51 protein-coding genes (2 of these 51 cut by a window edge) are annotated in these 57470 nt (G+C 59.1%); 23 read left to right on the forward strand and 28 right to left on the reverse strand.

Translation table 11 applies throughout. From position 1 onward, the window contains the following. From Q0601_RS09095 to Q0601_RS09125, 7 genes are all read right to left on the reverse strand, one after another. On the reverse strand, window positions 1-624 hold the 5' portion of the coding sequence (locus tag Q0601_RS09095; RefSeq protein WP_305289340.1) for a hypothetical protein. The gene continues 126 nt to the left of window position 1, outside the view; only the first 624 of its 750 coding nucleotides appear in the window; its start codon is at window positions 622-624; its stop codon lies beyond the left edge, outside the window. Next, window positions 621-2273, reverse strand: coding sequence for a hypothetical protein (locus tag Q0601_RS09100; protein ID WP_305289342.1), 1653 nt, complete (start codon window positions 2271-2273; stop codon window positions 621-623). The genes Q0601_RS09095 and Q0601_RS09100 overlap by 4 nt, the downstream gene beginning before the upstream one ends. After that, window positions 2270-3382 (reverse strand): DUF4123 domain-containing protein, encoded by a 1113-nt coding sequence (locus Q0601_RS09105; RefSeq protein ID WP_305289344.1) that lies wholly within the window; start codon window positions 3380-3382, stop codon window positions 2270-2272. The genes Q0601_RS09100 and Q0601_RS09105 overlap by 4 nt, the downstream gene beginning before the upstream one ends. Before the next feature lie 296 nt (window positions 3383-3678). After that, complete coding sequence (gene dacB, locus Q0601_RS09110) at window positions 3679-5118, reverse strand: D-alanyl-D-alanine carboxypeptidase/D-alanyl-D-alanine endopeptidase (protein ID WP_305289346.1); 1440 nt, start codon at window positions 5116-5118, stop codon at window positions 3679-3681. After that, the gene (locus tag Q0601_RS09115; RefSeq protein WP_305289348.1) at window positions 5115-5729 is read right to left on the reverse strand and encodes a nicotinate-nucleotide adenylyltransferase; all 615 of its coding nucleotides are present in this window, start codon (window positions 5727-5729) and stop codon (window positions 5115-5117) included. Before Q0601_RS09115 ends, dacB begins: the two co-directional genes overlap by 4 nt. A gap of 57 nt (window positions 5730-5786) precedes the next feature. Beyond that, window positions 5787-7394: a diguanylate cyclase domain-containing protein gene (locus Q0601_RS09120; protein ID WP_305289350.1), complete on the reverse strand. Its 1608-nt coding sequence runs from the start codon at window positions 7392-7394 to the stop codon at window positions 5787-5789. Window positions 7395-7462: 68 nt separating this feature from the next. Then, window positions 7463-7753 (reverse strand): DUF3572 domain-containing protein, encoded by a 291-nt coding sequence (locus tag Q0601_RS09125; protein ID WP_305289352.1) that lies wholly within the window; start codon window positions 7751-7753, stop codon window positions 7463-7465. A 130-nt stretch (window positions 7754-7883) separates the two neighbouring features. Here Q0601_RS09125 and Q0601_RS09130 point away from each other — a divergent pair, with 130 nt between their 5' ends. Then, window positions 7884-8309 carry a DUF983 domain-containing protein gene (locus tag Q0601_RS09130; RefSeq protein ID WP_305289356.1) on the forward strand — a complete coding sequence of 142 codons (426 nt, stop codon included), beginning with the start codon at window positions 7884-7886 and terminating at the stop codon, window positions 8307-8309. Next, window positions 8306-9001, forward strand: a complete 696-nt coding sequence (locus tag Q0601_RS09135) for an NUDIX hydrolase (RefSeq protein ID WP_305289357.1) — start codon at window positions 8306-8308, stop codon at window positions 8999-9001. Before Q0601_RS09130 ends, Q0601_RS09135 begins: the two co-directional genes overlap by 4 nt. 100 nt (window positions 9002-9101) lie before the next feature. Here the strand turns inward: Q0601_RS09135 and Q0601_RS09140 are convergent, their stop codons facing one another. Genes Q0601_RS09140 through Q0601_RS09155 form a run of 4 tightly spaced genes read right to left on the reverse strand, consistent with a single transcriptional unit; the run spans window position 9102 to window position 14681 of the window. Continuing rightward, a complete protein-coding gene (locus Q0601_RS09140) occupies window positions 9102-10187 on the reverse strand; it encodes an acyl-CoA dehydrogenase family protein (protein ID WP_305289358.1) in 1086 nt (361 codons plus the stop codon). Between the two features lie 5 nt (window positions 10188-10192). Beyond that, on the reverse strand, window positions 10193-11377 hold the full coding sequence (locus tag Q0601_RS09145) for an acyl-CoA dehydrogenase family protein (protein ID WP_305289359.1): 1185 nt from the start codon (window positions 11375-11377) through the stop codon (window positions 10193-10195). Between the two features lie 4 nt (window positions 11378-11381). After that, window positions 11382-13469 carry a 3-hydroxyacyl-CoA dehydrogenase NAD-binding domain-containing protein gene (locus Q0601_RS09150; protein ID WP_305289361.1) on the reverse strand — a complete coding sequence of 696 codons (2088 nt, stop codon included), beginning with the start codon at window positions 13467-13469 and terminating at the stop codon, window positions 11382-11384. A 21-nt stretch (window positions 13470-13490) separates the two neighbouring features. After that, window positions 13491-14681, reverse strand: a complete 1191-nt coding sequence (locus Q0601_RS09155; RefSeq protein ID WP_305289363.1) for an acetyl-CoA C-acyltransferase — start codon at window positions 14679-14681, stop codon at window positions 13491-13493. Between the two features lie 526 nt (window positions 14682-15207). Here Q0601_RS09155 and Q0601_RS09160 point away from each other — a divergent pair. Then, complete coding sequence (locus tag Q0601_RS09160; protein ID WP_305289365.1) at window positions 15208-16020, forward strand: IclR family transcriptional regulator; 813 nt, start codon at window positions 15208-15210, stop codon at window positions 16018-16020. 75 nt (window positions 16021-16095) lie between these two features. Here Q0601_RS09160 and Q0601_RS09165 read toward each other — a convergent pair whose 3' ends face one another. Next, complete coding sequence (locus Q0601_RS09165) at window positions 16096-17016, reverse strand: LysR family transcriptional regulator (RefSeq protein ID WP_305289367.1); 921 nt, start codon at window positions 17014-17016, stop codon at window positions 16096-16098. 177 nt (window positions 17017-17193) lie between these two features. Between Q0601_RS09165 and Q0601_RS09170 the strand changes: the two genes are divergently transcribed. From Q0601_RS09170 to Q0601_RS09185, 4 genes are all read left to right on the forward strand, one after another. Further along, window positions 17194-18318, forward strand: a complete 1125-nt coding sequence (locus tag Q0601_RS09170) for a TAXI family TRAP transporter solute-binding subunit (RefSeq protein ID WP_305289369.1) — start codon at window positions 17194-17196, stop codon at window positions 18316-18318. Window positions 18319-18394: 76 nt separating this feature from the next. Continuing rightward, window positions 18395-20338 (forward strand): TRAP transporter permease, encoded by a 1944-nt coding sequence (locus Q0601_RS09175; RefSeq protein ID WP_305289371.1) that lies wholly within the window; start codon window positions 18395-18397, stop codon window positions 20336-20338. Continuing rightward, window positions 20335-21003 carry a 3-oxoacid CoA-transferase subunit A gene (locus Q0601_RS09180; protein ID WP_370656110.1) on the forward strand — a complete coding sequence of 223 codons (669 nt, stop codon included), beginning with the start codon at window positions 20335-20337 and terminating at the stop codon, window positions 21001-21003. The genes Q0601_RS09175 and Q0601_RS09180 overlap by 4 nt, the downstream gene beginning before the upstream one ends. Beyond that, window positions 21000-21635: a 3-oxoacid CoA-transferase subunit B gene (locus Q0601_RS09185; RefSeq protein ID WP_305289372.1), complete on the forward strand. Its 636-nt coding sequence runs from the start codon at window positions 21000-21002 to the stop codon at window positions 21633-21635. Before Q0601_RS09180 ends, Q0601_RS09185 begins: the two co-directional genes overlap by 4 nt. A 66-nt stretch (window positions 21636-21701) precedes the next feature. Here the strand turns inward: Q0601_RS09185 and Q0601_RS09190 are convergent, their stop codons facing one another. Next, on the reverse strand, window positions 21702-22412 hold the full coding sequence (locus tag Q0601_RS09190; protein ID WP_305289374.1) for a GntR family transcriptional regulator: 711 nt from the start codon (window positions 22410-22412) through the stop codon (window positions 21702-21704). Between the two features lie 81 nt (window positions 22413-22493). Between Q0601_RS09190 and uxaC the strand changes: the two genes are divergently transcribed. The 9 genes from uxaC to Q0601_RS09235 are packed head-to-tail and all read left to right on the forward strand — an operon-like array spanning window position 22494 to window position 31533. Continuing rightward, entirely contained in the window at window positions 22494-23900 is a 1407-nt protein-coding gene (gene uxaC, locus Q0601_RS09195; RefSeq protein WP_305289376.1) for a glucuronate isomerase, read from the forward strand. 24 nt (window positions 23901-23924) lie between these two features. Continuing rightward, window positions 23925-24908: a TRAP transporter substrate-binding protein gene (locus tag Q0601_RS09200; RefSeq protein WP_305289378.1), complete on the forward strand. Its 984-nt coding sequence runs from the start codon at window positions 23925-23927 to the stop codon at window positions 24906-24908. A gap of 54 nt (window positions 24909-24962) precedes the next feature. Continuing rightward, window positions 24963-25508 (forward strand): TRAP transporter small permease, encoded by a 546-nt coding sequence (locus Q0601_RS09205; RefSeq protein ID WP_305289380.1) that lies wholly within the window; start codon window positions 24963-24965, stop codon window positions 25506-25508. Between the two features lie 4 nt (window positions 25509-25512). After that, window positions 25513-26793 carry a TRAP transporter large permease gene (locus tag Q0601_RS09210; protein WP_305289382.1) on the forward strand — a complete coding sequence of 427 codons (1281 nt, stop codon included), beginning with the start codon at window positions 25513-25515 and terminating at the stop codon, window positions 26791-26793. Then, the gene (locus Q0601_RS09215) at window positions 26790-27071 is read left to right on the forward strand and encodes a cupin domain-containing protein (protein WP_305289383.1); all 282 of its coding nucleotides are present in this window, start codon (window positions 26790-26792) and stop codon (window positions 27069-27071) included. Before Q0601_RS09210 ends, Q0601_RS09215 begins: the two co-directional genes overlap by 4 nt. Before the next feature lie 33 nt (window positions 27072-27104). Continuing rightward, window positions 27105-27929, forward strand: coding sequence for a 5-dehydro-4-deoxy-D-glucuronate isomerase (kduI, locus tag Q0601_RS09220; protein ID WP_305289385.1), 825 nt, complete (start codon window positions 27105-27107; stop codon window positions 27927-27929). Then, complete coding sequence (gene kduD / locus Q0601_RS09225) at window positions 27926-28651, forward strand: 2-dehydro-3-deoxy-D-gluconate 5-dehydrogenase KduD (protein ID WP_305289387.1); 726 nt, start codon at window positions 27926-27928, stop codon at window positions 28649-28651. Before kduI ends, kduD begins: the two co-directional genes overlap by 4 nt. Next, the gene (locus tag Q0601_RS09230; protein WP_305289500.1) at window positions 28629-30062 is read left to right on the forward strand and encodes a mannitol dehydrogenase family protein; all 1434 of its coding nucleotides are present in this window, start codon (window positions 28629-28631) and stop codon (window positions 30060-30062) included. Before kduD ends, Q0601_RS09230 begins: the two co-directional genes overlap by 23 nt. Then, the gene (locus Q0601_RS09235; protein ID WP_305289389.1) at window positions 30055-31533 is read left to right on the forward strand and encodes a UxaA family hydrolase; all 1479 of its coding nucleotides are present in this window, start codon (window positions 30055-30057) and stop codon (window positions 31531-31533) included. Before Q0601_RS09230 ends, Q0601_RS09235 begins: the two co-directional genes overlap by 8 nt. 3 nt (window positions 31534-31536) lie before the next feature. Here Q0601_RS09235 and Q0601_RS09240 read toward each other — a convergent pair whose 3' ends face one another. Continuing rightward, window positions 31537-32130 (reverse strand): LysE/ArgO family amino acid transporter, encoded by a 594-nt coding sequence (locus tag Q0601_RS09240; RefSeq protein WP_305289391.1) that lies wholly within the window; start codon window positions 32128-32130, stop codon window positions 31537-31539. An 83-nt stretch (window positions 32131-32213) separates the two neighbouring features. Between Q0601_RS09240 and Q0601_RS09245 the strand changes: the two genes are divergently transcribed. Beyond that, window positions 32214-33077 carry a LysR family transcriptional regulator ArgP gene (locus Q0601_RS09245; RefSeq protein ID WP_305289393.1) on the forward strand — a complete coding sequence of 288 codons (864 nt, stop codon included), beginning with the start codon at window positions 32214-32216 and terminating at the stop codon, window positions 33075-33077. 34 nt (window positions 33078-33111) lie between these two features. On the opposite strand, the gene Q0601_RS09250 is transcribed toward Q0601_RS09245, so the two are convergent. The 5 genes from Q0601_RS09250 to Q0601_RS09270 form a co-directional block, all read right to left on the reverse strand. Next, window positions 33112-33855 (reverse strand): YebC/PmpR family DNA-binding transcriptional regulator, encoded by a 744-nt coding sequence (locus Q0601_RS09250; RefSeq protein WP_305289395.1) that lies wholly within the window; start codon window positions 33853-33855, stop codon window positions 33112-33114. A gap of 174 nt (window positions 33856-34029) precedes the next feature. Then, window positions 34030-34263 carry a hypothetical protein gene (locus tag Q0601_RS09255; RefSeq protein WP_305289397.1) on the reverse strand — a complete coding sequence of 78 codons (234 nt, stop codon included), beginning with the start codon at window positions 34261-34263 and terminating at the stop codon, window positions 34030-34032. A 112-nt stretch (window positions 34264-34375) separates the two neighbouring features. Continuing rightward, window positions 34376-36154 (reverse strand): SLC13 family permease, encoded by a 1779-nt coding sequence (locus Q0601_RS09260; protein ID WP_305289398.1) that lies wholly within the window; start codon window positions 36152-36154, stop codon window positions 34376-34378. A 130-nt stretch (window positions 36155-36284) separates the two neighbouring features. Further along, window positions 36285-37109 carry a TIGR00282 family metallophosphoesterase gene (locus tag Q0601_RS09265; RefSeq protein ID WP_305289399.1) on the reverse strand — a complete coding sequence of 275 codons (825 nt, stop codon included), beginning with the start codon at window positions 37107-37109 and terminating at the stop codon, window positions 36285-36287. Between the two features lie 57 nt (window positions 37110-37166). Next, window positions 37167-37793 (reverse strand): transglycosylase SLT domain-containing protein, encoded by a 627-nt coding sequence (locus tag Q0601_RS09270; protein ID WP_305289401.1) that lies wholly within the window; start codon window positions 37791-37793, stop codon window positions 37167-37169. Between the two features lie 286 nt (window positions 37794-38079). Here Q0601_RS09270 and gatB point away from each other — a divergent pair, with 286 nt between their 5' ends. The 4 genes from gatB (at window position 38080) to Q0601_RS09290 (ending at window position 42656) form a co-directional block, all read left to right on the forward strand. Beyond that, the gene (gene gatB, locus Q0601_RS09275; protein WP_305289403.1) at window positions 38080-39594 is read left to right on the forward strand and encodes an Asp-tRNA(Asn)/Glu-tRNA(Gln) amidotransferase subunit GatB; all 1515 of its coding nucleotides are present in this window, start codon (window positions 38080-38082) and stop codon (window positions 39592-39594) included. After that, window positions 39563-40060: a DUF4177 domain-containing protein gene (locus Q0601_RS09280; RefSeq protein WP_305289405.1), complete on the forward strand. Its 498-nt coding sequence runs from the start codon at window positions 39563-39565 to the stop codon at window positions 40058-40060. Before gatB ends, Q0601_RS09280 begins: the two co-directional genes overlap by 32 nt. 104 nt (window positions 40061-40164) lie before the next feature. Then, on the forward strand, window positions 40165-40857 hold the full coding sequence (locus Q0601_RS09285) for a metal-dependent hydrolase (protein WP_305289407.1): 693 nt from the start codon (window positions 40165-40167) through the stop codon (window positions 40855-40857). Continuing rightward, entirely contained in the window at window positions 40854-42656 is a 1803-nt protein-coding gene (locus tag Q0601_RS09290; RefSeq protein WP_305289409.1) for an aminopeptidase P family protein, read from the forward strand. The genes Q0601_RS09285 and Q0601_RS09290 overlap by 4 nt, the downstream gene beginning before the upstream one ends. Before the next feature lie 111 nt (window positions 42657-42767). Here the strand turns inward: Q0601_RS09290 and Q0601_RS09295 are convergent, their stop codons facing one another. The 3 genes from Q0601_RS09295 to gltX form a co-directional block, all read right to left on the reverse strand. Continuing rightward, entirely contained in the window at window positions 42768-43439 is a 672-nt protein-coding gene (locus Q0601_RS09295; protein WP_305289411.1) for an SDR family NAD(P)-dependent oxidoreductase, read from the reverse strand. A gap of 95 nt (window positions 43440-43534) precedes the next feature. Beyond that, window positions 43535-44827: a citrate synthase gene (locus tag Q0601_RS09300; RefSeq protein ID WP_305289413.1), complete on the reverse strand. Its 1293-nt coding sequence runs from the start codon at window positions 44825-44827 to the stop codon at window positions 43535-43537. A 72-nt stretch (window positions 44828-44899) separates the two neighbouring features. Further along, window positions 44900-46297, reverse strand: coding sequence for a glutamate--tRNA ligase (gltX, locus tag Q0601_RS09305; RefSeq protein WP_305289415.1), 1398 nt, complete (start codon window positions 46295-46297; stop codon window positions 44900-44902). Window positions 46298-46411: 114 nt separating this feature from the next. Here gltX and Q0601_RS09310 point away from each other — a divergent pair, with 114 nt between their 5' ends. Further along, window positions 46412-48619, forward strand: coding sequence for a ComEC/Rec2 family competence protein (locus tag Q0601_RS09310; protein WP_305289417.1), 2208 nt, complete (start codon window positions 46412-46414; stop codon window positions 48617-48619). Between the two features lie 9 nt (window positions 48620-48628). Here Q0601_RS09310 and Q0601_RS09315 read toward each other — a convergent pair whose 3' ends face one another. The 4 genes from Q0601_RS09315 to Q0601_RS09330 all read right to left on the reverse strand — a co-directional run bounded on the left by Q0601_RS09315 (window position 48629) and on the right by Q0601_RS09330 (window position 54896). Beyond that, window positions 48629-49993 (reverse strand): aminotransferase, encoded by a 1365-nt coding sequence (locus Q0601_RS09315; protein ID WP_305289419.1) that lies wholly within the window; start codon window positions 49991-49993, stop codon window positions 48629-48631. Between the two features lie 82 nt (window positions 49994-50075). Beyond that, window positions 50076-51014, reverse strand: a complete 939-nt coding sequence (locus Q0601_RS09320) for an arsenic resistance protein (protein ID WP_305289421.1) — start codon at window positions 51012-51014, stop codon at window positions 50076-50078. A gap of 224 nt (window positions 51015-51238) precedes the next feature. After that, window positions 51239-51982, reverse strand: coding sequence for a cytochrome c biogenesis CcdA family protein (locus Q0601_RS09325; RefSeq protein WP_305289423.1), 744 nt, complete (start codon window positions 51980-51982; stop codon window positions 51239-51241). A 253-nt stretch (window positions 51983-52235) separates the two neighbouring features. Continuing rightward, window positions 52236-54896, reverse strand: a complete 2661-nt coding sequence (locus tag Q0601_RS09330; protein WP_305289424.1) for a ribonuclease E/G — start codon at window positions 54894-54896, stop codon at window positions 52236-52238. A gap of 541 nt (window positions 54897-55437) precedes the next feature. Here Q0601_RS09330 and Q0601_RS09335 point away from each other — a divergent pair. After that, window positions 55438-56334: a DUF726 domain-containing protein gene (locus Q0601_RS09335; protein WP_305289426.1), complete on the forward strand. Its 897-nt coding sequence runs from the start codon at window positions 55438-55440 to the stop codon at window positions 56332-56334. 24 nt (window positions 56335-56358) lie between these two features. Here the strand turns inward: Q0601_RS09335 and Q0601_RS09340 are convergent, their stop codons facing one another. Continuing rightward, window positions 56359-56961: an inner membrane-spanning protein YciB gene (locus tag Q0601_RS09340; RefSeq protein WP_305289428.1), complete on the reverse strand. Its 603-nt coding sequence runs from the start codon at window positions 56959-56961 to the stop codon at window positions 56359-56361. Window positions 56962-56984: 23 nt separating this feature from the next. Continuing rightward, on the reverse strand, window positions 56985-57470 hold the 3' portion of the coding sequence (locus Q0601_RS09345) for an EamA family transporter (protein WP_305289430.1). Its footprint extends 414 nt past the window's final position; 486 of the gene's 900 nt are visible here — the last part of the coding sequence; its start codon lies off the right edge, out of view; the stop codon is at window positions 56985-56987.

Below are 57470 nucleotides of genomic sequence, written 5' to 3' on the forward strand. Positions count from 1 at the left end.
GAGCGTACCCGTAATATTCAATAATCGCTCGGTGGCATTGACACTGGAATAAACACCGGTTCCGTATATAATCACTCCAAGTATGCAGGCACTAATCCAAAAAACTCTTCCAACTCGAACCAAATTATAAAGCCAACCTGGTAAACCCGCATCGGCCCCCAATTTATCAGGCATTAAAAAATAAATCGTTTCTTTCGATACAGTTATTAATCCCCTATCTATCATTGATCTAACTATTTCGTCAGTTTTCATATGGCGAAGAATTAGAAAATTTATAATCACAACGTATGCTATCGCCAAGAATAGTATTGCCAACGAGGCGCCGTGCAATCTCTGCCCGTACACAAATATCAAAACCACGTCAATTAACCATATTGATCCAACTAGCAAGATTGGCAGCTGCACAATAAAATGCAGCCAATTGTTAGGGAACTGCCGCTCAATAACCTTTGCCACACTGAATAATATTGTAAAGATTGCGGGTAATAACAGCCACTGAAAGCCGATAATGCTTGCTGTGAAGAAGTTGCCTAAAATAAAAACCACTCCCAGAGTTACCACAAATGCGAATAATCCCTGATTTTTATCAGCCCTAACCGATCGAGGCACGTCAACAGCATTCATGGCACGATCTCTGTAGTTTGACCTGCGGTAGCTGATACCCAAGCTGAGCGTACCCAGCCCCAGACTGCCTCCAGCGCCGAAATTAAAAGTCTGCCAGAAAACCGTAACAAGCCGGCCAAGCCTTGCCTGATACGAAAAAATTCAAATACGAATGCGATTACCACCCCAACAAGAATTGAAACACCCGCTATCGTCAACGCGAGTGTAAGTCCCGTCATAACGATTGGAGCGCTCGCAACAATTAGCACAGAAACGATTGCAGTTATTACAGAGGTCACAATGACCATTCCTAATCGCGCGATGAGATCCACCCAATCTTCCGTTTCGGATTCCAACCATGTCTTGATTTCGATGATGCCTCCGACCGCGATAAACGCCCGATTTACTCCCCCTCGCAACGCAGCGGCACCTGCTCCGCGCCACGATGGCGCGCTACCCTGTGCAGCGTAATCTATAACCCTCATCTGTTCGCCGGTATATCTTGCGCGGGTCAAGTGGGCACGCAGTGATGCTTTGCCGCTGAAGATAATGGTCTTCGTTCCGTTTGGGGATGTTCTTATCTCAAAATTATTATTGACGATTTCACGCCAAAAGCCGCGCAGCATAGCAGCCCATTCGCGGAACGTAGGTTGGGTGGCCAGCAAATGCTGCGCTGTTCGGCGGGATCTTGTTTGTAGGAAACTTTTATTCAGATCCGCCAGAAACTGTGCGCTTAGGGCTGACGTTGAAACAGCAGCCGCTGTCAGGCCCTGAAGCGCCGTTTGTTGCGCGGCGTTGCGAGAAGCTTCGACGTTTTTTGGGGCTCGCACTTGCTCCAGATAGTCTCCCCAGGCAACTTCGAATGCCATGCTGATACATGCTGCCAATGACACTTCTTGATCAGCGGTGACTTGGGTTAGCGAATAACTCCCATCAGGCATTCCGGACGCAGGGCAGTTTTCCGCCAAAGCGACGGCGAAAACTCCTTCTCCTCTCCCCTGTTCCCTGCGGCTGATTTCGTCTTGTACAATAGCGCGATAACGTTCTGTTCGCTCGGTCAAGATGCCTGCCGCGCGGGGACTGAGTTGACTTCGGCTCAGCACATTATTCAGGCGACGATCAAGATCTCCGCTATACCGTATCAGATCTGATGTATGGAAAAGCGGGTTTTCATCAAAATGCGATTGAAAACCCATGTCGCCATGAGCTTGATACATAGCCATCCAATCATCAGGACTTGTTTCTCTGAGCGCGCCGACTTCACCTTCACTCATGAATCTCCACTTGGCGTACTGAGCCGCGGCAAGTGCGCCACGCGGATAAAACTGAGCTGGCGGAAGGGATTCGATTTCGTCAGTCTCAATTGCCAGACCTGCCTTAAGCTGTTCGGGAGCACTCACTTGATATTCCGCAAGATCTCGTATTACGGTGTGGGACTGCCCTTGAATCGAGAAGCGAAGCTCATTTGTAGTGCCTTCAGCCGTGTTCTGACGGCGATATTCCTCCATCACGGGCAGAACCGGCGTTTGCTTGCCGTTCACGCTGGCGGAAAATTGAAGCCGGTTCTGGACCTCCGGCGTCATGTCCGCAAAGAACAAATTCCCCTGCTGGCAAGGTAAGCAAGGATCATCAATCGCTTGCGTATCTGAAAATTCGCTCTCTTCAATCATGATCTCAGACGCCTTTTTTCTTGATCAACCAACAGGATAATCTCTTTGACCTTGTCAATCTCGTGTTTAGTGGAGCGTAATGCCTGCTCCATTCTTGGATTATCTCCTAGCGGCTTTCTGTGCAGGAGAGAAGCGAAGGCGAAACCCGCAACGCCACGTTCAGAGCGGATGCTGTATTGGCTTGCCTGAGTGATCAGCACTTTCACAAGCTCTTTCTGGCGCTCTTCGTTCAATCCGGCATAAGCTGCGTTTTGCCTGATAAGGTAACTGCGCAGGCGACGCTCATACTGATCTGTTTTACCTTGGCGATGCGCTGCACGTTCATATTCTTCGTAGACGAATGGTGCATTAGGTCGCTTATCGGTGCCGGGAAGCACCGGTGTAAATATATTCAACACCTTCATTTCAGCATCTGGGATGAGAACCGATAAAGGTCGTCTCTCTGCGTAAAACCAGCGCAGGACTCGGTCTTGATCATTTCGGATATATCGGAAATAGCTGTTGGCCGGCTGGCTTTCCCAGAATCTGAAATAGAACCACTTCCCGTTTTCATCCTGCACGCGGGTAAATTTGCGGAAGTGCTTTCGAATGTCATCTAATCCGGCGCGTGAGCGAATGTAGATCCCCAGCTCTTGATCCCACAGCCCGTTGATTCCTTCTGGTCCGGTGAACAGGCGGCGGGTGAAATCATTCCCTTCCTCCAGCCTCACAATCCATGGCGCAACATTCTTCAACTTGTCGTAGGATTTGCCCTTGAACAGGCAGCGATGCTCCAGCCCGCTCGCCCCTAGCAGTTCCGGCAGGTTCACGATTTTGGCCGCATCGAGAATGGCGTAAGTCTGCATCGGCGGAACGGCAGCAGGATCGCCACCCGCTGCCTCAATCTCGGCGCCCGTTGGGTTGGGCTGATCGAACAGCGTCCCGTGCAAACTATCGGGGACGGTTTTCTTCGGCTGCACACCGAATTGCCGGTCCATTGGTTCGACATTTCCGATACGCGCGATCTGCAAAGGCGAGTGCCTCACATCCTTGGCTTTCCGTTCGGAGACAAATCCGTCTTCCAGCACCTGCCAGGGATCGAACTCATTACTGCTATCGGTCTCAATCATGCTGGAAATCTACAGCTTCACGTATCGAAGTCGAGTCCCCCTATTTCTATTATGAACGTGCAGGACTATTGGGCCGAACACACGCAGCATCTCAGGTTCCCGGGCATGTGAAGCTGATCGTGTTGCTGCGGCAGCGCACTTCTTCCAAGGTATTTACAACCTTGTCTATGAGGGCCAAGCATCTCAACACGCGTAATCAACGTTGCCGCTACTTCTTACAGAAGGGCTATAGCATAAACGTAGTGATCATCACCATCGGTCGTGGCCCGCCACTTCCAACTGAAAACGCGACACATTCAAGCGAAGCGCATAATCCAATTCTCGATCAGATCATACTGAACCCGCTTGGCTTTCCGGGTCCAGCCGATTACGCCGGAGGGAAGGTCCTGCCCTTGTGTTGCTGCGTGCCGGTCCGGGTCAGAACAGAGAATCGCGAAAGCCAGCCTGCGACCGGAAGGCGTCGTCGCAAATCCCGCCAGATTCGAGACGAAATTGAGCGTCCCGGTCTTGGCGAATACCTCTGCCTTAGGCTTCGTATCCGTCTTCACGGATTCGGCCAACGGATCATGTTTGAGAAAATCCTGAAGTTTCGCGTCCAGTCCCGGGCCAGCCATGAGCCTTGTCATGGCTGCCGCGGTGACCCTGCTATCCGCGGACAGGCCGGAATGATCCGCCAGCGTCATGTCCGCGGGCTGGATCCGGGTTTCCACCCATTGCCGCATCAACTTCGCCGAGCTTTTCAGATCGGGTGCGGAACTGGCATGAAGGCCGATCACCTCGGCGGTCAGGTTGGTCGAATAATACAGCATATCCCTGACGATTTCGCCGAGTGGCGGGCTTTCATGGCTGGCGATCTCTTCACCTGCCGGAATATCCTGGATCACTTCGGGGGAAGGCAGAACCAAGCCACTGGCGCGGCACAAGGTTTGGAACACATCGCCGGCATATAGTTCGGGCCGGCGCACAGGCAGCCAGCGACTCCCCGCCTGCCCCATGGCCGAACGGTCAACGGTCCAAATTTCATGGTCTCCGTCAAAGCGATAGCTGAACAGATCCGATTGTGCGGCAGCTTGGGCGGTAACGGTATAGGCACGTGGCGAGTTTCTGGCGGCGCGCGCCTCCAGAGACATCTGATAATCGCCATTCGCCCGGCGCCAGCCAAGATGCACGCGGTTGAAATTCAGGATCATCCCCGAGAGCGCCGGATTATAGGCGAGATGATCTTCTTGTGGCGGCGCGATCTCTTCGATCCGCGGCAAGGCGCCTCCCCAGACCGCAAATCGCTGGGGCGATGTAACCCCGGCCTTAGTCAGGTCACCCGCAAGACCGGCCAGATCGTCACTGGAAAGAACCGGATCTCCGCCTCCGGCCAGTATCAGCATACCGTCCGAGCGCAGTACGCGAGTGCGAAACCGATGCGATGCACCCAGACGGTCAAGCGCATAAAGCGCGGTTATGGTCTTGAGCGTACTGGCAGGAGGAACGGGTACCGCGCCCTCGTATTCCTCAAGCATCTGTCCGGCAGCCGGATCAAAAAGCGCATAACGGACCCGCCCCGGCAGGTCTGCGGCTGCGATAACTGCCCGGCTATCCGGCAGCGGCTTGACGGGTGGCCTTGCGGCAAGCCCCTGCCTCGGGATCGCTTTGACCTCAACGTCCTGCGCAAAGGCGCCTTGCGCCGTCAGTCCAAGAGCGACGGCACTCTGAAGCAACTCGCGTCGTGAATACCGTCTCATCCTGTTTCCTCAGTTTGCGGGCTGCGCCCCAGCCGGATAAGTGTCGACGACAAATGCGACATCGGCAAATTCGCCAGAACCCAGGCAGGTGTATTCATGACCGGCAACAGGCGGGCATTCGTCTCGGGCAGCCGCCACCGGCGTAATATCCGCGCAGTCCGGGATCTTCGTGCGGCCAGACGCGATCCCGGCCGCGCCAGCACTCCCAGCGGGACACGCTGCGCGATTTCGTTCCAGCGATCCCAGCGATCGAATTGCACCAGATTGTCCGAACCCATCAGCCAGACGAAATGCACGCCCGGACATTGCCGTTGCAGCGCCGCGATCGTGTCCACGGTCAGCCGGGTTCCCAGCTGGGCCTCGATATCGGTTATATCCACCTTCGGATGACGCATGAGTTGCCGAGCCATGTCGATCCGCGCATCGATCGGTGCAGGGCCTTGCGTCTTGAGCGGATTTCCGGGGCTGACCAGCCACCATACCCGATCAAGCCCAAACCGGCACAGGGCGTTTTCGGTGATATGGACATGTCCATCATGGGCCGGATCGAAAGATCCGCCCAACAGGCCGATACGCATTCCCGGCAAGACAAGGGGCGTTTTTGCGATCATCCGCTCGATTTATCCAATCGGACGGGTAATGCCAACGCAGGATCTTGTCGGCGGCCACTATTGCCAGATCGTTCCGCCATGCGGTCGAAGGTAAGGATTTTCGGATAGGTTCAGTACCGTGACCTGCCCGCCGCCACTTCGCTTTGAACCGTCAAGCGCCGCCTCGGCATCCGACAGCATTGCTTCGAGATTTCGACCAGGGTTGACACTCGACATGACAATACCCCAATTGGCGGCGACGTGACAGTAAGACTCCCCGCAAGGAACAGGCTTTGCAATGGCCGAGGCAATACGCTCGCATAGTGCCCGTGCCTGCATTCCGTCGTGAATATTGGGCAGGATCAATGCGATCCGGTTCCATTCCAGCCTTGCCGCGATATCGCCCTTGGCCATCGCATCGCCGATGATCCGCCCAACCCGCGCAATGATCCGATGACCTGCCGCGTGGCCATAAAATTCTACCATTTCATCAAGATATTCCAGTTCCAGCAGCGCCAGCGCAAAACCGTATTCCCTTTTCAGGTCGCTGCCCGGCATGCCGGGAAATGCTTTTTCGAAGCCTTGAAAGTTCAGCAATCCGGTCAATGGATCCATCATTGCGCGGTTATCTGCGTTCTGTTGCGCCCGGTGACAATCCTGTTCCAGTCGCCGCAAATTCCGCATGACTGCAAGATTGGCGTCATGTAAAAAAACCAGCTCTGATGCGAGGCTGGAGGCCGGAAAATCGGAAATGTCCAGTTGCAGCTTCTTTATCGCATCGGGCAGCCCCGCCCCAAAGCTTAAATCCAGAAGAAACCGATCCGCCCCGATCCGGACCGGGTGAGCATATAATGTGATCTGCGCAGATCCGTTCAGGCGAAGTTCCAATCGAAGATCACGCCGAGCGGCATCATCCAGAACCCCCACCGCCAAGCCGGCGCAAACCGGATGGATGACCGTAAAGACCTCGTCCAGGTTGCTGGCATGGGCGGGCAGGAACTTCCGTGAAGTCGGCCCCGCGCCCAACAGGTTTCCCTGCCCGTCCACGATAAGATGCATTGGCAGCAATATCGAGATAGCGTCGTCGCTTATGGTGAACGAAGCTGTTTTCAATTCGTCCTTCATGGCGTTTGCACCTTCATAATTGCCGTCATTGCAACCCATGGCCGAAATTGCGGGCCGCGCATCGCCCAACCGGATTTCCACGTGGTTTTCACCTGCAACGATCCCGGCATCTGCGCCGTAATCCTTTGCCATCACGCGCAGTATTCCGGCCAGAAGATCGCTCCATCCACCCCGGCCCGGCGGAAGTTCCACGGATACCGCCTTGCCCCCAGCACCGTGGACCCGCAGTTGGGGAACGGCGGCTTCGTTCAATACCAGACTCACGCGATCCGGAAGCATGCCAAGATTGGCCAGAAACTCGCTGAAATCGCGCCCCATGACGCGCAGCGCGTTCCGAACCGGTTCTATACGCGCGATCCATTCGCCAAAATCGCCGAATATTTCGGTCTCCGGCTTCCCCAGCAGATGTGCGACCTTGGAAATCAATGCGATACCGTCACGGGCCGAGAAGGATGAGAAATGACAGTCGGCTTCCATGGCTGAATAGGCAGAATCCAAAAACTGCCGACCGTGATTTTGTCGCATATAGGATTCGATAGAGTGTCGGACCAGCCAGTTCATGAATATCTCCGCTGGAACGATCAATAATCCCTATCTGTAAAGGAAGTACGAAAGGCGACGCCTAAAACTCAGTCCGGCTCCCAACCGAAAGTGCCCGGCCCGCCAATCACCGTACGAGCAGCCAGAACTTCCTCGGGGCGGATGCCGATCGCCTGGGAAAAATCCAGTACCCGGCGATCATCTTCCAGCAGGAAATCAAGCAAATGTGCATGAAAATCCGGGCTTTCGGCCGCCTTGCGCAATGTTTCGGGATCAAGGCCGCTGCTGGTGAATAATGCAGATACCAGTTCGGGGCGGGCGGCGATATGGGACAGGGCCTGCAACGCAAGCTGTTCTGCCGCTTGGATGCTATAGCTCATTTCTCCTCCGAAAGGTTGAGACTCTGCGGCATATCTGCACAGGTTTACTGCTAACTATGGCGGTGCCAGCGTCAAGACGTTATGTTGAGCTCAGGCTCCGACGGCCGTGCGAGCGAAGGAATATGTTGCGATGACCAAAACCGATACAAACCTGTCTGCCATACAGGAACGCCCCCTGCGTGAAGCGATGATGCGCGGGGTGAAAGGTCGTTGTCCGTCATGCGGCGAAGGCAGGCTGTTCAGTTCTTACCTGAAAGTCGCGGATCATTGCCCGAATTGCGGCGAGGCATTGCACCATCAGCGCGCGGATGACGGGCCGGCATATCTGACGATCCTTCTGGTCTCGCATCTTGCTGCGCCGCTGCTTCTGGCCTCTTATATCGCATGGAGGCCAAGCGCGATGACAATGATCCTGACATTCGGGCTTGGAACCGTGATCCTTTCGCTTCTTCTGCTGCCGCGGATCAAGGGTGGCATGGTCGGGCTGCAATGGGCACGGCGCATGCATGGATTCAGCGAAGACCCCGGAACCGCCTCCGGCTCCCTTTCATCATGAACCAACTGGAAAATCCGCCGATCCGGGATGCCGCAACGATCATTCTGGTCAGGCGTGATGAAAGCGGCAGTTCTGTCCTGATGGGAATGCGCGGTGCGAAGGCGGCCTTCATGCCCTCAAAATACGTTTTCCCGGGCGGTGCGGTCGATCACGAAGACGCGGCAAGCCCCCTTGCCCGCCCGATTGGCGAACTGCACCGGCAGCGCCTTGTTGCCGAACCGCGCGAAGGCATATCACCGGATCCGCATGCCATTTCCGCCGCCGCCCTACGCGAGTTGGCCGAGGAAACCGGACTGCTGATTGGCTTGCAGGACGGCCCGCAAAGCGCATGGCCGGGATATGCCGAAACCGGCTTGAGCCCGGATGCCTCGCAATTGCATTATGTCTTCCGGGCCATTACCCCGCCCGGTCGGCCCCGGCGTTTCGACGCGCGCTTCTTTGTTGCCGATGCGCAGAGAATCAGCGGGGATCCAAATGATTTTGGCCGCGCCTGTGACGAGCTTTCGCATCTTCACTGGGTTCCGCTAGCCGAGGCGCGAGCGTTGAATCTTCCCTTCATCACGGAAGTCGTGCTGGCCGAGATTACCGAATTGACCGGATCGGTCCCCTATCACGCGCCGCTTCCGCAGCCAGATACCGTGCCCTTCTTCGATAATCGCACCGCGTCGCCGCGCTTCGCCCAGATTGCATAAGGCGCCATCATTCTTTCCGGTCGAACCGGGTCGCTCGGAATGCATTTTCGTCCGGTAGCCGACAGAAGACATGCACCCCTTTGCCGGTATCGGCTCGTGTTCACGCTGACGCGTTTGGCTTATCCGACATCAGGATCAGACGTTGCACGTGATCGACGTGATCGCCAAGTTGATGATCGATCATGACCAGCCGCTTGGCGTAATGGGCGCCGGGATATTCCCATGTCATGCCGATACCGCCATGCATCTGGATCGCCTCTTCAGCAATTTTCCGACCCATGCGACCGATCAGATTCTTGGCCTGCGACACCCTGCGGGACTGATCGCCGCCGCCGAATGCCGCCACCGCCGCGATGGTGATCGAGCGACACTGATCCAGTTCGACCAGCATATCCACGACCCGGTGCTGCAAGGCCTGAAATGCAGCAAGCGGCTTGCCGAATTGCTGGCGTTGCTTCAGATAATCCACGGTCAGATCAGTCAGTCGGGTCATCACGCCGACCGCCTCGGCACAAAGCGCGATACGGCCAAGATCAAGCGCATTCTCCAATACGTTGCGGCAATCGGCGGAAACGCATTCTGTGGGCAGATCGTCCATGATCAGATCGGCGATATTTCCGCCATCGACCATGGTGGCCGAAATCAGTTCGGGATTTTCGGGCAGGAACAGCCCGATACCGTCATCCGTGCGGGCCGCGATCAGAAGGTGATCCGCCCCGACCGCACCATATACAGCTGATTTCCGTCCGGTCAGACGCCATCCATCACCGCTTTTCCGTGCAGTCGCCTCGAGATAAGAAAGATCGCAGGCTACCTGCGGTTCATAGACGGCAAGCGCCGTCCGGGCGGCTCCGGCGACGATATCATCCACCATCTCACGGCGGCCCAGTGCCGCCAGCAGGCGAATGCCAAGCAAGTTTCCCAGAAGTGGTTCGGCGCAAAGACCGCGGCCGATTTCCTCGAAGATGACCAGGACATCCTCGGCACTACCTCCGAAGCCGCCCTGCTCTTCGGTAACGAAAGCACCCATCACACCCAGATCGGCCAGCTCCGACCAGATTTCCTGCGAATGCCAGGGTTCGGCATAGACCTGTTTGTTGCGGGTTTCGAACTTATAATTATCGGCCAGAAACCGGCGCAAACTGTCCGCCAGAATCTGGTGGTGGTCAGAGAGATTGAAATCCATTCACATCACCCCCGGAACAGTTCTTTGGCAACGATATTGCGCTGGATTTCATTCGAGCCGCCATAGATCGACAATTTGCGGTGGTTGAAGTAAACCGGCGCCGCGCGGGCCGCCTCGACCGGCACCGCCAATTCGTTTTCGGAAAGCTCCGAGGCCATCGGGGCTGCATTGTGGCCCAAGGCCGAGCGATACAGATCCTGAATGGCCTGCCGGACCTGAGTGCCTTTCAGTTTGAGCATCGAGCTTTCCCGCCCGCCGGCCGCACCCTCGCGGGCATTGGCAAGCATCCGCAGATTAGTGATGCGCATCGCTTCAAGTTCCGCCTCGATCTCGGCGGCGCGGGCGGCATAGACGGGATTATCGGCTATCCGCTTTCCATCACGGGTGATCTGGCGGGACAGGCGGTGATAGCGTTCCATATCCTTGATGGAAAACCCGGTGCCGGCGATATTCGTCCGCTCATGCGTCAGCAGATATTTGGCGATGGTCCAGCCTTGGTTTTCCTCACCCACAAGATTGGAAACAGGAACGCGGACATCGGTAAAGAACACTTCGTTCACTTCGCTTCCGCCCTCGATCAGCCGGATGGGGCGCATCTCGATACCCGGAGTATTCAGGTCCATCAGCAGAAAGCTGATACCCTCCTGCGGCTTTCCTTCGGTCGAGGTTCGGACGAGGCAGAAAATCTTGTTCGCGTGCTGGCCCAGCGTGGTCCAGGTTTTCTGGCCGTTGACGACGTAATGATCGCCGTCGCGAACCGCCCGTGTCTTCAGACCGGCCAGATCCGAACCCGCACCGGGCTCGGAATAGCCCTGACACCACCAGTCGCTGCCGTCCAGAATTCCGGGAAGGATATCACGCTTCTGCTCTTCCGTGCCGAATTTGAACAGGACCGGGCCAAGCATGTTCAATCCGAAGGGCAGCAGGCGCGGTGCGGAATGCAATGCGCATTCCTCTGCGAAGATATGCCGTTCGACAGCATTCCAGCCGGTGCCGCCATATTCCCTGGGCCAAGTCGCCGCAAGCCAGCCGCGGTCATGAAGAATGGACTGCCAGCGCAGCAAATCCTCTTTCGTCAGCTCCTTGCCGGCGGAAACCTTCTCGGCAAGTTCTTCGGGCAGATTCTTCTTCAGGAACGCGCAGACCTCATCGCGGAAAGCACGCTCTTCGGGGGTGAATTCCAGATCCATTGGCTTATTCCCTGTTCAGATCGGCGAAGCTGCGACCCGTTTCAGCCAGGTCCCGCAAAAGCGCAGGGACCTGCCAGTAATGGGAGTCCTCACTCGCATATTCCTCGATCCGCCTGACCAGTTCCGCCGCGCCGATCTGATCGGCATAATTAAGTGGTCCGCCTCGATGGCGGGGGAAACCATAGCCGAACAGGAACACCGCATCGACATCGATGGGCCGCTGGGCAATGCCCTCCTTGACGACGCGGGCGGCCTCGGAAATCATCGCCGCCATGTAGCGGGCCACGATCTCTTCGTCGCTGAATTCGCGGGATGTGATCCCTTGCTCTGCCCGCTCGCTCTCGACGATCTTCACGACATCCGGATTCGGTGTGCGATTGCCGGGATCGTCATAGAGATAATAGCCTTTCCCGGTCTTGCGCCCGAACCAACCCTGCTCGCAAATGCGGTCGGCAATCCTGACATAGCGTTCTTCGGGCGGGCGGGTCGGCGCCTTGCGTTTCCGCGTCGCCCAGCCGATGTCCATTCCGGCCAGATCGGCGACGGCAAATGGCCCCATGGCAAATCCGAAATCCTCGAGCGCATGGTCGATCTGCTGGAATGATGCACCGTCAAGCATCATATAATCGGCGGCTTTCCGGTAATGCGCCAGAACGCGATTGCCGATGAACCCGTCGCAGACGCCCGAGCGAACCGCCACCTTCTTCATCCTTGCGGCCAAAGCCCAGGCGGTCGCGACGATCTCGGGCGCGGTCTTGTCGCCCACCACCACCTCCAGCAAACGCATGACATGCGCGGGCGAGAAGAAATGCAGTCCGATCACATCCTGCGGGCGCGATGTGACGGCGGCGATGTCGTTCACATCCAGATAAGATGTATTCGTACCCAGAACCGCCCCGGCTTTGCAAATCCTGTCCAGCTTGCCGAATATCTCTTTCTTGACGCCGATATCCTCGAAAACCGCTTCGATGACCAGATCGACCTGTGCGAGGCTTTCCAGCTCCGTCGTTGCGGTCAAAGCCGCTGCGGCCCCGTCGCGGGCCTCGGCAGACAATTTGCCGCGTTTAACCGCACCGTCAAGATTTCTGGTGATCGCGGTCTTGGCGGAATCGGCACGGTCCTGCGCCATTTCGATCAGCGTGACCGGAATACCGGCCGTCACCAGCGCAGTCGCGATCCCCACGCCCATCGTGCCTCCGCCGATAACACCGGCGCTCGCGATCTCCCGGGGGGGCGTGCCGGCCTCGGGGATATGTTTGACCGCCCGCTCGGCATTGAATGCATGGATCAGCCCCTGACGGTCGGGGCTCGCCATCAGTTCCATGAACAGCGCCCGCTCGGCCTTCAGCCCCTCGGCAATGGGTTTGCCCGCATGTCCGATCGCCTGCACCGCCTTGATCGGAGCTTCGAGCGCCGGGCGCCTGCTGCGCAGTTTCTCAAGCGCAGCGTCGATCACCGCAGAATCCGGGTTCACGGAAATCTCGCCTGTCCGGCGGGTTTTCAGCTCTCCCGCCAGTACAGCCTGCGCGGCAGCCAGGGCCGTCTCACGCGGTTGACCTTCTTCCATCCGGTCCAGAATGCCCAATTCATGCGCCTCGGATATCGGCAGATGGCGGCCCGTGCTGATGATCTCGATGGCGTCCTGTAGCGGGATCAGGCGTGGCAGGCGCTGCGTCCCGCCCGCACCGGGCAGGATGCCCAATGTCACCTCGGGCAATCCGACACGCCCTCCCGGCAAACCAATCCGGGCATGCGAGGCAAGAGCAAGCTCCAGTCCGCCGCCGAATGTCGTGCCGTGCACAACCGCCACCACCGGCTTTTCGCTGGCCTCGACGACATTCAGCACGTCGGGCAGCGAGGGTTCTATCGGGGTCTTGCCGAATTCGCGGATATCGGCGCCAGCCGACAGCGCCCGACCCTCGCCATAAATCGCAATAACCCTGACCGATGCATCTTCCGTCAGTTGCGCAACCGCATCGACAAGCCCTTGCCGGACGGCCGCACCAAGTGCGTTTACGGGCGGATTGTTCAGGCCGATCAGGCCGATCTCGCCCTCTGTCTCGACCTTCACCGGTGATTCATTCTGACTCATCATTCCCTCCGTTCCGCTGTTTCAGCCAACCCGCTCGATGACCATGGCGATCCCCTGCCCCACGCCGATACACATCGACAGGCAGGCATAGCGTCCGCCCATGCGCTCCAGCTGCCGCATCGCGGTCAGGACGATCCGCGCACCCGAGGCACCCAGCGGATGACCCACCGCAATCGCGCCGCCATTGGGGTTCAGGCGGCTGTCGTTCGGATCGAGTTCCAGTTGTTTGCAGCAGGCCAGCACCTGGGAGGCAAAGGCTTCGTTAATCTCGATCAGGTCCATGTCCTTCATGGTCAGCCCCGCGCGCTCAAGCGCCTTGGGTACCGCAAATCCCGGCCCGATCCCCATGATCCGCGGCGGCACACCGGCAATCGCGCCCGAAACGATCCGCGCGCGCGGCCGTGGACCCAAATTCTTCGCGCCGATCAGCAGCGCGGCTGCCCCGTCATTGACGCCAGAGGCATTCGCCGCTGTCACGACCCCGCCTTCATAAAGCGGCTTCATCGAGGCCATCTTTTCCAGCGAGGCATCCGGTCGCGGATGCTCGTCCGCATCGACCACCGTCACCGCTCCTTTCCGGCCCGGGATCTCGATGGGCAGGATCTCATCCCTGAAAAAACCATCCGCCCGCGCCGCCTCGTATCTCTGCTGGCTCGCATAGGCGAAAGCGTCACATGGCTCGCGGCCAATCTCATAATCGGCCGCCAGATTATCCGCAGTTTCCGGCATCGCGAAATCGCCGAATTGCTTGGCGAACGCCTTGTTGGGGAAACGCGTGCCGATCGTCGAATCATACATCTGTGCCTGACGACCCCATGCGCTTGGCGATTTACCGATCACGAAAGGCGCGCGCGTCATGCTTTCGGTCCCACCCGCCAAATATAACCCGGCCTCGCCCAAGGTAATCGACCGTGCCGCGTCCAGAGCCGCAGACATGCCCGAGCCGCAAAGCCGGTTGACGGTCAACCCGCCCGCCTCCATCCGGACACCGCCGAGAAGGCCCGAGAATCGTCCCACATTGCGGCTGTCCTCGCCGGACTGGCAGACATTGCCAAGAATGACGTCCTCGATCTGGTCGACGGGCAGATCCGAACGCTCGACAAGAGCGCGGATTACCGTTGCGGCCAGATCGTCGGGGCGAATTCCGGCCAAAGCACCCGCATGGCGCCCGAAAGGGCTGCGCAGCCCATCGTAAATATACCCTTCAAGCATGGTCGTCCCACTCCTTCCTGTCTTGTTCCGCCCTGAAATGCTTCGACCGTCTGTTCCTGGGTACCATGCCCGCCATGATCCCCTTATGCAGGGATCAGAATATCAGGGTGCCGGCCATCGATCAGAACCGCGCCGAAGATCTGCAACCTGTAACTCCGGCACTGGCAGGAACCCCTTCGATGTTAGTCATACTCTCTTCCCGCAGTTTTCGGACCGGCCTGTCACGAGATATATGCGAACTTTCATTTCGCATAGCGAACGATTACTGAATGGGGCATACCGAGTCAATTGTACCGCAATGCAGAATATTCGTTCGTCATACGAAACACCTTGAAATTCATCGCGCCGTGCTAAAGACTGTAGAGATCAGTCAAATCACCAAGCACCGCCCCGATCACCCTGGAAACCCTGCCAAGATTGACAGAGATCACCAGAACTCGAACCACCCCCTTAAGGTTAATCTCCCATGTTGACCTTATCTCAGCAACGAAGAACGGAAGCGGTGTAAATATCGCCCGAGAACAAGATGACCCGAATAACAGACCACTTGGATGAGGACGAATCCTCCGACCGGCAATTCGTCAGTGCATTGGCGCGGGGGCTTGATATTCTTGGGTGCTTTCGTGCCAGTGATCGCTATCTGTCCAATCACGAAATCGCGGCACGCACCGGTCTGGCAAAACCCACGGTATCGCGCCTGACCTATACGCTGACCCGGACCGGTCATCTGCGGCGGGACGATTCAAGCGGCGAATATCGCCTTGGGGCGCAGGTGCTTCAGCTGGGATTCAGCGCCCTTGCCGCCACCGACCTTTCCGACCGAGCGGGCCCGGATATGGACAGGCTTGCGAACGGGCCCAATCCCTATGTCACGATTGCCCTGGCCGAGCGCAGCCGGAACAGGGCCATCTATCTTGCCGTCAAACGCTCGCAACAGGCGGTTGCCCTGTCGCTGAATGTCGGCGCAAGGCTGCCTCTGTTCTACTCGGCCATCGGACGCGCCATTATCGCAAGCATGGATGAAGCCGGGCGGGAAGAGGCGCTGGCAGAGGCGATCGCCGAATTTCCCGAACAGCGCGAGCGGATGGAACATAGTCTTCGCACGCTGCTGCAGGATTACGAAACCTATGGCTATTGCACAGGTTTTGGCGATTGGCGGGCTGAAATCACCGGGATCGCGGCGCCATTGCGGTCACTGGACGGCACAAGCGTATACGGATTGAATGTTGGCGGCCCGTCATTTCTTGTTACTCCGGAAGAACTCCACCGGGATTATGGCCCCGCGCTACTGAAAGCCGTCGAAAGGCTGGGCGGGACAGGGTCGCGGCAGGCGATGTGATCCATGCCCCGGCCAGACGACAATGATACTGCGCCACGCTGCCCCGGAGATCTGCGCCGCAGCAGTGCAGGCATGTCAAAGCCAACGGGCATCCCAGACACCCGAATCCACCAGCTGTTTCACCTGACTGATCAATGTCTCTGCAAACCGCTTGATAAGCATGCTTTCACCATAGCGTTCGGGCGTCCACAGAACGACGTTCCGTCCCAATTCGGGCGAGATGATCGGACGGGCGATGATTTCGTTGCTTTCCTGCATCTTCCGGAACGCGGCACGCGACAGAATGGTATTCCCATGGCCCTGCCGCACCAGGCTGAGCATGACCTGCACGATATCGACCTCAAGCACGACATCGGGAGTGATCCCCTGTTGCGCAGCCGCCGCTTCCAGCAATCGGCGCAGACTATGGGCCGGCGTGGTCAAGATCAGCGGCTGTGCAAAAGCTTCGCTGAACGTAATCGGGGCCGATATGCCTTCGGGTACAGCCGGACACAGCAGGTAAAGCTGTTCGTAGACCAGTGGCCGCGCGTGGCGATCATTGACGGGGCCCATCTCGTAGGTGATGCCCAGATCGATCGTGCCGCGTTGCAGCCATTCCTTCACATGGCCGGTAAATCCCGAAGCGATCCGCAGCCGGACATGCGGATAACGCGAGATGAAATGCGCTATCAGCGGCTCGGCCAGTATCTCTGCCACGACCGGAGGAAGGCCAAGCGTCAATGTGCCGCGCAGTTCTCCGTCATTGCCGGGCAGGTCGCGCAGGATACCGTCGGCATCGGCCAACAACCGTTCGGCCCGCGCCAGAAGCCGTTCTCCCTGCTCGGTCGGCTCGACACCGCGGCCGTGACGACGCAGAAGAGCCACGCCCAGTTCCTCTTCAAGCGCCTGAACCTGCCGACTCAGCGCCGGTTGGGCGATATTCAACCGCTCGGCAGCTGCGGTGATGCTGCGCATTCGGCAGATACGGACAAAATTTCGAAGCTGACGCAATTCCATGATGCCGCCATGCTATCGCTGATAGATCCTCAATGCATTTGAAATATGGCCCGAATGCGACAAAACTGCGCAATACTGTATGAGCCGCCGACTGAGGAGGAGCGCGGCAAACCATGGGCGCAGGGCAAATGCCTGAACGACAAAACGACGCCTGAAAAACAATGGGGGAGGAATACCATGATTATCACCAGATTTCTGGGGGTGACCGCATTGGCACTTGGAATTGTGCCGGCCGCGGCACAGGAACTGCCAAAAACAATGATCTGGTCGGCCTATGATGTCGGCTCTGCCGGATATGCCGAAGCTTCGGCGATTGCGGATGCATTCGGCAAGAAATTCGGCGTCAAGATCCGGATTCAGCCATCGGGGTCATCCGTCGGCCGTTTGCAGCCCGTCCTGACCGGACGCGCCGATTACGGTTTCCTCGCAACCGAATCTTTCTTCGTCTCCGAAGGCGAATTCGACTTCTCAACACCGGAATGGGGGCCACAGGATCTGCGCGCGATTGCCGGGCGGCCCGCGTCATTCGCCATGGTCACGGCGGCGGATGCGGGAATCGAGCAGGTTGCGGATGCCAAGGGCAAGCGCGCGGCATTCGTGGTCGGCAACCCTTCGGTCAATCTCAAATGCGAAGCGATTCTCGCTTTCGGCGGATTGACGACCGACGATGTCGAGGTGGTGATGTTTCCCACCTATGCCGCCGCCATGTCATCGATGACGAAGAACGAAGCGGATTTCACCTGCACGACCCCGACAACGAGCCAGCTTTATGAACTGGCGGAATCTCCGCGCGGTATCCGCTGGATTCCGCTTGATGCCGATAACAAGGAAGGTTGGGCGGCGCTGGACGCCGTCCTGCCGATCATGTCGCCATTCGAAGAGGATATCGCGGCGGGACTATCAGATGGCGAAACGGTAGCGATGGCCGCATATCGTTACCCGGTCATTGCCACAAAGGCGGATAAATCCGCGGATGAGGTCTATGCCTTCGTCAAGGCCCTGGACGAGACCTTTGACCTTTACAAGGACGGCACCGCCACGATGACCCGCTGGGCTCTGGAGCAATCCGGCCAGCCCCCGGCAGATGTCCCATTCCACGAGGGCGCAATCCGTTATCTGAAGGAAAAGGGAATCTGGACCGACGAGGCAGAGGCATGGAACCAGAAGCGCGTCATGCGGCTGGATGCGATGCTTGCCGCGTGGGAAGAATTCAAACCCGCCAATGAAGACCTGCCCTCCGAGGAATTTTCAGCAAAATGGAAGGAAAAGCAGCAGGAAGTTCTTGAATCTCTGGACTCATAGGATGCGCCATTGACCAGCCGGGCCATTCCCTTTTTCGCGCTTGGCCCGGCATTCTCGATATCAAGGAAGTTTCTGCATGGACCAGACCGATCCAGATGCAACCGGCGCGCCGCCGGTGCCCGGCTTTGATACATCCCGCATTTCGGGCACAGCCGCGATTGCTGTCTATATTCTCGGAGCGGCGGGACTGCTGCTTGCGATCAATCAGGTATTCCTGCTGAATCTGTTTGGCTTTCAACCGCTTGGAAACTCTTATCTCTATTACCTGATCGGCATCTTTCTTGCCATCGCCTTCATCACCATCCCGGCACGACGCTCTGCCTCGCGAAGGGTGGATTGGTTTGACTGGGTTCTGTCAGCCCTGACATTGATCGCCTGCGGCTATCTGGGCCTGCATGGCATCGATATCATCCAGCAGGGTTGGGAATTCTCGGCGCCCACCGAGGCGAATCTCGCCGCCGGCATGGTCCTGCTTGCCACACTTGAGGGAGTCAGGCGCGGGGGTGGGCCGCTGCTTCTGGGAACCGCATTGCTGTTTGGCTCCTACCCGCTATTTGCCGATTACATGCCCGGATTCCTGTGGGGCACTTCCTTCTCGTTCACGGAAACAGTCCGGATCCATGTTCTTGGCGTCGAGAGCATTATCGGCATACCGATGCAGGTCGTTGCCGAACTGGTGATCGGCTTCGTCATCTTCGGCTCTGTCCTGACCGCGACGAAAGGCGCGGATTTTTTCATGGATCTGGCGACTGCACTTCTGGGGCGTAGCCGCGGCGGACCGGCCAAGGTCGCGGTTCTGGGCAGCGGGATACTTGGATCACTATCGGGCAGCGTGATCTCGAATATCCTGACAAGCGGGCCGTTCTCGATTCCGACCATGAAGAAGGTCGGCTATCCGGCAACCTATGCCGCCGCGATCGAAAGTTGCGCCTCCACCGGGGCGACACTGATGCCGCCAGTGATGGGAACCGTCGCCTTCATCATGGCGTCATTTCTGGGCGTGCCCTATGCCGACGTCGTCGCCGCTGCGTTCCTGCCGGCACTGCTGTTCTATATCGCGCTGCTGTTTCAGGTCGATATGTTCGCCGCACGCAAAGGGTTGAAAGGTTTGCCGAGTTCCGATCTTCGCCCTCTTGGGAAAGTCCTGCTGGATGGCTGGCCTTATCTTTTGTGCCTGTTCGTGCTGATCTTCGTACTGATGGTGCTGCGGCTTGAGACATATTCACCCTATGCCGCTTCCGTCGTCTTGCTTGTCACGACTGCATTGCGTGGCGAAACCCGGCTGGATCTTGAACGAGCAAAGGCGCTGCTGGTGGATACGGCCAGCAACATCGCCTCGCTCGTCGCCATTCTCGCCGGGATCGGCCTGGTTGTTGGCGGGCTGTCCTATACCGGCGTCGCCGGTGCATTCTCGCGCGAGTTGCTGCTTTACGCCGGGAACAACGTGCCTCTGATGCTCATTGCCGGCGCCGTGACCAGCTTCGTTCTGGGGATGGGGATGACGGTAAGCGCCTGTTACATCTTCCTGTCCATCCTGCTTGCGCCAGCGCTCATAGAGGCGGGTTTGAATCCGTTGGCCAGCCACCTGTTCATCCTGTATTGGGGGATGCTGTCCTACATCACCCCGCCTGTAGCGCTGGCATCCATCACGGCAGCCAATCTGGCAGGAGCCAACCCGATGAAGACGGGACTCTATTCGATGCGGCTTGGCGGCGCGCTATTCGTGCTACCTTTCATCTTCATCCATGATAACGGGCTGATCTTTAACGGTTCCATATTTGACATCATGCGATCCTTCCTGATCGCTGCAGGAGCCCTCTGGGCGTTGACATCCGCTTTCGAGGGTTACCTCTACGGGATCGGCCCGGCCAATCTTCTCAGCCGGGTCCTGATGGGCATAGCAGGAATGATGGCGATCATCCCCGAATTCTATTCGGATCTGATCGGGCTGGCGTTAATCCTGTGTGTCTATGCCACACATCTTCTCCTTCTGCGCAACAACCGGGGAACGACTTCATGATCGACAAAAGGGTCAGCGATCTGGCCACGGCTGTCGCGCCGATCTTCGATGGCGCGGTGATCATGGTTGGCGGGTTCGGAACTTCGGGCATTCCTTTTGGCCTTTTGGCCGCATTGCTGGATCACGGCACGCGGGATCTGACGATCATCGCCAATAACGCCGGAACCGGAGAGGATGCCCTTGCCCTGCTTCTGCGGGAAAACCGCGTAAGCAGGGTGATCTGTTCTTATCCGCGCTCGCCCGGTTCGGTCTGGTTCGAGAAACGTTACGAAGAGGGCCTGATCGAACTCGAAGTCGTGCCGCAAGGAACGCTGGCCGAACGGATCCGCGCCGCAGGTTCCGGCATAGGCGGTTTCTTCACCCCGACCGCTTACGGCACCTTGCTTGCGGAAGGCAAGGAAACGCGGGTCATCGACGGGGTCGGATATGTGTTTGAAAAGCCGCTGCCCGCCGATTTCGCCCTCATTCGTGCCGAACAGGCGGATCGCTGGGGCAATCTGCGCTATCACGCTACTGCGCGAAACTTCAATCCGGTGATGGCCATGGCCGCAAAGCATACCATCGCCGAGGTACGCATTCTGGCCGACGAACCGCTGGAACCGGAATCTGTGATCACACCGGGGATTTTCGTGAACAGCGTAGTGGAATTTGGGGTAAGGCCATGAAACCGCTTGACGAAAATGGCATGGCGGCGCGGCTCGCCCAGGACATTCCGGACGGCGCTTATGTCAATCTGGGGATCGGCCTGCCAAACCGGGTCGCGCATTTTGTCCCTGCCGGCCGCGAAGTGATGTATCACACCGAAAATGGTCTGCTGGGCGTCGGTCCTGTGCCACGAACGGAACAGGAAGATCCCGAACTAATCAATGCCAGCAAGAAACTGGTGACGATGGTTCCGGGAGCATCCCTGTTCGATCATACGCTTTCATTCGCCATGATGCGGGGTAATCATCTCAGTATCGCGGTACTGGGCGCGTATCAGGTGGCCGAGAATGGCGATCTGGCGAACTGGGCGACGCTTGAACAGAATTTTCCGCCTGCCGTCGGCGGAGCGATGGATCTCGTGGCGGGTGTGCCGCAGATCTATGCATTGATGCGCCACAACTCGCGCGATGGTGCGCCCAAAGTGCTGAAGCGCTGCACTTATCCGCTGACCGGCGCCGGGGTTCTGACCCGCGTCTATACGGATCTCTGCGTCCTCGAAGTGACACCCGAAGGGTTCAAACTGATCGATCTGGCCGAGGGAAACAGCCTTGAAGAAGTTCAGGCCGTGACTGAAGCCCGCATCCTGACCTGACGCGCTTCGACATATCTTTAAACGCATGACCGATGCGGCTTGCTGACCGCTACTTCCGGGGGATGATCAATCGCGCCCGAATGCATTGGGGTTATCGGCGCGTAGTCGGGGAAAGATCTCGGCAATCCGGGCAAGATGTTTTTCGCAGGCGATAACGGCCCTTTCGGCATCACGGGCATGAAGCGCTCGCATGATGTCACGATGCTCGGCCAAGGCCCGCGCCGCACCGAATGACAGCGAAAGATAGCGCGCCCGGTCCATATGCCCCTTGGTTTCCTTGATCAGGGTCCACGCGAATTCCAACCCGGAATAATCGCAGATGTCGTGATGGAACTGATCATCAAGCGCGTGGAATTCGGCGCGCTTGTCCCCTGCGACTGCCTCTGCCTGACGCTCCACCAGTTCATCAAGGGCCGCCAGATGTTCGCTTGTCAGCCGCTCGACAGCCTTGCGCAGGCAGGCCGTTTCAAGCGCCAGCCGGATGAATTGCGCCTGCAGGATCGCCTCTTCCGAAATCGCCGTAACCACAGTGGCGCGTTGCGGACGAATTTCGATGAAGCCCTGCTGAGACAACCGGTAGAAGGCATCCCGGACCGGCTGCCGCGAGACTCCCATCGTCGCCGCAACCTCTGCCTCGGACAATTTGCTGCCGGGCGGCAGGGTCAGGTCGATCACCCGTTTGTAAAGCTGTTCGAAAACCTGATCCGTCACCGTAGGCGGGCGCATCTCATCAAGTGCCGGCAAAACTGGGCGGGGCGAAGTCTTTTGTATCGGCATGCAAACGGCTCCAGTTGACCTTTCTTGTAAACTAGCATATTAGATGACCAGCAAAAGAGCAAGCGAGTCGGGAGGGGACATATGGCATTGCTTGACGAGGATCGGTTATTCCCGGCAGAGGCCCGCGCCCGTGACGTGGCGAAAGCCCTTTACGCCGGGATCCATGACTTGCCGATCATCAGCCCGCATGGCCATACCGATCCCCGCTGGTATGCCGAGGACTCGGCTTTTCCCGACCCCGCCCAACTTTTCGTGACACCGGATCACTATGTCTTCCGCATGCTGTGTTCGCAGGGTGTCGCGTTGACCGATCTGGGCGTTCCCCGCGCCGATGGCGGCGCGACCGAAACGGATGGGCGCAAGATATGGCGGCTTTTCGCCAGCCATTACCACCTGTTCCGGGGAACGCCTTCACGGATGTGGCTGGATCATTCGTTTCAACATGTCTTCGGCATCGACCGGAAGTTAAGCGCGGAAACCGCAGACTGGTATTACGACCATATCGCGGAATGCCTGGCCGCACCGGAATACCGCCCCCGCGCGTTGTATCGCCGTTTCGGGATCGAGGCGATCGCAACGACCGAGGCCGCCACCGACGATCTTCGCTGGCACCGGATGATCAGGGACTCTGATTGGGATGGGCGGGTGATCACTGCTTATCGTCCAGATGGCGTGATCGATCCCGAAATGGACGGTTTCGCAGAAAACATCGCCCTGATGGGGCAGCAGACCGGCTTTGATACTGCCAAATGGGGCGGCTATCTGGATGCGCACCGGGCCCGCCGCGCCTATTTCAAGGAATTTGGGGCAACCTCGTCCGATCACGGCCACCCGACCGCCCGGACCGAGGATTTGCCGCAGGCAGACGCGGCGGCCTTGTTTCAAAAGGCGCTGCGCGGGGAATGTTCATCCGAGGAAGCCGATACATTCCGGGGACATATGCTGACCGAGATGGCGCGGATGAGTCTTGAAGACGGGTTGGTGCTGCAAATCCATCCCGGCTCGCGGCGCAACCACTCGGATCAGGTGATGGCGACGTTCGGGCGCGACAAGGGTTTCGACATTCCGGGCCGCACCGATTACGTCACTGCGCTGCGCCCGCTATTGAACGCGGTCGGAATGCGGCCAGATCTGACTGTGGTCCTGTTCACGCTGGACGAAAGCTCTTACGCACGTGAACTGGCGCCTCTGGCCGGGGTCTATCCCTGCCTGCGGCTTGGCCCGGCATGGTGGTTCTTCGACAGTGCCGAGGGGATGCGCCGCTTTCGCGAAATGACGACAGAGACGGCGGGTTTCTATAACACGGTCGGTTTCAACGACGACACCCGCGCCTTCTGTTCGATACCCGCCCGGCACGATGTCGCCCGGCGAGTGGACTGCGCTTATCTCGCGACACTGATCACGACCGGCCGGCTGGCCGAGGACGAGGCGCATGAGATCGCGCATGACCTGACATATGGGCTCGCCAAACGGGCCTATAAACTTTGAGCTTCTGACTGGGAGGAAAAAAGAATGAAGTTCGTGACGACAACTCTGGCCGGGCTGCTGGCGTCGGCCGCATTGGCGACGGCGGCGGCAGCCGAATGCGAAACCACATTACGGTCATCCGATACCCATCCCGATGGCTATCCGACGGTCGAAGGCGTGAAGGCCATGGCCGAAGAGGTCAAGGAAAAGACCGAAGGCCGGATATGTATCGAGGTTTTCCCTTCGTCCCAGCTTGGTGAAGAGAAGGACACGATCGAGCAGACCCAGTTCGGCGTGATCGACATGGTCCGCGCCTCATTTGGCACGTTCAATGATATCGTACCGGAAACGCAGCTCTTTTCCCTGCCATATCTGTTCCGCAATCAGGAACATATGTATAAGGTCATGGATGGCCCCATCGGCGACGAACTGGCCGAGGCCTTCGCCGAGCATGATCTGGTCGCGCTTGCCTATTACGACGGCGGCTCGCGCAGTTTCTACAACTCTCAGAAACCCATCGAGACGCTTGAGGATCTGGCGGGGCTGAAATTCCGGGTCATGGAAAATGACGTCTTCGTCGATATGATGGACGCGCTGGGCGCCAACGCAACCCCCATGCCCTATGGCGAGGTTTACTCGGCGATCCAGACCGGTGTGATCGATGGCGCCGAAAACAACTTCCCAAGCTATGACAGCGCCGGGCATAACGAAGTAGCCAAGTATTTCACGCTGGACCAGCATCTGATGGTTCCCGAAGTCGTGGCCGTTTCCACAATCGCATGGGATAATCTCTCCCCCGAAGATCAGGAAATCATGCGCGAAGCGGCGCAGAATTCGGCGGTGCTGGAACGCAAGCTTTGGGCCGAGCAGGAAGCGGCATCGGAGGCCAAGGTGGTCGAGGCCGGGGCCGAGATCGTCAAGGAAATCGACAAGACCCCTTTCATTGATGCCATGGCCCCCGTTTACGAGAAATACGTGACCACGCCCGAGGCGCAGGATTTGGTCAAACGCATTCAGGAAACCGAGTAATTATATCCCGCCCGCTGGTCATCCCGCGGGCGGGTTCGCTTGATTGGAGGGGATATGCGTGACGCATTGGTGAAACTGGCCGGATGGACCGGCGTGATTGCCCGCGCCGGATTGTGGGTTGCGGGTATCGGCTTGATATTGATGACGGCTTTCGTCTTCGCTCAGGTCTGTTTCCGGTACCTGCTCGGCAGCAGCCTGTTCTGGGCCGAGCCCGCAAGCGTGATGCTGATGGGCTGGTTCATCTTGCTGGGCGCGGCGGTCGGAGTGAAAGAGGGATATCATCTGTCTTTCGACGTTGGCCTGATGATCATGCCCAAAAGCTGGACACCGTGGTTCCACAGCCTCTCTGATCTGGTGGTGACCTCCTTCGGTTTCGGCATGGTCTGGTTCGGCTGGCAACTCGCTGCGAAGGCGGCGAATGGGGATATTGCCGGATTGGGCATCTCGCGCATGTGGAATTTCGCGCCGCTGGTCGGTGGAGGGGCATTGCTGATCCTGTTCTCGGTCGAACGCATCCTTCGCCGTGCCGCAGGGCTGCGGACCCTCCGGTTCGGCGACACCGACGAGCCGGAAACCGGGATGATGCATAGCGGAGACTGAACCGATGGAATATTGGATACTTTTCGGCAGTTTTACGCTGCTTTTGCTGATCGGCACACCGGTCGCCTTCTGCCTTGGCGCGTCAAGTTTCTTTACCGTGGTCTATCTGGGTCTGCCGCCGGTGGTGGTGTTCCAGCGGCTCAATTCGGGCATCTCGGTTTTCGCACTGATGGCCATTCCGTTCTTCATCTATTCAGGCGACCTGATGGTCCGCGGCGATATCGCCCGACGCCTGGTCGCGCTTGCGGGCAGTTTCGTCGGTCATATGCGCGGCGGGTTGGGACAGGTGAATATCCTCGCCTCCGTAATGTTCGGCGGCGTCTCGGGCTCTGCCGCAGCGGATGCGAGCGCAGTCGGCGGCCTGATGGTTCCGCAAATGAAGAAACGCGGATATGATGTTGATTATGCCGTGAATATCACGGTTGTCGGCTCGACCATCGCATTGATGATCCCGCCATCTCATAACATGATCATCTATTCCATCGCCGCCGGCGGCCGTCTGTCCATCGCCGATCTGTTCACTGCCGGTATCATACCGGGCCTGCTCCTTGCCCTCACATTGATGGTTGCCGCTTGGTATGTCGCGCGGAAAAAAGGCTATCCGACCGAACCTTTCCCCGGTTTTCGCATCATGGGCACATTGTTCGTCTCGGCCATGCCGGGTCTGATTCTGGTGGCGATCATCTTCGGCGGGGTGCGTTCAGGTCTCTTTACGGCATCGGAAAGCGCGAATATCGCGGTGGTCTATGCCCTGCTGATTACGGCACTGGTTTATCGCAGCCTGCCCTGGCGCGAATTCGTCGAGGCCACGCTGGGCGCGGTGCGCACCACGGCGATGGTGCTGCTGGTTATCGGTTGCGCAGCCTGTTTCGGCTGGCTCCTGGCCTATCTCAAGGTGCCGGCGCAGCTTGTTAATTTTCTCGAGAACATCTCGGACAATCCGCTGGTGATCCTGCTGCTGATGAATCTGATCCTGCTGATCCTCGGCACTTTCATGGACATGTCGCCGCTGATCGTGATCACGACCCCGATCTTCCTGCCGGTGGCGCAGGCCTTCGGTGTCGATCCGGTCCATTTCGGCGTGATCCTGATCCTGAATCTGGGCATCGGCCTCTGCACCCCCCCTGTCGGAGCGGTGCTGTTCGTGGGCTGCGCCGTCGGAAAGATCAGCATCTGGCAGGCCATGCGCACCATCTGGCCATTCTACGGCGCCGCTTTCGTGACGCTGATGCTGGTCACTTATATTCCCGCGCTTTCCCTTTGGCTTCCGGCGGTGTTCAAATGAGCGATCCGATCCGTACCGTTCTTGCCCATTCTCCCGAATTGATGGTCGTCCGCTTCGCCTTTCAGGCGGGCGACCGAGGGGCGCTTCACAGCCATCCGCATGTGCAATCGACCTATGTGCGATCTGGCCGCTATCGCTTCAGCATGGAGGGTCGCGAGTTCGAAATCGGGCCGGGCGATGCCTTCGTGATCCCTTCGGGGGCGGAGCATGGCTGCCTGTGCCTCGAGCCGGGCGAGTTGATCGACAGCTTTACCCCCCGCCGCGACGATTTTCTGTGAGATCGCTGAAACCATTCTGAATCAGGAGCCTGCATGACTCATGTCGAAACCCGCCACGCGATCCATCCCGAACATGCAAAGGGAATGGACACCGCCAGCTTGCGCCGGCATTTCCTGGCGGAAGATCTGTTCGCCGATGGTGAAATCCGTCTGGTATATACCCATTACGACCGCTTTACTCTTGGCGGCGCGGTGCCGAAGGGTCAACCACTGACACTGGACAAGATCGAAGAAACCAAAACCCCGAACTTCCTCCACCGCCGCGAGATGGGCATCGTCAATATCGGCGGACCCGGCCGGGTCGAGGCCGCGGGACAAAGTTGGGACATGGCACAGGGCGATGTGCTTTATCTGGGCATGGGCTCGGGGCCGGTGACATTCTCGGGTCAGGGCCGGTTCTATATCACCTCGGCCCCCGCGCATCGGGAACTGCCTTGCCGGCTGGTGACCGTGGATGAAGCGGCAGAGGTCAAGCTTGGCGCGGTCGAGACCTCGAACAAGCGCACTATCCGGCAATTCATCCATCCGCTGGTGATGGAAAGCTGCCAGCTTGTACTGGGCTATACCACTCTGGAGGATGGCTCGGTCTGGAACACCATGCCCGCGCATATCCATGACCGCCGGATGGAAGCCTATCTGTACTGGGGCATGGAACCAGAGGCCCGGGTACTGCATCTGATGGGCGATCCGCAAGAGACGCGGCATCTTTTTGTGGCGAACGAACAGGCGGTAGTGTCGCCCACATGGTCCATCCATTCCGGCGCGGGGATCGGCGGCTATACCTTCATCTGGGCTATGGCAGGGGATAATGTCGATTTCACCGATATGGACTTCCTTCAGCCGGAGGATCTTCGATGAGCCCGTTTTCACTGCAGGGACGAACCGCGCTTGTGACCGGCGCGAATACAGGGATCGGGCAAGGCATCGCGATTGCCATGGCACAGGCCGGGGCCAGCGTGATCGCAGCGGGTCGCCGGGGCTGCGACGAAACCCTAGCATTGATGGGATCGGGCCGGACATTGCATCTGGATTTCTCCGATCCGCATGCCGCGAAAGACGTATTCGCGAAAGAGGCCATCGATATTCTGGTCAATAACGCGGGCATCATCCGGCGCGAGGATGCCGTGGATTTCTCGGAAGCCGACTGGGACGAGGTCATGGACGTCAATCTGAAGGCGATGTTCTTCACCTGTCAGGCCTTCGCCCGCGCCGCCCTGCCCCGGGGGCGGGGCAAGATCGTCAATATCGCCTCTTTGCTCAGCTTTCAGGGCGGCATCCGGGTGCCCTCTTATACCGCCAGCAAACATGGCGTTGCAGGGCTGACAAAGCTGATGGCGAATGAATGGGCTGCGCGCGGACTGAACGTGAATGCCATCGCTCCGGGTTATATCGAGACGAATAATACCCAGGCATTGCGCGACGATCCCGAAAGGTCGCAGGCAATCCTTGACCGGATCCCGGCGGGACGCTGGGGACAGCCCGAAGATATCGCCCAGACAGCCGTATTTCTGGCCGCGCCTGCCTCGGATTACATCAACGGAGCGGTGCTGAATGTGGATGGAGGCTGGCTTGCCAGATAAACTCTTCCGGGAACCCCGACAAACCCCGGCACGTATCGTGCATCTGGGGCTTGGCGCGTTTTTCCGCGCCCATGGCGCGATCTATATCGCCGAGGCGATGAAGAATTCGGGCGAAGACTGGGGAATCACCGGCGTATCGCTGCAATCTTCCGGCACACGCGACCGGCTGCGCCCGCAAGGCTGGGCCTATACGGCTGTCGAGCTTGGCCCCGGCGGTGAAAAGCCGCAGATCGTGGATGTGCTGCGCGATGTTCTGGTCGCACCGGAAAATCCACAAGCCGTGCTGGACGCGATGACCGCAACCGAAGTGCAGATCGTCAGCCTGACCGTCACCGAGAAGGGTTATTGTCACGAGCCCTCTACCGGCAGGCTGAATCGCGAGCATCCCGATATCCGGCATGATCTGGACAATCCGCTGCCTAAATCCGCGCCGGGCTTTCTGGTGCGGGCCCTGCAGGCGCGGCATGCATCGGGATTGCCTCCTTTCACGGTCCTGTGCTGCGACAACCTGCCCGAAAACGGTCATGTGGTGCGCGGCGTCGTGTTTGAGCTGGCCCAAGCCATCGATCCGGATCTGGCCGCATGGATAGACATGCGGGGCGCATTCCCCTCGACCATGGTGGATCGTATCGTGCCCGCTACCAGCGCTGCCGATCTGGACAGGCTGGAAGCATTGACCGGCATCCGCGACGAATCCCCGGTCATGCACGAACCCTTCCGTCAATGGGTGATCGAGGATCACTTCGCCGGATCGCGCCCGGATCTGGAAGCAGTCGGGGTGCAGATGGTCGCCGATGTGACGCCATTCGAGCATATGAAACTGCGGATGCTGAACGGCACCCATTCATCGCTGGCTTATCTGGGTTATCTGGCAGGGCATGAGACGATTGCCGATACCGTGGCGGATTCCGCCTTTTCGGATTATGTCAGGGCATTGTGGCAGCACGAGATCATCCCGTCCCTGACCCCGCCGTCCGGCACGGATCTGCAGGACTATGCCACGGCCTTGCATGACCGCTATGCCAATCCCGCCATCCGGCATCGGACGTGGCAGATCGCGATGGATGGAAGCCAGAAACTTCCGCAGCGTATCCTTGCCACCATCGCCGAAGCACGGGCGGCAGGACGGCACGTGCCCGGGCTGACATTGGCGGTCGCCGCATGGATGCGCTATGTCTCTGGCCGGGACGAGACAGATCAGCCGATCGAGGTGAAAGACCCCCTTGCCCCCGGTTTGGCAAAGTTGTGGCACGAGGATCCGGCGCAGACGGTACAGGGCTTCCTGAAGCTGGAAGCGGTTTTTCCGACCGCCCTTCGCGAAGATGTGGGCTTTGCCGGCGACCTGACCGCTGCCCTGACCGGATTGATGGCGGATGGCGCACGGGCCATGGTGCAAAAACTGCATGACTGACACGCTGGCCCTGAACCCCTCTGACAATGTGGCGATCCTGACCCGGAAAGCCATTGCCCCGGCGGGCCACAAGATCGCGCGGCAGGATATCGCGGCCGGCGATGCCGTCGTGAAATACGGGCAGATTATCGGTTATGCGACGCAACCGATCCCGGCAGGGGCGCATGTTCACAGCCATAATTGCAGCTTCGGGTGCCATGACCGCGACTATACCCCTGGCGCAGGGCTGAAAATTGCCCGTCAGGCGCTTACCCGGCACCCTTCTCGGGGATTGGAATTTCAGGGTTATCACCGTGGCGGCGGACAGGTCGGGACGCGGAATTTCATCGCGCTTGTCTCGACCGTGAATTGTTCGGCCACGGCCATACGCCACGCTGCCGAGGAATTGCGCTTCGAGGGTATTCTGGACGATTACCCGAATGTCGATGGCGTGGTGGCGCTTGCCCACGGCTCTGGCTGCGGCATGGCCGATAGCGGGCCGGGCTGGCGGGCTTTGCAGCGGGTGCTGACCGGCTATGCCGGGCATCCCAATGTCGCGGCGGCGCTATTCGTCGGTCTGGGCTGCGAAGTCATGCAGATTTCCCGGATGAAGCAAGAACTCGGTGCCGCCGCGCGTTTCCACGGACTGACCATTCAGGAAAACGGCGGCACGCGGCGCACCATTGACGCGATCAAGGAGCGCGTCCGCGACCTGCTGCCAAAGGTCAACCGCGCCCAACGGTCGCCCGCACCCGCAAGCGCCCTGAAGATCGGGCTGCAATGCGGCGGCTCGGACGGGTTCTCGGGCATCACCGCCAATCCGGCGCTTGGTCTGGCCGCGGATATACTGGCAGCACAGGGAGCATCCCCGGTCCTGTCCGAAACGCCCGAGATTTATGGGGCCGAGCGCCTGCTGCTGGATCGTGCCGCCTCACCCGCGATCGCCGATAAACTGCTGGAACGGATAAGCTGGTGGGAAGATTACACCGCCCGATCCGGCGCGACGCTGGACAATAATCCCAGCCCCGGCAACAAGGCCGGCGGGTTGACGACCATCCTCGAAAAATCGTTGGGCGCCGTCGCCAAGGGCGGGGCAGCGCCGCTGGAAGCAGTGCTGGAATATGGCGAACCGATCCGCGTAGCGGGCCTGAATTTCATGGATACACCCGGATATGATCCGGTCTCTGCCACCGGCCAGATCGCCGGAGGTGCGCAGCTGATCGTATTTACCACCGGGCGCGGCTCGGCCTTTGGATCCAAGCCTGCGCCGACGATCAAGCTGGCTACGAATGACCGCCTGTTCTTTGCCATGCGCGACGATATGGATCTGAATTGCGGCGATATCCTGTCGGAAGGCGTCAGTCTTGAAGAGAAAGCGCAGGAGATCGTCACGCTGATCCTTGCGACCGCATCGGGACAGGTTACGAAAAGCGAGACCCTCGGCCTGGGCGACAATGAATTCCTGCCCTGGCAGATAGGCGCAGTTGTCTGACCCCTACCCCAATGCCAGTTTCAACGCGATGCCCCACATCACGCAGCCGATCCCGGCCTCAAGCCACTGCCAGGCGCGCGGCCGGGCAAAAACCGGCGCCAGCAATCGCGCTCCGTATCCCAGGGCAAAGAAGAACAGAAAAGAGCCGCTGATTGCGCCCCAAGCAAAAGCAACCCGATCAGGCCATTGCGATGCGATCGATCCCAGCAGGACTACCGTATCCAGATAAACATGCGGATTCAGCCATGTGATCGCCGCAACCGCGGCAAGCGTCGCCGCCAGCCCATTGCTTTTACCCTCGGGCCTAAGCGCCTCGCCTCCCGTCATGGCAGCCCTGAAAGACCGAAACCCATACCACAGCAGAAAGGCGACCCCGCCCCAGCGCATTGCCTCGAACAGCCACGGCATTCCGGCACCGGCCATCGACATGCCACCCACCCCCACCGCGATCAGGATCGCATCCGACAGGGCACAGAACAGGCACACCGCAAGCACATGCCGCCGGGCCAGCCCCTGCTTCAGAACAAAGGCATTCTGCGCGCCAATCGCCAGGATCAACGACAATCCCGTGCCCATTCCGGCAAAATAAGAGATCATGACGAAACTCCTTCCGGCTTGCTGATGCATGCCGCCTGAGTTTAAGTAAAACGAATATATCTTATTCTGATGAAGTAAAACTGATGCTGGACTATCCTGCCCTCGAAGCCTTGGCCGAGATCATTCGCCGCGGTTCCTTCGAAGCCGCCGCCCATGCATTATCCATCACGCCATCGGCCATCTCGCAGCGCATCCGGAATCTTGAGGATCGCAGCGGTACCGTGTTGATCGATCGCGGCCCGCCGGTTCAGGGGACCAAGGCCGGGCTGCGCCTCGCCGCCCATCTCGATCAGGTCCGGCTGCTGGAACGCGGATTGACCCAAGTCACCCCGGACGCGATTCCCGTCATCCGGCTTGCGATCAATGCCGACAGCCTTGCAACCTGGGCCATGCCTCCGTTGACCGCAGCCCCCGGCCTGCTGGATGTGGTGATCGATGATCAGGATCATGCGCTTGACTGGCTGAGGAACGCTCATGTCATGGCCGCCCTGACCAGCGACAGCCGGCCGGTAAGCGGTTGCGACAGTATCCCGCTTGGCCGGATGCGCTATCGCGCCACGGCCAGCCCTGAATTCATCGCCCGATATTTCCCGCACGGTCCGGATTCCGGTAGCCTGGGGCGCGCGCCGGCACTAAGCTTCAACAGCAAGGATGGATTGCAGGACCAATGGGCAAGACGGATCGCCGGTCGCCGGATTGCCCTGCCCCTGCACCGGATCGCGTCTTCCCAGGCCTTCGCCGAGGCGACACGACTTGGACTGGGCTGGGGCATGAATCCCGAGGTGATGATCGCGGAAGATCTGAACTCTGGCCGGGTCATCGACCTTGCTCCCGATCAGCCGCTGGACGTGCCGCTATATTGGCAAATCGCACGAACATCCGCCCCGGCACTCGCGCCGTTGACCCGCGCCATAAAAAAAGCCGCCGGAACAGCATTGCTGCCCTGACGGCTTTTGCTGAGCATGAATAACTAGAAACCGCCTAAAGCTGGGCGGCAACCTCGTCGGACAGATCGAAATTGCCGGTGACGTTCTGCACGTCATCGTCATCTTCCAGCGATTCGATCAGGCGCATCAGTTTCTGAGCGGTCTCCAGATCAGTGATCTCGGTCGGAGCCTGCGGTTTCCAGATCAGCTTCGCGGATTCGCTTTCGCCCAGGCTTTCTTCAAGCGTCGCCGAGACCTCGTTCAGATCGGTATCCGCGCAATAAATCCAATGCCCTTCCTCATCGGATTGAACATCATCCGCGCCGGCCTCGATCGCGGCCATCATCACCGTGTCGGCATCCCCGGCAGATGACGGATACATGATCGCGCCCACCCGGTCGAACATGAAGGAGACGGAACCGGTCTGCCCAAGATCACCGCCCGATTTGGTGAAATAGCTGCGCACATTCGAGGCGGTGCGGTTGCGGTTATCGGTCATCGCTTCGACGACAAGCGCGATCCCGTTGGGGCCATAGCCCTCGTAACGGATCTCTTCGTAATTCTCGGCGTCCCCGCCCTGCGATTTCTTGATAGCACGCTCGATCACGTCTTTGGGAACCGAATTGGACTTCGCTTCCTTAACCGCCAGACGCAAACGCGGGTTTTTTTCCGGATCGGGGTCGCCCATCTTCGCGGCGACGGTGATCTCTTTCGAAAGCTTGGAAAACAGCTTCGAACGGACGGCATCCTGCCGGCCCTTTCTATGCTGGATATTGGCCCATTTGGAATGACCCGCCATGGTCGCTCGCCCTTCGTCAGTCTTGTTTACGCAAAGATTTGGGCGCTTTTAGTCCAGCAAGGCAGGCAATCGCAAGATGCTGCCTAAGATCTTCGGCGATATGTTCCTATGACCGGCGGATATGGCAAAGCGCGCACCGCGGGGCACGCGCTTCAGGACATCGTCCGAAACATTTCAGAGATTGGCGTCGATCCCCATGATCCGGCGCATCTCGGCATCGCGGGTCACGCCCCTGGCCGCCAATGCAGAATCTGACAGTTCATTGAGGCGGGTCATCGCACGCATTTTCGAATTGGATTCTGCCAGCAGGACCATGAAACGCCCAAAGGCGACAAATGGTGTGGCCAGTGTGCCGAGTATGGAATGATTCGGCCCGTTATGACGTTCGACAATTCCGGTTCCAGCCATCGGAAACTCCTTGTGTTGCACAAAGCTGTTTCCTCCCCTGCATCCAATATTGTGCGGGCGCAGCATGATAACAAGCTGCAATGCTGCATGGCAGCATTGCAGAAAGCACAAGTTACAGCGGCCAGAAGATCGGGATAACAATGGCTGCCGTTATGGCCATCAGAACGTTCAGCGGAACGCCTACCCGAATGAAATCGGCAAAGCGATAACCGCCCGGACCATAAACCAGCGTATTGGTTTGATACCCGATCGGAGTCGCGAAACTGGCCGAGGCGCCCATCATCACCGCAATCACCAGAGGACGAGGATCGACGCCCAACTGGTTGCCCAGCGAGATCGCTACCGGCGTGACGATCACCGCGACGGCGTTATTCGTCACCGTCTCGGTCAGAACCGTCGCCAGCAGATACACGGACAGCACCAGTCCCCATGGCGGAACCTGGGTCAGCCATGGCGCGATCCGCGTCACAAGCAATTCGACCGCTCCTGAGTTTTCGAGCCCGGCCCCTACGGCAAGCATGGCAAAGATCAGTGCCATCAGCCGGCCATCGACAAAGCTGAGCGCCTCATCCGCGTCGATGCAGCGAGTGCCAAGGACGACCGCCACGCCGACAAATGCCAGGAGCAGGATCGGCGCGATATCGAAAGCCGAAAGCGCCACAACGGCAAGCAGAGTCGCGACCACGATGGGCGCGTGGCGGCGACGATAGGCGCGATCGGTTGGCACGTTCACCTCGACCATCTCCATATCGCTTGCCAGTCGCTGGATATCCCCGGCTTCCCCCTCCAGCAGCAGGGTATCGCCGACACGCACGACCAGATCGTCAAGCTGACGACCGATATTCTGGTTCCTGCGATGCGCCGCCAATACATAGACGCCATAGCGCCTGCGCAACCGCATTGCGCCAAGGCTGCGCCCGACCATGCGACAACCGGGCGTGATCAGCACCTCGACCGTGGAGGTCTGGACCGAGCTCAGCTTGTCCACCATGCGCAGTTCCTTGTGGCTTTGAAGGCCCAGCACCTCGGACATGGGAGTACGCAGAACCACGCGGTCTCCGGCCTCAAGCTTGACGGAAGTCAGATCCCGGCGCAACGACGCATCGCCGCGAAGAACGTCGATCACGCGGGCAGTGTCGCGGGTGAAAATATCCACTTCGTCCAAAGCCTTGCCGATCAAAGATGATTCTTCGGGAATCGCGACTTCGGTAAAAAACTTCGCCTTGGATCGGCCCGACATCAGTTGCGACATGGAATTGCGGTCGGGCAGCAAATGCGGTGCGACCAGCAAGAGATAGGTCACACCAACAATCGCCATCGGCAGGCCGACCGGGGTAATCTCGAAGATCGAGAACGCATCCATTCCCGAGCTGCGCGCGACACCATCGACCAGAAGGTTTGTCGATGTACCGATCATTGTCATCGTTCCACCCAAAATGGACAGGTATGACAATGGGATCAGCAGCTTGGAGGGAGACTTTCCCATCTCTTTCGCAAGCTGCATGAAAATCGGCATCATCACAACAACCAGAGGCGTGTTATTGACGAAAGCCGACAAGACGCAGACAACCACCGAGATCAGTGCCAGCGTCATGATCGGGTGGTCACCCGCATGCCGCGCGGCACGCTGACCGATCCAGTCGAGTGCGCCCGTGCGCACCAGCCCGCCGACGATGATGAACATGAAGGCGATGGTCCAGGGAGCCGGGTTCGACAAGACGCCCGCAATGCTATCGATATCCAGAATTCCCAGTCCAAGCAGCGCGACTGCGCCCAGAATCGCGGTAACTTCCGGCGGATAGACTTCGCGGATAAAAAGGGTGAGCATACCAACAATGATAAATATCGTGGTAACGGCAGCCACTGTGCCGCTCAATTCAAATCCGAACATATAGTTCTCTCAAAATAAACCTCATCGACACGATGGGCGTAGTTTGATCGGAAACCCGATCCGCCCGCAAGTAAAGATGAATGGAAACCCTACTTCCGCCGCAGGGACGGCGCATTTCAGCAAGAAACCGTCACTCGATGGCCTTCGCGTGGGTCTGCTCCAGCCGTCCGCCATCCCGGACAGGCATGATTTTCCGGCATTCGCCGCTGCGATCATCGGTTTCGATCATGACGCCGCAAAGACTCGCCTCGCCTTCGGCCGGGGTGAAGCGGTCACGGGCCATGCCGGTAACGAAGCGGCGCAGAGGCTCGGTCTTTTCCATGCCGATGATACTGTTATAATCGCCGCACATTCCCGCATCCGACAGATAGCCAGTACCGCGTGGAAGGATTTGCGCATCAGCTGTCGGGACATGCGTATGGGTGCCGACCACAAGACTGGCGCGCCCGTCGCAAAAATGGCCCGCGCCCATCTTTTCGCTGGTTGCCTCGGCATGGAAATCCACGATCGCGGCCTGCACCATCCCGCCACGGGGATGCGCGCGCAGCACGCCGTCAAGCGCCGAGAAGGGATCATCATAGGGACGCGACATGAACACCTGACCCAAGGCCTGCGTCACCAGCAACTTACGTCCCCGCGCGTCACTGAACACACCCGCGCCCCTGCCCGGAGCCTCTTTCGCCAGATTCAGGGGGCGGATGATGCGCGGTTCACGCTCGACAAAGGTCAGAAGATCTTTCTGATCGAAAGCATGATCGCCAAGCGTCAGACAATCCGCCCCGGCTTGCAGAAGCAATTGCGCATGACCCGCGGTAATCCCACGCCCGCCGCTGGCATTCTCGCCGTTGACGATGACGAAATCAGCCCCAAGCCGCTGCCGCAATCCGGACAATCTCTCGGTAATCGCGCGGCGACCTGCGCGGCCCATAACGTCGCCAAGAAATAATATTCTCATAGCGCAGTGGTTACGACAAAGCCTTTCTCGCCTCAAGCGGGAAGCGACGCGGCCCGCCTAGCCTTCCGCCGATGCGGTGCAATAGCTTTGGCTGCTGGTCCATTCGGCGATATCCGCGCGTTTGCTGGCACTGCGCATCGGCGCCCAATCGCGTGCCACACCGCGCCATCCGCCGCTGCCGTCGCGCGCCACCGCATTGTCCCGTCCGACCTGACGCGACATGATCTTGACCGCGCAGCTCATATTGTCGGCGCCGTTGGTGATATGACCGCTGCAGTCATAGCTGCGCCACGTCGCCGGAGCGATCTGCATCAGACCCAACCAGCGACCGCCGCCGCCCGACGCCCTTGGGTTATAGGTGCTTTCATGTTTCGCAAGCGCGGACATCAATCCGGCCCAGAACGCCTTGCGCTCGGTCCGTCCAAGCTCGGCGTAATTCGGGCAATAGGTCTGAATATCATGCGGCACCCGGGACATCATCGCCACGCCTTCACGCTCAAGCGCCACAAGCGTCGCACGGGTCCAGTCATCCGAGCCACTCTTATGCTGCCACCGCATCGGCGGGCTGACCGCAAGCAGATTACGCTGCGCCTGTTGTCGGGCAAGCTCTTCCGATGAAGGGCCGGTTTCCATGTCACAGGCAGCAAGCAAAGCCAGAGCGGCAAGCAGAAGAACAGAGCGCATTAAATCCCCGTAAGGCAGTTTCGACTGCGAAACGCCTTAACGGCAAATGCAAGTCGCGCAAGCTTCTGAGGCCGTCATCGGCGATTTCACGCCGGAATCGCGTAACTCACCCGCCATTTGGACGGAGATATCGCGTGATCAGCGGTATTTCATCGCCTGACGATTTGATCCGGCAAGTTAGGCCGACCAAACAACGGCCGCAATCTTATCGCATCGCGCCCCGTGACAAGCGCCGCACACTGCCCTAAAACCGCTGCAACACCGCCACAGCGACAACGGGATTTCCATGCTTGACCATCTCTCTTTCACCGCTCCCGAACCGAAAACCATTGCTGGCGCCAAGGGCGACTGGGAACTGGTCATCGGGCTGGAGGTGCATGCGCAGGTCGCAAGCAGGGCCAAGCTGTTCTCGGGTGCATCGACCGAATTTGGGGCAGAGCCGAACAGTAATGTCGCATTCGTGGATGCCGCCATGCCAGGAATGCTGCCGGTCATCAACGAATTCTGCGTGGCACAGGCGGTGCGGACCGGCCTTGGCCTGAAAGCGGCGATCAACCTGCGTTCGGCCTTTGACCGCAAGAATTACTTCTATCCCGACCTGCCGCAGGGTTATCAGATCAGCCAACTCTATCATCCCATCGTGGGCGAGGGCGAGGTGATCGTGGACATGGCCCCCGGCATCGCCCGTCGCGTGCGGATCGAGCGGATCCATATCGAACAGGACGCCGGAAAATCGATCCATGACATGGATCCGAACATGTCCTTCGTGGACCTGAACCGCACCGGCGTCGCCCTGATGGAAATCGTCAGCCGCCCCGATATCCGCAGCCCCGAGGAAGCCGCCGCCTATGTCGTCAAGCTGCGCCAGATCATGCGCTATCTGGGCACCTGCGACGGCAATATGCAGAACGGCAATCTGCGCGCCGATGTGAATGTCTCGATCTGCCCTCCGGGCGCGTATGAGAAATATATCGAAACAGGCGATTTCAGCCATCTGGGCACCCGATGCGAGATCAAGAACATGAACTCGATGCGCTTCATTCAGCAGGCCATCGACGTTGAGGCCCGCCGCCAGATCGCCATTGTCGAGGATGGCGGCAAGGTCGTGCAGGAGACCCGGCTTTACGATCCTGACAAGGGCGAAACCCGGTCCATGCGCAGCAAGGAAGAGGCGCATGATTACCGCTATTTCCCCGATCCGGATCTGCTGCCGCTGGAAATCGAACAGGCATGGGTCGATGATATCGCGGCCAGCATGCCCGAATTGCCGGACGAAAAGAAAGCCCGCTTCGTGCGCGATATGGGATTGTCGGAATATGACGCTGGTGTCCTGACCGCCGATGTCGAGAACGCCAATTTCTTCGAAGAGGTGGCGCAAGGTCGCGATGGCAAGCAAGCCGCAAACTGGGTTATCAACGAGTTGTTCGGGCGGCTGAACAAGGAAGGGCTGAATATCGAGACCTCGCCCATTTCCTCGCGTCAGCTTGGCGGGGTGATCGACCTGATCGCCAGGGGCGACATCTCGGGCAAGATCGCCAAGGAACTGTTCGAGATCCTCTGGACCGAGGGCGGCGATCCGGCTCAGATCATCGAATCCCGCGGCATGAAACAGGTCACCGATCTGGGTGCCATCGAAAAGGCCGTCGATGAGATCATCGCCGCGAATCCCGGGCAGGTCGAAAAGGCGAAGCAAAATCCCAAGCTGGCGGGCTGGTTCGTCGGACAGGTGCTGAAAGCCACCGGCGGCAAGGCGAACCCGGCGGCGGTCAATGAACTTGTCAGCAAGAAGCTGGGCGGATAATCCGGTCGCCCCGCGCGATAACGTGATGCAGGATCAAAGCATGCAATTCGAATATACCGCCATCCCGGCCCCCCTTCGCGGCGAGAAAGCGAAAGACGCCAAAACACCGGGCGAACGCTATGCGCTGGCACTGACAGGCGAACTCAACCGGATGGCCGCGGATGGGTGGGAATATATTCGCGCCGACGTCCTGCCCAGCGAGGAACGTACCGGCCTGACCGGCCGCTCGACCGTTTATCATAATCTCTTGATTTTCCGTCGCGCCACGTCGCAGACCGGGCAAGACAGTGCATCTTCGGTTTCTGCACCGGTCACGCCGGCCGATCCAGCCAGCGAGGAGCGGCGCGAACCCGAGATCCGGCCTGTCCAGACGAAACCCGAGCCCCAGAAACCAGCCGCTGAACCTGCAAAGGATGCTCCTGCCGCGGCCGGTTCCGATACCGCGCCCCCGGTTCGAAACGACTGACGCCCGGCCTCACGCCATTCTCTGCCCCTGCCCGTTCAAACTGCGGCTGGCCACGGCTGGATGCCCGCGTTAACCTGCCCGCAAGTTCCAGAAAGGAGATTGCGATGAAACTGAACTGGCTTGGGCATTCCGGCTTTCGGCTTGAAATCGAGAACGCGGTGATCCTGATCGATCCCTGGGTTACCGGCAATCCTGTCTTCCCGGAAGACAGGCGGCAGGAAGCAATCTCCGGCGCAACCCATATCCTGCTGACTCACGGTCATGGGGATCACGTCGCAGACGCTTTGCCTATCGCAAAGGAACTGAACATTCCGATTGCCGGCATCTATGACCTGATCAACCACTGGACCACGCGCGAAAGCATCGAAGGTATCGGTTTCAACAAGGGCGGCACCGTCGATCTTGGTGGCGCCAAGGTGACCATGGTCAATGCCTGCCATTCCAGCTCGATGGACGGTTCCGACGGGCCGATCTATGCCGGTCATGAATCGGGCTACATGATCGCCGGCGAAGGGCATGTGATCTATTTCAGCGGCGATACCGACATCATGGCCGATATGGAATGGATGGCCGAATATCATCAGCCCGATATCGGTATTCTCTGCGCTGGCGGGCATTTCACCATGGATATGAAACGCGCCGCCTTCGCCGCCAGAAAATATTTCGACTTCAAGACCGTCATTCCCTGCCATTACAAGACTTTCCCTCTGTTGGAACAATCGGCAGAGGCTTTGGCCAGCGGCCTTCCCGGCGTTACCGTGATCGAGCCCGAGATTCTGAAGGCCATCGAATTGTGAGCGCATTTCAATCTTTCAACGATCCTGCGGGCGGCAGCGATCACGCGACTCGTCTCAACACGCTGCGAGAACGTATGGCAGCGATGAAGCTTGATGCTTTCTTCGTGCCACGCGCCGATGCGCATCAAGGCGAATATGTCGCCGATGCCGATGCCCGGCTGGCATGGCTGACCGGTTTCACCGGCAGCGCGGGATTTGCGATCATCACGCCTGAACAGGCCGGGGTGTTCATCGACGGACGCTACCGCGTACAGGTGAAATCGCAGATCGACCTTGCGCATTTCACTCCGGTCCCCTGGCCCGAAACCCGACCCTCGATCTGGCTTCGCGAGGCATTGCCCGATGGTGGACGGGTGGGTTTCGACCCGTGGCTGCATACCCGCAGGGAAATCGAGGCAATGCGCAAAGGGCTTGAAAGCAGCGGCATCGAGTTGGTCGCAGTCAAAAGCAATCCGGTCGATGATATCTGGCCCGACCGTCCCGCGCCGCCGCAAGGCCGGGCACGGGCGCATGACGACGCGCTGGTGGGCGAAAGCTCGGCCGACAAGCGGGCGCGGCTGGCGGCAGGGCTGCGCGATTGCGGGCAATCCGCCGCCTTCCTGTCCCTGCCGGACTCTATTTCATGGCTGTTGAATATTCGCGGCACGGATGTGCCCAAGAATCCCATCGTACAAAGCTTTGCGATCCTGTCAGATGACGGCCATGTCGCACTCTTCGCCGATCCCGTGAAATTCGATGGCCAACTGCGCGAAAAGCTGGGCAATGACGTGACCATCCGCCCTCCCAAAGAAATGGCCGCCGCCTTGCAGGATCTGGAAGGCACCATCCGGCTTGATCCCGCAACCGCGCCAGAAGCGGCTTTTCGCCTGCTGGAACAGGCCGGAACCGCGATTGCCAGCGCTCCCGATCCCGCAATCATGCCAAAGGCCCGGAAAAACAACGTTGAGTTAAAGGGAATGCATGCCGCACATCTTCGTGATGGCGTGGCAATGACCCGCCTGCTGGCATGGCTGGAGGTCACCCCGCCATCGAGTCTGACCGAGATAGACGTGGTGCGCAAACTCGAATCCCTGCGCCGCGAAGAGGGGATCACCGATATCAGTTTCGATACCATCAGCGGCGCAGGGCCGAATGGTGCCATCGTGCATTACCGCGTCACGGAATCCAGCAATCGCCGATTGGCCGAAAATGACATGCTGCTGATCGATTCCGGTGGGCAATACCCCGACGGCACCACCGATATCACCCGCACCATTCCGCTTGGTCAGCCGCCGAAAGCGGCCATCGCCCCCTATACCGCCGTTCTGCGCGGTATGATCGCCATCAGTCGCAGCCGTTTCCCGACAGGCGTCACTGGCGCGCATCTGGATGCCCTGGCCCGGCAATTCCTGTGGATACAGGGGCTGGACTACGATCACGGCACCGGCCACGGCGTGGGCGCAGCACTTTGCGTTCATGAAGGACCGGTCCGCATCAGCCGCGCCAGCGACCTGCCCCTTGAAACCGGCATGATCCTGTCGAACGAGCCGGGATATTACCGCGAAAACGCCTTTGGAATCCGGATCGAAAACCTGCTTGCGGTAACCACAGCCGAGGCCGAGCCGGGCCGTAACATGCTGGGCTTCGAAACCCTGACGCTCTGTCCGATCGACAGGCGCTGCATCGACCGGCAGGCATTGTCCCGTGACGAGGCGGAATGGCTCGATCGCTATCACCTGCGCGTCCGCGACAAGCTTTCCCCGCTGCTAGATTCCGAAACCCGGAACTGGCTGTATAAGGCCACCACACCCATCGCCTGAACATCCTGCTGCTTCTTCACGAAAATATCCCGGGGGAGTGAGAAGCGTCGCGACGAGAGGGGCAGCGCCCCTCCCTCGCCCATCATTCCATCCGGTCAATCCGCCCGACCGTTATTCCGCCAGTTCGTCCAGGATCCGTGCGGCCTCGGATTTACAGGGCGTCAACGTTTTCGGATCCTCGCCCGGAAAGAATCTTGCCCTTACCGAGGTCGGCATCGCGGCCGGCTCGGCGATGACCACGCGCGGGCCGGTATTGACCGTCTCGGCCCGCCAGCTTTTCGCAAGCGCAATCTGGGCCGCCTTGCTCGCACCATATGCACCGAAAAATTTCTGCCCGGCGCGGGTATCGTCAAAGAACAGCGCGGTTCCGTCACGCGCGCGCAGCAAAGGCTCCAGCAGAACGATCAGCCCGCGCACGGATTCGGTATTGACCAGCAGCGATTTCGACCAGTCCTTGCCATCGATATGCGGCGCAGGAGACAATGGCGCGGCATGCACGGCGCAATGCGCCCACAGATCCACCCCGCCCCAGCGCTTCGCGATCGCCTCGGCCAATTGCTGCATCGCGGGGGCTTCGCCCACATCCATCGGCGCCAAAGTGGCCGCGCCACCCGTCGCCCGGATACGATCATCCAGTTCTTCAAGCGCACCGACTGTACGGGCCACCGCAAGCACATGGTATCCACGCGCTGCCAGTTCCTCGGCCAAAGCCGCCCCCAGCCCGCGCGAAGCGCCGGTAATCACGGCAAGTCTGGGAGAGTCCGATTTGTCATTTTCATTCATACCGGATCACTTGCCACTGCCATTCCCCCGGTGCAAGCCCCACGATGAAAAAGGGCCTCCGAAGAGGCCCTCATATTCCATGTCATCCAGATCGGTCAGCGTTTGGCAAGCTCGACATAATCCCGCTTATCACTGCCGACATAAAGCTGCCGGGGGCGACCGATCTTGTTCTGCGGATCGCTGATCATTTCTTTCCACTGCGCGATCCAGCCGACGGTGCGCGACAAGGCGAAGATCGGCGTGAACATCGAGGTCGGGAAGCCCATGGCCGATAAAATGATGCCCGAATAAAAATCGACATTCGGATAAAGCTTCTTGGACACGAAATACTCATCCTCGAGGGCGATCTTCTCAAGCTCCTTGGCAACCTGAAGCGTCGGGTTGTTGCGGATGCCCAGAAGGTCCAGAACCTCATCGGCGGATTCCTTCATGACCTTCGCGCGCGGATCGAAATTCTTGTAGACCCGGTGACCAAAGCCCATCAGCCGGAACGGATCGTCCTTGTCCTTGGCCTTTTCGATATATTCCGGGATGCGGTCAACGGTCCCGATCTCGCGCAGCATTTCAAGACAGGCCTGATTGGCGCCGCCATGCGCCGGCCCCCAGAGACAGGCAATCCCCGCCGCGATACAGGCAAAGGGATTCGCGCCCGAAGATCCGGCCAGACGCACCGTCGAGGTCGAGGCGTTCTGTTCATGATCGGCATGAAGCGTGAAGATCCGATCCACCGCTTTCGACAGGGCCGGATCGACGTGATATTTCTCGGCCGGAACCGAAAAGCACATGTTCAGGAAATTCGACGCATAGTCGAGTTCGTTATCGGGATACACGAAAGGCTGGCCGATCGCGTATTTATAGGCCATTGCAGCAATCGTCGGCAGCTTGGCAATCAGCCGGATCGCCGCAACTTCACGCTGCCATTCGTCGCCGATATCGGTCGAATCGTGATAAAAAGCCGACATTGCACCGACGACCCCCACCATCGTAGCCATCGGATGGCTGTCACGGCGGAATCCCCGGAAGAAATTGTGCATCTGCTCATGCACCATGGTGTGGCGTGTGACCCGGCTTTGAAAATCAGTCAGTTGCTCTGCGCTGGGCAGTTCGCCGTAAAGCAGAAGATAGCAAACTTCGATATAATTGGAATTCTGTGCCAGTTGCTCGATCGGGTAGCCGCGATACCACAACTCGCCCTTATCGCCATCGATATAGGTTATCGTCGAATCGCAGCTGGCAGTGGAAGTGAAACCGGGATCATAGGTGAACACATCGGCCTGACCGTATAATTTACGGATATCCAGAACGTTCGGCCCCTGAGTCGGTGTGAGAATCGGTAATTCATATTCGGCATTATTAAGTCGCAGTGTGGCATTATTGGAATCAGCCATCAAAACGTCCTTTCAGCTAAGCCAGGCCAAACGCGCAAAACATGCGAGAGGCCCCGGCGAGTGAGGGCAGGCCTAGCCTGCCAATTCCGTTTGATCACGCAACCGGGCCAGCGTTTCCTCGCGGCCGAGCGCCGTCATCATATCGAACACGCTTGGGGTGGCGGTTCGTCCGGCCAGAGCGGCCCTTAACGGACCTGCAAGTTTGCCCAGACCCACACCGTTTTCTTCGGCAATGATCTTGGCCGACCGCTCCAGCTCGTCACGCGTCCAGCTAGCATGCTGCACTGCGGCAGTCAATGATTTCAGCATACCACGGGATTCCGAATTCAGTGCCTTCGCTGCCTTTTCATCAATTTCAACGGGCCGGTCGATCAGGGCGAATCGCGCCTGCTCAAGAAGCTGAGGTAATGTACGGGCTTTTTGTTTCAGAACTGTTAAAGCCGATCCAAGCCGTTCTTTCTGAATTGATGTCAATGGCTTGGAACCAATTTCCTCTATAAATTCTTCCGTGATGGCCAGCAGCGCGGCATCCTCCATTTCGCCGATATGGTGGCCGCTGACGTGTTCAAGCTTCTTGAAGTCCAGTCTCGCCGGCGCACGTCCGATCCCGGACAGATCGAACCATTCCCGCGCCTGCGCATCGTTGAATAATTCATCGTCGCCATGGCTCCAGCCAAGCCGGGCCAGATAATTCCGCATCGCCACAGCCGGATATCCCAGCGCCGCGAATTCATGCAGGCCCACAGCTCCATGACGCTTGGACAGCTTTTTCCCATCCTCGCCATGGATCAGCGGAATATGTGCAAAAACCGGGCGCGGCCAGTTCATCGCATCATAGATCTGGACCTGGCGAGCGGTGTTGGTCAGATGATCGTCACCCCGGATCACATGGGTAACCCCCATATCGTGATCATCCACCACCACGGCCAGCATATAGGTGGGTGAACCATCGCTGCGCAACAGAACCATGTCGTCCAGTTGATCATTCGCCACCCGGACCACCCCCTGCACGGCATCCTCGATCACCGTTTCGCCGGTTCGCGGAGCCTTCAGGCGGATCGCATAGGGCGCATCCGGCTGATCGTTTGCATCCCGCCAGGGGCTTTGAAACGGCTGCCGGGGATTCGCCTCGCGCCATGCGGCGATTTCCTCGGTGGTGGAAAAGCATTTATATGCGGCGCCGTTGGTCAGCATCTGCCGGGCGACATCGGCATGACGATCCTTGCGCGCATATTGGCTACAGGGTTCCTCGTCCCAGTCCAGGCCCAGCCATTCAAGCCCTTTCAGAATCGCTTCCGTCGCTTCGGGAGTCGAGCGGGCGCGATCGGTATCCTCGATTCGCAGCAGGAATTTTCCACCCCGGCCACGGGCGTAAAGCCAGTTGAACAATGCCGTACGCGCACCGCCGATATGCAAATAACCGGTCGGAGACGGAGCAAAACGGGTCACGATCGGAATATTGTCGGACATCTGGTTTTCCTGATGATGAATTTTCTAAATGACACATGCCGCGTTAGCGATTTCTTAACCCGGTCGTGTCAGGTTCGTAAGCAGAAATAGAGAACCGCCCCGGAAAGGACAAGAATGACAGTCTTCCCCGGAAATGGAACGGTTCCGGCCGCGCAACCGGTCTCCCCGCCCGGTCAGGGTTTTGCTCCGGCCCGCATGAACGGGAAAGGACATACCGGTTCGCGCAGATCCGGCCCGGCTCTGGCAAGCCGGGCCGGCTTGCTACCCTGGCTGCCCTGTTGCCTCGCGACGGGGATCGGGATCTGGTTTGCCTTGCCTTTCGCCCCTGCTGGCCGGTCATGGTTGCTGGTGGCGATTGTGGCGGCATCCGGGCTGATTTTCCGGCACCTCATGATCCCGCTTGCAGCAAAAGGCCGAATCGGATGGCGGCAGGCGGAAACGCTACGCAATTGCGGCTTCGCCATAGCTCTGGTCGCTGCCGGTGTTGGCCTGATGGGAATCCGCTCGGCTCATGTCGCCGCGCCGGTCCTTGGCTGGCGGTATTATGGCCCGGTCGAGGGAATGGTCGTTCAGATCGACCGCTCGGCCCGCGACCGGATCCGTCTGACACTGGACCAGGTCGTCCTGCAGGATATCAGCAAGGAGCGGACGCCAAGACAGGTCCGGCTGTCACTGATGGATCAGGCCGCAGTCACGCTGCCCGCACTGGGCGAGCGTATTCGTCTGACCGGCCATCTCGGTCCGCCGCCCGGTCCAGCGTCTCCGCATGGATTCGATTTCCGCTGGAACGCGTGGTTCTCGGGGCTTGGCGCGGTTGGTTATACGCGTCTTCCCAGCGTCAATCTGGCCCCGCCCGAAGGCGGAAAATGGCGGATGCACCGCCTGCGCATGGCGATAAGCGCACAGATACAGCAGCAGATCGGCGGTCAGGAAGGCGCGGTAGCAGCCGCATTGATGACCGGCGATCGTTCAGGGATTCTCGAAGCGACCAACCAGATCATGCGCGGTTCGAATCTTTATCACATCATATCGATATCGGGGCTTCATATGGGAATGCTGGCGGGATTCGTTTATGCCGCCTTTCGCTATGCAATGGTCGGTCTGCAGGCTGCCGGAACGGGCCGATCCCTGCCCGCCCACAAGATCGCGGCAATTTTTGCGCTTCTGGCAGCCGCCACCTATCTGTGGCTTTCCGGCGGCGGCGTCGCGACAGAGCGGGCCTTTATCATGGTGGCGGTCATGCTGGGCGCGATACTGGCGGATCGCCGGGCAATTTCCCTGCGCACCGTAGCGCTGGCCGCAACCGTAATCCTTCTGCTCAGGCCCGAGGCGCTGACCTCACCGGGTTTTCAGATGAGTTTCGCGGCTACCGTCGCATTAATCCTGATCTATGGCCTATGGACGCGTATCGCCTGCTACATCCCGCTTTGGCTGCGGCCATTCGCCATGCTCGTGACAAGTTCTCTGGTTGCGGGGATGGCAACCGCTCCGATTGCGGCTGCTCATTTCAACCAGATGACGCATTACGGGTTGCTGGCTAATCTGCTGGTCGTTCCTGTGATGGGAACATTGGTCATGCCCGCAGGCGTGATCGCCGGGCTGCTAGCGCCATTCGGCTTGGCCGGACCGGCCTTGTGGATCATGGGGTTAGGCACGGAATGGATGCTGTTCATGGCCGAATGGATCGCCGGGCTAGACGGCGCGGTAACAGCGATCATCCAACCGGCACCACAGGTTCTGCCGCTTCTCGGGGCTGGCGCGGTCCTGCTGGTCCTGTGCTGGCGCCCCTGGAACGCATTACGGCACATAGCCGCGCCCCTGTTGGGATGCGTCATCGGCATCACCATGGTGGCGGCGGCAGGAATCTTATGGGTCCGCACCGAACGTCCCATGCTTCTGATTGCCTCGCAAGGGGAAGCCGCGGGACTGATGACACCAGCGGGGCGGGCATTATCCAAATCCGCAGGCGGCAGTTTTACCGCCAGGATCTGGCTGCGGCAGGATGGCGATATCGCCACGCAAGAAGAATCGGCCAAGCGTCCCGGCTGGTCAGGCGACAGGAAGCAACGCTACGCCATGCTTCCCGGCGGATGGGAGGTCCGGCATTTCACCGGCAAAGGCTCGGGCGCGCAGGCGGCAGCGGCTTGTCTGCCGATGCGCATCGTCATCGCGACGGAACGCACCGGACTGAAGAAACGCGATCAGCAATGCCTGTTATTCGATCACTACGCGCTGCGTTACAGCGGGTCCGTCGCGATTGATTTCAAGGCAGGCAACCCGGTTGTCCAAACCGTCTCGGCAGTGCATCGCAGCCCCGGCTGAACTGCGCAATCATGCAACCTCGGCAAAAACTTTGGTCAATGCCCGTTCGAGCTTGTCGAACATCTCATCCATCTGCTCTTCGGTCAGGATGAAGGGCGGGCAGAGCACGATGGACTGCCCCAGCGGGCGACAGATCAATCCCAGGTCGGTGCAGCTATTGGCGATCCGCTCACTGACCGACAGATTGGCGTCAAAGGGGGTTTTAGTCGCCTTGTTCTTCACCGCCTCCAGCGCCCACATGAAGCCGATGCCACGCAATTCTCCGATATGCTCGCTGCGCTCCATGATTGCGCGAAGTCCCGCCTCCATGCGCGGAGCGAGCCGGCGGACGTTCTCTGCCAATCCCTCATTCATCACCACATCGATGGCCTTCAACGCGATGGCACAACCGACCGGATGGCCCGAAGCGGTGAAACCATGCGGAAATTCCTCGATCTTCTCGGCCGCCGCCTGCAAACGATCTGCCAGATCGGGTCCAAGGATAACCGCACCCATCGGAAACAGGCCAGCGGTCAGGTTTTTCGAGGAAATGATCGCATCGGGAACGAATCCATAAGTCTCGCAGCCCCAGGTATTACCGGTCCGCCCGAAACCGCAGATCACCTCATCCGAGATCAGCGGGATGCCGTGTTTCTTCAGAATCGGCTGGATGGCCTGAAAATAACCGTCCGAGGGCGGAATGACGCCCCCTGCCCCCATCACCGGCTCTGCGAAAAAGCCCGCGATCGTGTCAGCACCTTCACGCAGAATGGTTTCTTCAAGTTCGGCGGCAAGGCGCTGCGTGAACTGCTCTTCGCTTTCGCCGTCCTGACCGAAACGCCAGTAATGCGGGCAGGTCAGATGGATGAACCCCTCCATCGGCAGGCCGAAGACCTCGTTATAGGGTTTGCCGGTCATGCTGGCCGAGACAACCGTTACCCCGTGATAGGCGTTCAACCGGGTCAGGATCTTGCGGCGTTTCGGGCTGCCTTCGCTGCCATGCAGGAACCACAGCATCTTGACCATGGTGTCATTCGCTTCCGAGCCGGAATTGGTGTAGAACACCTTGCCCCGGTCAAAAGGTGAAACCTCGATCAGCTTTTCCGACAGCATGACCGTCTGATCCGACATCCGCCCGAAAAAGGCATGATAGCCGGGAAAGCGATCATATTGCGCCTTGGCGGCCTGTGCCAATCCGGCGTGATCGAAACCGGCAATCATGTTCCAAAGGCCGGAATTCGCGTCCAGATAGCGTTTCCCGTTCACGTCATGGATATAGGGACCTTCGCCATGCGTGACCACGACCGTTCCGCGCGCCTTGACGCTTGGCAGATCGGTGAAGCCATACATCGAAAATTCGTCAGCGCGTGCTTCCCAGCTTTGCGGTTTATTCATGATCCTGCCTTCCGGAAACTGATTTCTTACCGACGCTACCTTTGGCTTTCGCCGTGTTCAATGGTCGGTATGGGGATCAATTTTATGACGCCCGAAATCTTGGGATGACGCGGATATAGATCAGCTCGGCAATCAGCTCTACCAGCGTCTGCGTGACAATGACGGCAGGCAGAACCGGGATCGCCCCCGGGACAGACAAGGCCAAAGGCAGAACGACCAGCGAGTTTCGCGTGCCCGAGGAAAATGCAATCGCCCTGCCCGCCTCGGTTGTCAATCCGAAGGCGCGGCCCATGCCCCACCCGATCAGCGGAGCGAGGATCGCGAAAGCGACATAAAGCGGAAGGGCGGAAAGGGCATGGCCTGTGGCTTCGCTCAGAAGCGGAATAGTGGCGGCAACTACCAGAAACAGCACTAAAGCCGTCGCGGGAACCGGAAGCAACGCAAGACTTTTGGCCAGTTTTTCACCGCTTCGATCATGGGCAGCCCAGAACTGAACCATACCCGCCAGCACGAATGGCACGGCGATCAGCCACAGGAAAGCCCAAAGGAACGGCCCGACATTCACCAGATCGGCCGCCTCCTCTCCCAGAAACAGGGCCAGATAGATCGGCAGCAGCACCATCTGCACCAGAAGCAAGATCGGTGTAGAGGTCAGCAGCAACCGGGCATCCGCGCGCCCCAGATGGGCGAAGGTGATCACATAGTCGATGCAGGGCGTCAGCAGCACCATAAGGATACCCAGCCGCAACAGCGTATCATCCATCGCCAGGCGTGACAGAAGAAAGGCGAGCATGGGGATTACGACGAAATTGCTAATCAGCAGTGCAATAAGAAAGCGCCTCTCTCGGAACCCCTTGCCGATATCGGCAAGGGGGACCTGCAGGAAGGTAACGAACAGCATGAGGGCAAGAGCCGGATTGATCGCGGCCTCAAACCGTTCCGTTCCCGGAACGGCAACCGCTGTCATAGCGGCAAGAACCACGCAACCGAAGTAAATCCACACCTGCTGCCGTTCGAGCATGTCCCGCAATTCGCTGTCCCTTTCCGATGACACCGGCAATAACGCATCGGCATTCCGGGATATACCCGGCCAGAGACGGCTTTTGACAGGCCGCTTCTATCATCAGGGGTGATTGGCAGATGACCTAAATCGGGGCCAGGGCGCAAAATGTGAAATCATGGGCGGAATGGTCCGCATCACGCGCTGCGCGGCAAAGGCCCGATTATCCGCGGCAGCACTGAAAATCACCCCAGTTGGGCAAGGCCCGGAAATGTTTCCAGCAACCAATAGGAAAAATTGGTGAAGGCGCCGGTCAGCAGCATGATCCCGACCACCAGAAGCAGAAGTCCCATCATGCGCTCGATGGTCTTCAGATAGGGCTTGATCCGGTTCATCACGCCGATGGCGCGCTCGATAAACAGTGCCGCAAGCAGGAACGGTATCCCCAGACCAAGCGCATAGATGGCCAGCAGTCCCGTTCCGCGCGACAACTCCCCCCCTGTGGCGGCAAGCGACAGGATCATGCCGAGCTGAGGGCCGATGCAGGGTGTCCAGCCGAAAGCGAAGGCCAGCCCCAGCAGATAGGCGCCGAACGCCCCGCCACCCTGTTTGCCCGCCTCTATCCTGGCTTCCTGATCCAGAATCGGGATGCGGAAGACATGCAGGAAATGCAATCCCATGACGATGATCATGATCCCGGCCAGCTTGGCCAAAAGATCCTGATATTGCAGGAACGCCCGTCCGAATGCCGAGGCTGCGAAGCCCATGACCAGAAATACCGTGGACAGCCCCAGAACGAAAAATATCGCCGGTAGTACCGCGCTGTGCTTACCCGTTTTCAGCCCATTCACGTTCACCCCGGTCATATAGGCGAGATATGGCGGAACAATGGGCAGGACACAGGGCGACAGAAATGACAGAATACCCGCCAGCAATGCCACGAATGCGGCGGGAAGAAAGGCTGCTGTTACAAGTTCTATTCCAAACATGGCAACTGGTTCTTCCTGTCGTGGCCGTCTGAAGACATCCTTGTCACCACGGCCCGGCGTGAAAGGGTAAATACGGGGTTCAGGCCCGGCGACACGCGCCGGATCTTCGCTTTCAAGCCTTCTGCGTCCAGTTCAGGCAAGGCGAAGCTTACCCGATTCCGCAGCAGGCTAAACAGGACAGAAGGTCACAGTTGCGTGCGGCATACCCCGCGCGGGGATTCGGGCGCGATATTTCACCGCGCCCGGACCGGATTCAGCGGCCGACACTCCACCATCCGCGCCGCTTAGCCCGGGAAGGTTCGGCCTCGGCCTCAGGCGTCGCATCTTCAGGCTGCGGCGCGTTTTCCGTAACCTGCTGAAGGGTTTCGCTTTCTGCCACTGGCTGCTCCGCCGCGGGTTCCCCGGCTTGCATAGCTGGTTCGGCAGGGGCCGGTTTCGGCTCGTCAGCGACGTCTTCAGCGGCAGGCAACTCTGGAACCGTCATTGCTCCGGTTGGTTCGTCCGTCTCTACGACAGTCTCCTCTACCGTCTCTGTGGCGGGCTCGGCCGCGGCTGCCTTCCTTGACCGTGATTTGCGGGCCGGAGTAGTGGCAACAGGCTTGGGAAATTCCTCGGCACGCGCACCTTCCGCGCGATCACGGAGATCCACGACCTCGGGGAAGGCCGGCTGCTGTGCCCCGGCTTCCTGCTCTTGCGCTGGTTCACTCTCGGCTTTGCGGCTGCGTGCGCCAGAGCGGCTCCGCCGGCGCGGTTTGGCGCCCTTGTCCTCGGATGCCGTCTCGGCCTCCACGGTCTCTGGTTGGCTTTCGCTTGCGGCCGGAATCACCTCTTCCGCAGCGACCGCTTCCGATGCGTCTGCATTATCCCGATCCTCATCGTTGGACGCCTCGTTATCGACCAGCTGGTCCTGGGCAGTCTCATCGCTTTCCCCGCCCTTGCGCCGCCGCCGACGACGACGGCGACGCGAGCGGCCGCCCTCGTGCCCCTCATCTTCCGCCTCATCGTGATGTTCAGGCGGGCTGTCGGGTGCTGCATCATCGCTGTCTTCGTCGATCGTCGCCATCAACTCGGCATCGACAGTCAGGACCGGTTGCATATTTTCGGCAACCGGACGGGACGCGGTCTTGAATTTCTCGATGACGTAATCCGGCGATATCAATGCCGGATCGGCCTCGATACGCACGGACATGCCGTAACGCGCTTCGATCACGGCGATATGTTCGCGTTTGTTGTTGATCAGGAAGTTCGCGACCGTGACAGGTGCCTTGATCAGCACCTCGCGCGAACGCTTGCGCGTCCCCTCTTCCTCGATTGCGCGCAGGATGGTCAGTGCCAGACTGTCATCGGAACGGATCAACCCGGTCCCGTGGCAATGCAGACAGGGCTGGGTGGTCGATTCCAGCATCCCGGGGCGCAGTCGCTGACGACTCATCTCCATAAGGCCGAAGCCCGAGATCCGGCCCACCTGTATCCGCGCCCGGTCAGATTTCAACCGTTCCTTGAAACGCTTCTCGACCGCGGCATTATTCTTGCGCTCATCCATGTCGATGAAGTCGATCACGATCAGCCCGGCAAGGTCGCGCAGACGCAACTGCCGCGCCACTTCATCGGCGGCTTCGAGATTGGTCTTGAGCGCGGTATCCTCGATCGAGCCTTCTTTGGTCGCCCGACCCGAGTTCACATCGATGGCAACCAGCGCCTCGGTCACGCCGATGACGATATAGCCACCGGATTTCAGCTGAACGACCGGGTTGAACATCCCTGCCAGATAGCTTTCCACCTGAAAGCGGGCGTAAAGCGGCATCGCATCCGCGTAGTGTTTCACATTGCGGGCGTGGGACGGCATGATCATCTTCATGAAGTCCTTGGCAACGCGATAACCGCGTTCGCCCTCGACCAGCACCTCGTCGATCTCCTTGCTGTAGAGATCGCGGATCGAGCGTTTGATCAGGTCGCCTTCCTCGTAGATTGGCGCAGGGGCAACGGATTTGAACGTCACGTCTCGGATCTGTTCCCACAAGCGCAGCAGATAATCATAGTCGCGCTTGATCTCGGTGCGGGTACGCTGGCTGCCAGCCGTGCGGATGATCAGCCCTGCACCCTTGGGCACGGAAAGTTCGCCCGCGATGTCCTTGAGTTTCTTGCGATCCGTGGCATTGGTGATCTTGCGGCTGATCCCGCCACCGCGTGCGGTATTGGGCATCAGGACGCAATAGCGCCCCGCCAGCGACAGATAGGTGGTCAGTGCCGCGCCCTTGTTGCCGCGTTCTTCCTTGACGACCTGTACCAGCATGATCTGGCGGACCTTGACGACCTCCTGAATCTTGTAGCGGCGCGGGCGCGGTTTGCGTGGCGCGCGGATCTCTTCGGTCACATCCTCATCGGCGACCGATTCGATACTGTCATCCTTGGCGCTTGCATCATCGGCATCCGCCTCAGCCGTCCCGGTATCCACGTCTTCGGAAATATCCTCCTGGGTCGCACCCTCATCGGTGAGACCGGCCGTTTCGGCGTCTCCACCCTCGGGTTCGGCCGAAATCGTGGCATCGTCGTTTCGGGCTTTTTCGGCCCTGCTGGAGGCTCTGCGGCGCTTCTTGCCGGTATCCTCGGCCTCTTGCGCCTCTGCATAGGCCTGTTCCTCGGCGATCAACGCATCCCTGTCGGCCGCCGGGATCTGGTAGTAATCGGGGTGAATTTCGGCGAAAGCCAGAAAACCGTGACGATTGCCGCCGTAATCCACGAAGGCCGCCTGTAATGAGGGCTCGACCCTGGTGACCTTGGCGAGATAGATGTTTCCGCTTATCTGCCTTTTGTTTAAAGTCTCAAAATCAAATTCGACGACCTTGGTTCCATCGACCACGACCACCCGAGTTTCCTCGGCATGCGTGGCATCGATCAGCATTTTCTTTGCCATTTTTATATCTTTCGCGCAGGCGAATACCGGGCGGTGCCAGGGGCACTGGTCGGCTTTGACTGCGGCATGATTGGGGCGCGGGCGCCGCAGCGGCACGGAAAATCGGGAAGGCAAGGCGCTGCGCCTGCCCTCTTCCCATCAATCCGTCCGTCGCGCGCGTCATCGCGTCTGTTCCTTCGTAAAATCCGACGCCATCGGGCTAACCGGATCACTGATTGTCGTCATCCCGGTGCGGTTGATCGCGCCTGAGACGGGGTTTTCCGCGTGGCACATGCCGCCCTTGTCTCGGGGTCAGAGGTGCTGCGCTGCGAAACTGTGGGCGCCGCGGATCAAGCGATCCCGCTTTGCTGCGGCACGTAAGATCAACATAGAGGTTGACTAGGGGGAAGTTCAATGGCGAAAAGATCCGCCCGATCAGAATGGACTCTTTCCGCTCGCCATTTCTTTCCGGACAGTTTCACGCAGGCGTAACATTCCGGTCACATCGCTGTTGCAAGGCGCCCTTAGGAAAAGCGCGAAGGGGCTGAACGGGAAGTGACGAATGCCAGTCGTCAGGACCAATGCAGGCTGCGATTTATCGCGTGAACTTCGGGGATTGGCAAGGGATCTTCCAAAGGACGCACCGATCATCGTCATGATCCATGGCTACCGCTATTCCCCCACTCAGCCCGGCAATGATCCCCACCGGCATATTCTTGCCCTGAACCCCGAGACACGGGCGCACCGGGCGTTATCCTGGCCCCGCGCATTGGGCTTTGGAACCGGTTCGGCAGATGAGGGCATTGCGCTGGCATTCGGCTGGGAAGCAACCGGCAGGCTTGGTCGGGCCTATCGGCACGCGGGCGAGACGGGCAATGCGCTTGCCCGGACCGTTTCCGAGCTTGCAGACCTTGCCGGGCGGCCCATCGCACTGATCGGCCATTCGCTGGGCGCAAGGGTCGCACTGCAGGCGCTGCATCATGCCCAGGCCGGAAGCATCGGGCGCGTCATCCTTCTGACCGGGGCGGAATTCCGGGATACGGCAGCGGACGCCCTGGACAGCCCTGCGGGGCGATATGCGGAAATTCTGAACATTACCTCGCGCGAGAATGACCTGTTCGACTTCGCCATCGAGATGTGGCTTGGATATGGAAGGCGGCAGGCATTGGGATTTGGGCTTGCCCGCCCTGCCCGCAACTGGATCGATGTCCAGATCGACCATGACGGAACGCTGGCGGCGCTAAGCGATTTCGGCTTTCCGGTAGATCGCACGGCCTTGCGCCTGTCTCACTGGACCCCGTATCTGCGCCGGGGTTTGTTCGACTTCTATCGCACCGCATTGCGCCAGCCCTGGGCCTTGCCGATGCATATGCTGCGGACCAGGCTGCCGGGCAGGATCGAGCCCCGCTGGTCGCGGCTTCTGGCGCCGCCCCCGCCTGCGGGCAATTTACGCGCCTGAGCCAAGTCAATGGCAAGAGACCCCCTATTCTTTGCCGGAATCCTTATCCAATGCGTGATCCCGGAAAAGCCCGGCATTCGCCATCAGGAACGCCATCAGGATCAGGGGCAGTCCAAAGGTCTTGAAATAGACCCATGTCGTCTCGGACATTGTGCGCCAGACGATCTCATTCGCGACCGCCAGACCGACAAACGCCAACATCATCCGCCATGTCAGCTTGTGCCAGCCCTCGGCATCCATCGGCAGCGCCTCTGACAGCACCAATTGCAGCCAGTTTCGCCGCGCCAACAGACTGACGGCCAGAATCGCCGCGAAAATCAGGTAGATGAGCGTCGGTTTCATCTTGAAGAACCGCGGATCATTCAGCCAGACCGACAGCCCGCCGAACAGAATGACCAGAACCAGCGTCGCGATCTGCATGGGCGACAGCTTGCCCGTCACCCGCCACAGCAGAAAGGTGGACAGCGCCAGGACCGGCACGAAGATCAGCGTCGCAAAGATGAACCCGCCATATGATTGACCGAATACCACCACCTCGCGGTCCCGGAACAGCATGAAAACCGCGAAGAACAGCAAAACCGGCCCTAATTCGAGCGCGGGTTTGATCCAGGGTTTCGTCTCTTTCATCTTATCCGTCCTTCGCCATGTCTTCAGGCCCCCCATTCGACGATAATCGCACCGGATGCGATCAATATCATCAGTGCCGTCCGATACGGCCCCACCTTTTCGCCCAATACCAGCCAGCCGACAAGAGCTGCAAACACGGTCGAGGTTTCACGCAGCACCGCCGCCTCCCCCACATCGCTGATCCGCGTTGCCAGCATGATCGAACCAAAACTCGCTGGCGCGATCAACCCTCCTGCAATTCCGCGCCATGCAAGCGATTTCACCTCGGGACGTGGCAGAGCCATAAGCTTTTTCCGCATCCAGACCGGCATGAACAGGGAATCAAGAAGGAAGAACCACACCAGAAATGTGAAAGGATCCGCCGCCAGACGGATACCCCAGGCGTCATAGGTCGTATACAGCGCCACCAATCCGCCAGTAATCACCGCCCAGCTCAATGCCGGTACCAGCGTTTCCCGCCCGACTGTCAATCGCTGGAAATTGAACGCGGCCAGCCCGAAAATCCCGCA

This window comes from Paracoccus wurundjeri, from assembly GCF_030678915.1.
GTDB classification, from domain to species: domain Bacteria; phylum Pseudomonadota; class Alphaproteobacteria; order Rhodobacterales; family Rhodobacteraceae; genus Paracoccus; species Paracoccus onubensis_A.

Bases quoted from the DNA above. Each gene is read 5' to 3' on its own strand.
- Q0601_RS09280 (WP_305289405.1), top strand. From the start codon at position 39,563: ATGAACTTGTCAGCAAGAAGCTGGGCGGATAATCCGGTCGCCCCGCGC.
- dacB (WP_305289346.1), bottom strand. From the start codon at position 5,118: ATGAGACGGTATTCACGACGCGAGTTGCTTCAGAGTGCCGTCGCTCTT.
- Q0601_RS09300 (WP_305289413.1), bottom strand. From the start codon at position 44,827: ATGGCTGATTCCAATAATGCCACACTGCGACTTAATAATGCCGAATAT.
- Q0601_RS09265 (WP_305289399.1), bottom strand. From the start codon at position 37,109: ATGAGAATATTATTTCTTGGCGACGTTATGGGCCGCGCAGGTCGCCGC.
- gltX (WP_305289415.1), bottom strand. From the start codon at position 46,297: ATGTCCGACAATATTCCGATCGTGACCCGTTTTGCTCCGTCTCCGACC.
- kduD (WP_305289387.1), top strand. From the start codon at position 27,926: ATGAGCCCGTTTTCACTGCAGGGACGAACCGCGCTTGTGACCGGCGCG.
- Q0601_RS09140 (WP_305289358.1), bottom strand. From the start codon at position 10,187: ATGGATTTCAATCTCTCTGACCACCACCAGATTCTGGCGGACAGTTTG.
- Q0601_RS09295 (WP_305289411.1), bottom strand. From the start codon at position 43,439: ATGAATGAAAATGACAAATCGGACTCTCCCAGACTTGCCGTGATTACC.
- Q0601_RS09210 (WP_305289382.1), top strand. From the start codon at position 25,513: ATGGAATATTGGATACTTTTCGGCAGTTTTACGCTGCTTTTGCTGATC.
- uxaC (WP_305289376.1), top strand. From the start codon at position 22,494: ATGGCATTGCTTGACGAGGATCGGTTATTCCCGGCAGAGGCCCGCGCC.
- Q0601_RS09250 (WP_305289395.1), bottom strand. From the start codon at position 33,855: ATGGCGGGTCATTCCAAATGGGCCAATATCCAGCATAGAAAGGGCCGG.
- Q0601_RS09185 (WP_305289372.1), top strand. From the start codon at position 21,000: ATGAAACCGCTTGACGAAAATGGCATGGCGGCGCGGCTCGCCCAGGAC.
- Q0601_RS09230 (WP_305289500.1), top strand. From the start codon at position 28,629: ATGGAGGCTGGCTTGCCAGATAAACTCTTCCGGGAACCCCGACAAACC.
- Q0601_RS09335 (WP_305289426.1), top strand. From the start codon at position 55,438: ATGCCAGTCGTCAGGACCAATGCAGGCTGCGATTTATCGCGTGAACTT.
- Q0601_RS09255 (WP_305289397.1), bottom strand. From the start codon at position 34,263: ATGGCTGGAACCGGAATTGTCGAACGTCATAACGGGCCGAATCATTCC.
- Q0601_RS09260 (WP_305289398.1), bottom strand. From the start codon at position 36,154: ATGTTCGGATTTGAATTGAGCGGCACAGTGGCTGCCGTTACCACGATA.
- Q0601_RS09130 (WP_305289356.1), top strand. From the start codon at position 7,884: ATGACCAAAACCGATACAAACCTGTCTGCCATACAGGAACGCCCCCTG.
- Q0601_RS09160 (WP_305289365.1), top strand. From the start codon at position 15,208: ATGACCCGAATAACAGACCACTTGGATGAGGACGAATCCTCCGACCGG.
- Q0601_RS09215 (WP_305289383.1), top strand. From the start codon at position 26,790: ATGAGCGATCCGATCCGTACCGTTCTTGCCCATTCTCCCGAATTGATG.
- Q0601_RS09115 (WP_305289348.1), bottom strand. From the start codon at position 5,729: ATGATCGCAAAAACGCCCCTTGTCTTGCCGGGAATGCGTATCGGCCTG.
- Q0601_RS09175 (WP_305289371.1), top strand. From the start codon at position 18,395: ATGGACCAGACCGATCCAGATGCAACCGGCGCGCCGCCGGTGCCCGGC.
- Q0601_RS09165 (WP_305289367.1), bottom strand. From the start codon at position 17,016: ATGGAATTGCGTCAGCTTCGAAATTTTGTCCGTATCTGCCGAATGCGC.
- Q0601_RS09150 (WP_305289361.1), bottom strand. From the start codon at position 13,469: ATGAGTCAGAATGAATCACCGGTGAAGGTCGAGACAGAGGGCGAGATC.
- Q0601_RS09200 (WP_305289378.1), top strand. From the start codon at position 23,925: ATGAAGTTCGTGACGACAACTCTGGCCGGGCTGCTGGCGTCGGCCGCA.
- Q0601_RS09235 (WP_305289389.1), top strand. From the start codon at position 30,055: ATGACTGACACGCTGGCCCTGAACCCCTCTGACAATGTGGCGATCCTG.
- Q0601_RS09315 (WP_305289419.1), bottom strand. From the start codon at position 49,993: ATGAATAAACCGCAAAGCTGGGAAGCACGCGCTGACGAATTTTCGATG.
- Q0601_RS09100 (WP_305289342.1), bottom strand. From the start codon at position 2,273: ATGATTGAAGAGAGCGAATTTTCAGATACGCAAGCGATTGATGATCCT.
- Q0601_RS09245 (WP_305289393.1), top strand. From the start codon at position 32,214: ATGCTGGACTATCCTGCCCTCGAAGCCTTGGCCGAGATCATTCGCCGC.
- Q0601_RS09240 (WP_305289391.1), bottom strand. From the start codon at position 32,130: ATGATCTCTTATTTTGCCGGAATGGGCACGGGATTGTCGTTGATCCTG.
- Q0601_RS09180 (WP_370656110.1), top strand. From the start codon at position 20,335: ATGATCGACAAAAGGGTCAGCGATCTGGCCACGGCTGTCGCGCCGATC.
- Q0601_RS09340 (WP_305289428.1), bottom strand. From the start codon at position 56,961: ATGAAAGAGACGAAACCCTGGATCAAACCCGCGCTCGAATTAGGGCCG.
- gatB (WP_305289403.1), top strand. From the start codon at position 38,080: ATGCTTGACCATCTCTCTTTCACCGCTCCCGAACCGAAAACCATTGCT.
- Q0601_RS09170 (WP_305289369.1), top strand. From the start codon at position 17,194: ATGATTATCACCAGATTTCTGGGGGTGACCGCATTGGCACTTGGAATT.
- Q0601_RS09155 (WP_305289363.1), bottom strand. From the start codon at position 14,681: ATGCTTGAAGGGTATATTTACGATGGGCTGCGCAGCCCTTTCGGGCGC.
- Q0601_RS09105 (WP_305289344.1), bottom strand. From the start codon at position 3,382: ATGATTGAGACCGATAGCAGTAATGAGTTCGATCCCTGGCAGGTGCTG.
- Q0601_RS09330 (WP_305289424.1), bottom strand. From the start codon at position 54,896: ATGGCAAAGAAAATGCTGATCGATGCCACGCATGCCGAGGAAACTCGG.
- Q0601_RS09270 (WP_305289401.1), bottom strand. From the start codon at position 37,793: ATGCGCTCTGTTCTTCTGCTTGCCGCTCTGGCTTTGCTTGCTGCCTGT.
- Q0601_RS09285 (WP_305289407.1), top strand. From the start codon at position 40,165: ATGAAACTGAACTGGCTTGGGCATTCCGGCTTTCGGCTTGAAATCGAG.
- Q0601_RS09205 (WP_305289380.1), top strand. From the start codon at position 24,963: ATGCGTGACGCATTGGTGAAACTGGCCGGATGGACCGGCGTGATTGCC.
- Q0601_RS09145 (WP_305289359.1), bottom strand. From the start codon at position 11,377: ATGGATCTGGAATTCACCCCCGAAGAGCGTGCTTTCCGCGATGAGGTC.
- Q0601_RS09320 (WP_305289421.1), bottom strand. From the start codon at position 51,014: ATGCTCGAACGGCAGCAGGTGTGGATTTACTTCGGTTGCGTGGTTCTT.
- Q0601_RS09120 (WP_305289350.1), bottom strand. From the start codon at position 7,394: ATGAACTGGCTGGTCCGACACTCTATCGAATCCTATATGCGACAAAAT.
- Q0601_RS09325 (WP_305289423.1), bottom strand. From the start codon at position 51,982: ATGTTTGGAATAGAACTTGTAACAGCAGCCTTTCTTCCCGCCGCATTC.
- Q0601_RS09135 (WP_305289357.1), top strand. From the start codon at position 8,306: ATGAACCAACTGGAAAATCCGCCGATCCGGGATGCCGCAACGATCATT.
- Q0601_RS09310 (WP_305289417.1), top strand. From the start codon at position 46,412: ATGACAGTCTTCCCCGGAAATGGAACGGTTCCGGCCGCGCAACCGGTC.
- Q0601_RS09190 (WP_305289374.1), bottom strand. From the start codon at position 22,412: ATGCCGATACAAAAGACTTCGCCCCGCCCAGTTTTGCCGGCACTTGAT.
- Q0601_RS09125 (WP_305289352.1), bottom strand. From the start codon at position 7,753: ATGAGCTATAGCATCCAAGCGGCAGAACAGCTTGCGTTGCAGGCCCTG.
- kduI (WP_305289385.1), top strand. From the start codon at position 27,105: ATGACTCATGTCGAAACCCGCCACGCGATCCATCCCGAACATGCAAAG.